Origin of the sequence: Glaciibacter kafniensis (assembly GCF_039538945.1) — a bacterium.
GTDB classification, from domain to species: domain Bacteria; phylum Actinomycetota; class Actinomycetes; order Actinomycetales; family Microbacteriaceae; genus Cryobacterium; species Cryobacterium kafniensis.
This window is the reverse complement of record NZ_BAABCN010000008.1, coordinates 1-55823: the sequence shown is the minus strand read 5'-3', so window position 1 is coordinate 55823 and position 55823 is coordinate 1. Positions and strand designations below refer to the sequence as shown.

53 protein-coding genes and 1 tRNA gene (1 of these 54 running past the window's edge) are annotated in these 55823 nt (G+C 64.8%); 23 read left to right on the top strand and 31 right to left on the bottom strand.

All coding sequences use genetic code 11. From position 1 onward, the window contains the following. On the top strand, window positions 1-1172 hold the 3' portion of the coding sequence (gene aspS, locus ABD791_RS13575; RefSeq protein ID WP_345067637.1) for an aspartate--tRNA(Asn) ligase. The gene continues 157 nt to the left of window position 1, outside the view; 1172 of the gene's 1329 nt are visible here — the last part of the coding sequence; its start codon lies beyond the left edge, outside the window; it ends in the stop codon at window positions 1170-1172. A gap of 304 nt (window positions 1173-1476) precedes the next feature. Here aspS and ABD791_RS13570 read toward each other — a convergent pair whose 3' ends face one another. Continuing rightward, window positions 1477-1776 carry a Dabb family protein gene (locus ABD791_RS13570; RefSeq protein WP_345067634.1) on the bottom strand — a complete coding sequence of 100 codons (300 nt, stop codon included), beginning with the start codon at window positions 1774-1776 and terminating at the stop codon, window positions 1477-1479. Next, window positions 1773-2042, bottom strand: a complete 270-nt coding sequence (locus tag ABD791_RS13565) for a glutaredoxin family protein (protein ID WP_345067631.1) — start codon at window positions 2040-2042, stop codon at window positions 1773-1775. The genes ABD791_RS13570 and ABD791_RS13565 overlap by 4 nt, the downstream gene beginning before the upstream one ends. 51 nt (window positions 2043-2093) lie before the next feature. Between ABD791_RS13565 and ABD791_RS13560 the strand changes: the two genes are divergently transcribed. Next, a complete protein-coding gene (locus ABD791_RS13560; protein WP_345067629.1) occupies window positions 2094-2888 on the top strand; it encodes an HAD family hydrolase in 795 nt (264 codons plus the stop codon). A gap of 44 nt (window positions 2889-2932) precedes the next feature. On the opposite strand, the gene ABD791_RS13555 is transcribed toward ABD791_RS13560, so the two are convergent. The 3 genes from ABD791_RS13555 to ABD791_RS13545 all read right to left on the bottom strand — a co-directional run bounded on the left by ABD791_RS13555 (window position 2933) and on the right by ABD791_RS13545 (window position 3839). Beyond that, window positions 2933-3031 carry a 30S ribosomal protein bS22 gene (locus ABD791_RS13555; protein ID WP_003792170.1) on the bottom strand — a complete coding sequence of 33 codons (99 nt, stop codon included), beginning with the start codon at window positions 3029-3031 and terminating at the stop codon, window positions 2933-2935. A gap of 80 nt (window positions 3032-3111) precedes the next feature. Beyond that, the gene (locus ABD791_RS13550) at window positions 3112-3306 is read right to left on the bottom strand and encodes a helix-turn-helix domain-containing protein (RefSeq protein ID WP_345067626.1); all 195 of its coding nucleotides are present in this window, start codon (window positions 3304-3306) and stop codon (window positions 3112-3114) included. 98 nt (window positions 3307-3404) lie between these two features. Then, window positions 3405-3839, bottom strand: coding sequence for an ArsR/SmtB family transcription factor (locus tag ABD791_RS13545; protein ID WP_345067623.1), 435 nt, complete (start codon window positions 3837-3839; stop codon window positions 3405-3407). Between the two features lie 75 nt (window positions 3840-3914). Here ABD791_RS13545 and ABD791_RS13540 point away from each other — a divergent pair, with 75 nt between their 5' ends. Both ABD791_RS13540 and ABD791_RS13535 read left to right on the top strand, forming a co-directional pair. After that, window positions 3915-5357 (top strand): TrkH family potassium uptake protein, encoded by a 1443-nt coding sequence (locus ABD791_RS13540; RefSeq protein ID WP_425562255.1) that lies wholly within the window; start codon window positions 3915-3917, stop codon window positions 5355-5357. After that, window positions 5350-6021, top strand: a complete 672-nt coding sequence (locus ABD791_RS13535; RefSeq protein ID WP_345067621.1) for a potassium channel family protein — start codon at window positions 5350-5352, stop codon at window positions 6019-6021. Before ABD791_RS13540 ends, ABD791_RS13535 begins: the two co-directional genes overlap by 8 nt. A gap of 6 nt (window positions 6022-6027) precedes the next feature. On the opposite strand, the gene ABD791_RS13530 is transcribed toward ABD791_RS13535, so the two are convergent. Together ABD791_RS13530 and proC are read right to left on the bottom strand one after the other, a co-directional pair. Then, window positions 6028-6606 (bottom strand): hypothetical protein, encoded by a 579-nt coding sequence (locus ABD791_RS13530; RefSeq protein WP_345067618.1) that lies wholly within the window; start codon window positions 6604-6606, stop codon window positions 6028-6030. Between the two features lie 2 nt (window positions 6607-6608). Beyond that, entirely contained in the window at window positions 6609-7463 is an 855-nt protein-coding gene (gene proC, locus ABD791_RS13525) for a pyrroline-5-carboxylate reductase (RefSeq protein WP_345067615.1), read from the bottom strand. Between the two features lie 143 nt (window positions 7464-7606). On the opposite strand from proC, the gene ABD791_RS13520 reads away from it, so the two are divergent. Together ABD791_RS13520 and ABD791_RS13515 are read left to right on the top strand one after the other, a co-directional pair. After that, entirely contained in the window at window positions 7607-8569 is a 963-nt protein-coding gene (locus ABD791_RS13520) for a cation diffusion facilitator family transporter (RefSeq protein ID WP_345067612.1), read from the top strand. Beyond that, a complete protein-coding gene (locus ABD791_RS13515; RefSeq protein ID WP_345067609.1) occupies window positions 8566-9126 on the top strand; it encodes a glutamine amidotransferase-related protein in 561 nt (186 codons plus the stop codon). The genes ABD791_RS13520 and ABD791_RS13515 overlap by 4 nt, the downstream gene beginning before the upstream one ends. Before the next feature lie 124 nt (window positions 9127-9250). Here the strand turns inward: ABD791_RS13515 and tadA are convergent, their stop codons facing one another. Further along, entirely contained in the window at window positions 9251-9742 is a 492-nt protein-coding gene (tadA, locus tag ABD791_RS13510; protein WP_345067606.1) for a tRNA adenosine(34) deaminase TadA, read from the bottom strand. 32 nt (window positions 9743-9774) lie between these two features. On the opposite strand from tadA, the gene upp reads away from it, so the two are divergent. The 3 genes from upp (at window position 9775) to ABD791_RS13495 (ending at window position 13437) form a co-directional block, all read left to right on the top strand. After that, window positions 9775-10407 (top strand): uracil phosphoribosyltransferase, encoded by a 633-nt coding sequence (gene upp / locus ABD791_RS13505; protein ID WP_345067603.1) that lies wholly within the window; start codon window positions 9775-9777, stop codon window positions 10405-10407. Window positions 10408-11338: 931 nt separating this feature from the next. Next, window positions 11339-12064 carry a winged helix-turn-helix domain-containing protein gene (locus ABD791_RS13500; RefSeq protein WP_345067600.1) on the top strand — a complete coding sequence of 242 codons (726 nt, stop codon included), beginning with the start codon at window positions 11339-11341 and terminating at the stop codon, window positions 12062-12064. Between the two features lie 998 nt (window positions 12065-13062). Then, window positions 13063-13437, top strand: a complete 375-nt coding sequence (locus ABD791_RS13495) for a MarR family winged helix-turn-helix transcriptional regulator (RefSeq protein WP_345067598.1) — start codon at window positions 13063-13065, stop codon at window positions 13435-13437. Window positions 13438-13536: 99 nt separating this feature from the next. On the opposite strand, the gene ABD791_RS13490 is transcribed toward ABD791_RS13495, so the two are convergent. The 7 genes from ABD791_RS13490 to ABD791_RS13460 form a co-directional block, all read right to left on the bottom strand. Then, the gene (locus ABD791_RS13490) at window positions 13537-14442 is read right to left on the bottom strand and encodes a hypothetical protein (protein ID WP_345067596.1); all 906 of its coding nucleotides are present in this window, start codon (window positions 14440-14442) and stop codon (window positions 13537-13539) included. A gap of 445 nt (window positions 14443-14887) precedes the next feature. Continuing rightward, window positions 14888-15643, bottom strand: coding sequence for a gamma-glutamyl-gamma-aminobutyrate hydrolase family protein (locus ABD791_RS13485; protein WP_345067593.1), 756 nt, complete (start codon window positions 15641-15643; stop codon window positions 14888-14890). Further along, window positions 15636-16418 (bottom strand): 3-oxoacyl-ACP reductase, encoded by a 783-nt coding sequence (locus ABD791_RS13480; protein WP_345067590.1) that lies wholly within the window; start codon window positions 16416-16418, stop codon window positions 15636-15638. The genes ABD791_RS13485 and ABD791_RS13480 overlap by 8 nt, the downstream gene beginning before the upstream one ends. 77 nt (window positions 16419-16495) lie before the next feature. After that, the gene (locus tag ABD791_RS13475) at window positions 16496-17920 is read right to left on the bottom strand and encodes an aldehyde dehydrogenase family protein (protein ID WP_345067587.1); all 1425 of its coding nucleotides are present in this window, start codon (window positions 17918-17920) and stop codon (window positions 16496-16498) included. Window positions 17921-17925: 5 nt separating this feature from the next. Continuing rightward, the gene (locus ABD791_RS13470) at window positions 17926-19305 is read right to left on the bottom strand and encodes a glutamine synthetase family protein (protein WP_345067584.1); all 1380 of its coding nucleotides are present in this window, start codon (window positions 19303-19305) and stop codon (window positions 17926-17928) included. A 13-nt stretch (window positions 19306-19318) separates the two neighbouring features. Continuing rightward, complete coding sequence (locus ABD791_RS13465; protein WP_345067581.1) at window positions 19319-20050, bottom strand: FadR/GntR family transcriptional regulator; 732 nt, start codon at window positions 20048-20050, stop codon at window positions 19319-19321. Between the two features lie 4 nt (window positions 20051-20054). Next, the gene (locus ABD791_RS13460) at window positions 20055-21602 is read right to left on the bottom strand and encodes an amino acid permease (protein WP_345067578.1); all 1548 of its coding nucleotides are present in this window, start codon (window positions 21600-21602) and stop codon (window positions 20055-20057) included. A 222-nt stretch (window positions 21603-21824) separates the two neighbouring features. Here ABD791_RS13460 and ABD791_RS13455 point away from each other — a divergent pair, with 222 nt between their 5' ends. Then, complete coding sequence (locus ABD791_RS13455; RefSeq protein WP_345067575.1) at window positions 21825-22151, top strand: DMT family transporter; 327 nt, start codon at window positions 21825-21827, stop codon at window positions 22149-22151. 101 nt (window positions 22152-22252) lie between these two features. Here ABD791_RS13455 and ABD791_RS13450 read toward each other — a convergent pair whose 3' ends face one another. Continuing rightward, window positions 22253-22963, bottom strand: coding sequence for an MgtC/SapB family protein (locus ABD791_RS13450; protein ID WP_345067572.1), 711 nt, complete (start codon window positions 22961-22963; stop codon window positions 22253-22255). A 237-nt stretch (window positions 22964-23200) separates the two neighbouring features. Here ABD791_RS13450 and ABD791_RS13445 point away from each other — a divergent pair, with 237 nt between their 5' ends. The 6 genes from ABD791_RS13445 to ABD791_RS13420 all read left to right on the top strand — a co-directional run bounded on the left by ABD791_RS13445 (window position 23201) and on the right by ABD791_RS13420 (window position 28671). Beyond that, complete coding sequence (locus ABD791_RS13445; RefSeq protein WP_345067569.1) at window positions 23201-24334, top strand: ABC transporter substrate-binding protein; 1134 nt, start codon at window positions 23201-23203, stop codon at window positions 24332-24334. 9 nt (window positions 24335-24343) lie between these two features. Continuing rightward, window positions 24344-25285 carry an ABC transporter permease gene (locus ABD791_RS13440; RefSeq protein ID WP_345067566.1) on the top strand — a complete coding sequence of 314 codons (942 nt, stop codon included), beginning with the start codon at window positions 24344-24346 and terminating at the stop codon, window positions 25283-25285. Continuing rightward, window positions 25282-26145: an ABC transporter permease gene (locus ABD791_RS13435; RefSeq protein WP_345067564.1), complete on the top strand. Its 864-nt coding sequence runs from the start codon at window positions 25282-25284 to the stop codon at window positions 26143-26145. The genes ABD791_RS13440 and ABD791_RS13435 overlap by 4 nt, the downstream gene beginning before the upstream one ends. Then, entirely contained in the window at window positions 26142-27209 is a 1068-nt protein-coding gene (locus ABD791_RS13430) for an ABC transporter ATP-binding protein (protein WP_345067562.1), read from the top strand. The genes ABD791_RS13435 and ABD791_RS13430 overlap by 4 nt, the downstream gene beginning before the upstream one ends. 245 nt (window positions 27210-27454) lie before the next feature. Continuing rightward, the gene (locus ABD791_RS13425) at window positions 27455-27751 is read left to right on the top strand and encodes a DUF6412 domain-containing protein (protein ID WP_345067559.1); all 297 of its coding nucleotides are present in this window, start codon (window positions 27455-27457) and stop codon (window positions 27749-27751) included. Window positions 27752-27876: 125 nt separating this feature from the next. Continuing rightward, a complete protein-coding gene (locus ABD791_RS13420) occupies window positions 27877-28671 on the top strand; it encodes a YidC/Oxa1 family membrane protein insertase (protein ID WP_345067557.1) in 795 nt (264 codons plus the stop codon). Between the two features lie 169 nt (window positions 28672-28840). On the opposite strand, the gene ABD791_RS13415 is transcribed toward ABD791_RS13420, so the two are convergent. Continuing rightward, a complete protein-coding gene (locus tag ABD791_RS13415) occupies window positions 28841-29497 on the bottom strand; it encodes a histidine phosphatase family protein (protein WP_345067554.1) in 657 nt (218 codons plus the stop codon). Window positions 29498-29576: 79 nt separating this feature from the next. Between ABD791_RS13415 and ABD791_RS13410 the strand changes: the two genes are divergently transcribed. Then, on the top strand, window positions 29577-29744 hold the full coding sequence (locus tag ABD791_RS13410) for a hypothetical protein (RefSeq protein ID WP_345067551.1): 168 nt from the start codon (window positions 29577-29579) through the stop codon (window positions 29742-29744). Window positions 29745-29965: 221 nt separating this feature from the next. Here ABD791_RS13410 and ABD791_RS13405 read toward each other — a convergent pair whose 3' ends face one another. The 7 genes from ABD791_RS13405 to ABD791_RS13375 all read right to left on the bottom strand — a co-directional run bounded on the left by ABD791_RS13405 (window position 29966) and on the right by ABD791_RS13375 (window position 38894). Further along, window positions 29966-30958, bottom strand: a complete 993-nt coding sequence (locus ABD791_RS13405; RefSeq protein WP_345067548.1) for a GDSL-type esterase/lipase family protein — start codon at window positions 30956-30958, stop codon at window positions 29966-29968. Window positions 30959-31073: 115 nt separating this feature from the next. Further along, window positions 31074-33230 carry an arylsulfatase gene (locus ABD791_RS13400; protein WP_345067545.1) on the bottom strand — a complete coding sequence of 719 codons (2157 nt, stop codon included), beginning with the start codon at window positions 33228-33230 and terminating at the stop codon, window positions 31074-31076. After that, window positions 33220-34602 carry an FAD-dependent oxidoreductase gene (locus tag ABD791_RS13395; RefSeq protein ID WP_345067543.1) on the bottom strand — a complete coding sequence of 461 codons (1383 nt, stop codon included), beginning with the start codon at window positions 34600-34602 and terminating at the stop codon, window positions 33220-33222. The genes ABD791_RS13400 and ABD791_RS13395 overlap by 11 nt, the downstream gene beginning before the upstream one ends. Before the next feature lie 6 nt (window positions 34603-34608). Next, window positions 34609-35514 (bottom strand): carbohydrate ABC transporter permease, encoded by a 906-nt coding sequence (locus ABD791_RS13390; RefSeq protein ID WP_345067872.1) that lies wholly within the window; start codon window positions 35512-35514, stop codon window positions 34609-34611. A gap of 5 nt (window positions 35515-35519) precedes the next feature. Continuing rightward, the gene (locus tag ABD791_RS13385) at window positions 35520-36365 is read right to left on the bottom strand and encodes a carbohydrate ABC transporter permease (RefSeq protein WP_345067541.1); all 846 of its coding nucleotides are present in this window, start codon (window positions 36363-36365) and stop codon (window positions 35520-35522) included. 122 nt (window positions 36366-36487) lie between these two features. Then, window positions 36488-37762, bottom strand: coding sequence for an ABC transporter substrate-binding protein (locus tag ABD791_RS13380; protein ID WP_345067538.1), 1275 nt, complete (start codon window positions 37760-37762; stop codon window positions 36488-36490). 79 nt (window positions 37763-37841) lie between these two features. Then, window positions 37842-38894 carry an NAD(P)-dependent alcohol dehydrogenase gene (locus ABD791_RS13375; protein ID WP_345067535.1) on the bottom strand — a complete coding sequence of 351 codons (1053 nt, stop codon included), beginning with the start codon at window positions 38892-38894 and terminating at the stop codon, window positions 37842-37844. Between the two features lie 193 nt (window positions 38895-39087). Between ABD791_RS13375 and ABD791_RS13370 the strand changes: the two genes are divergently transcribed. The 4 genes from ABD791_RS13370 to ABD791_RS13355 all read left to right on the top strand — a co-directional run bounded on the left by ABD791_RS13370 (window position 39088) and on the right by ABD791_RS13355 (window position 44363). Continuing rightward, complete coding sequence (locus ABD791_RS13370; protein ID WP_345067533.1) at window positions 39088-40053, top strand: helix-turn-helix domain-containing protein; 966 nt, start codon at window positions 39088-39090, stop codon at window positions 40051-40053. A gap of 123 nt (window positions 40054-40176) precedes the next feature. Further along, window positions 40177-40959: a GntR family transcriptional regulator gene (locus ABD791_RS13365; protein WP_345067530.1), complete on the top strand. Its 783-nt coding sequence runs from the start codon at window positions 40177-40179 to the stop codon at window positions 40957-40959. A gap of 203 nt (window positions 40960-41162) precedes the next feature. Beyond that, on the top strand, window positions 41163-43124 hold the full coding sequence (locus ABD791_RS13360) for a glycerophosphodiester phosphodiesterase (RefSeq protein WP_345067527.1): 1962 nt from the start codon (window positions 41163-41165) through the stop codon (window positions 43122-43124). A gap of 138 nt (window positions 43125-43262) precedes the next feature. Then, window positions 43263-44363 (top strand): WxL protein peptidoglycan domain-containing protein, encoded by a 1101-nt coding sequence (locus ABD791_RS13355; protein WP_345067525.1) that lies wholly within the window; start codon window positions 43263-43265, stop codon window positions 44361-44363. A 388-nt stretch (window positions 44364-44751) separates the two neighbouring features. On the opposite strand, the gene ABD791_RS13350 is transcribed toward ABD791_RS13355, so the two are convergent. The 4 genes from ABD791_RS13350 to ABD791_RS13335 form a co-directional block, all read right to left on the bottom strand. Then, window positions 44752-48282, bottom strand: a complete 3531-nt coding sequence (locus ABD791_RS13350) for an InlB B-repeat-containing protein (RefSeq protein WP_345067522.1) — start codon at window positions 48280-48282, stop codon at window positions 44752-44754. 303 nt (window positions 48283-48585) lie between these two features. Next, a tRNA-Arg gene (locus tag ABD791_RS13345) sits at window positions 48586-48658 on the bottom strand. A gap of 50 nt (window positions 48659-48708) precedes the next feature. Then, window positions 48709-49044 (bottom strand): MmcQ/YjbR family DNA-binding protein, encoded by a 336-nt coding sequence (locus ABD791_RS13340; protein WP_345067520.1) that lies wholly within the window; start codon window positions 49042-49044, stop codon window positions 48709-48711. A gap of 49 nt (window positions 49045-49093) precedes the next feature. Next, on the bottom strand, window positions 49094-50518 hold the full coding sequence (locus ABD791_RS13335) for an MFS transporter (RefSeq protein WP_345067517.1): 1425 nt from the start codon (window positions 50516-50518) through the stop codon (window positions 49094-49096). A gap of 117 nt (window positions 50519-50635) precedes the next feature. Here ABD791_RS13335 and ABD791_RS13330 point away from each other — a divergent pair, with 117 nt between their 5' ends. Both ABD791_RS13330 and ABD791_RS13325 read left to right on the top strand, forming a co-directional pair. Further along, window positions 50636-51400, top strand: a complete 765-nt coding sequence (locus tag ABD791_RS13330) for a flavodoxin family protein (protein ID WP_345067515.1) — start codon at window positions 50636-50638, stop codon at window positions 51398-51400. A 12-nt stretch (window positions 51401-51412) separates the two neighbouring features. Further along, complete coding sequence (locus tag ABD791_RS13325; protein ID WP_345067512.1) at window positions 51413-53065, top strand: carboxylesterase/lipase family protein; 1653 nt, start codon at window positions 51413-51415, stop codon at window positions 53063-53065. Window positions 53066-53209: 144 nt separating this feature from the next. On the opposite strand, the gene ABD791_RS13320 is transcribed toward ABD791_RS13325, so the two are convergent. The 3 genes from ABD791_RS13320 to ABD791_RS13310 form a co-directional block, all read right to left on the bottom strand. After that, complete coding sequence (locus ABD791_RS13320) at window positions 53210-53605, bottom strand: RidA family protein (protein WP_345067509.1); 396 nt, start codon at window positions 53603-53605, stop codon at window positions 53210-53212. Between the two features lie 687 nt (window positions 53606-54292). Beyond that, on the bottom strand, window positions 54293-54919 hold the full coding sequence (locus ABD791_RS13315; RefSeq protein ID WP_345067506.1) for a TetR-like C-terminal domain-containing protein: 627 nt from the start codon (window positions 54917-54919) through the stop codon (window positions 54293-54295). Between the two features lie 85 nt (window positions 54920-55004). Continuing rightward, window positions 55005-55553, bottom strand: a complete 549-nt coding sequence (locus ABD791_RS13310) for a cysteine hydrolase family protein (protein WP_345067503.1) — start codon at window positions 55551-55553, stop codon at window positions 55005-55007. Window positions 55554-55823 lie beyond the last annotated feature (270 nt).

Sequence of the window (55823 nt, the reverse complement as noted above, 5' to 3'; positions counted from 1 at the left end):
CGGATGCCGAGGGCGTCGTCGTCGCCGACGAGCCGGCTACCACGATCTCCGGCCTGTCACAGGGCAGCTTCATCACCGTGACCGGTGAGCTCAAGCACGACGAGCGCGTCAAGCTCGGCGGTATCGAGATCAAGCTCGCCAGCGTCGAGGTTCTCTCGCACGCCATCCCCGAGACGCCGATCGCCGCTGACTCGAGCCTGGACAAGCGCATGGACTGGCGCTTCCTCGACCTGCGTCACCCGAAGCAGAACCTGATCTTCCGCATCCAGACCACGTTCGAGCACGCGCTGCGCACCTACTGGGTGAACAACGACTTCATCGAGATTCACACCCCCAAGCTCATGGCCAGTGCCAGCGAGTCGCGTGCAGAACTGTTCGAGGTCGAGTACTTCGACACCAAGGCCTACCTCGCGCAGAGCCCGCAGTTCTTCAAGCAGATGTCGCAGGCCGCCGGCTTCGGCAAGGTCTTCGAAATCGGCCCGGCATTCCGTGCCGACCCGTCGTTCACCAGCCGCCACTCCACCGAGTTCACCAGCATCGACGCCGAGATCAGCTGGATCGACAGCCACGAAGACGTCATGCAGCTGCACGAAGACCTGATGGTCGCCGGGTTCACTGCGGTGAAAGAGAAGCACGGCGACGAGATCAAGGCGCTGTTCGACGTCGAGATCACCGTTCCGACCCAGCCGTTCCCGCGCATCCCGCTGGCGGAGGCCAAGGAGATCGTCAAGTCACGTGGCTACGAAGTGCCGCGTGAAGACGACGACATGGATCCAGAAGGCGAGCGCCAGATCGCGGCCTACGTCAAGGAAACCTTTGACCACGAGTTCGTCTTTCTGACCGACTACGCTTCGAGCATCCGCCCGTTCTACCACATGCGTCACGAGGGCGATGCGGGCCTGACCAATAGCTACGACCTCATCTTCAACGGCGTCGAGATCTCGACCGGCGCCCAGCGTGAGCACCGCATCGACGTGCTGACCGAGCAGGCTGTCGAGAAGGGCATGGAGCCGGAGGAGCTCGAGTTCTACCTCGACTTCTTCCGTTATGGTGTGCCTTCGCACGGTGGATTCGGCATGGGCCTGGCGCGCGTGCTGATGCTGATGCTGCACCAGACGTCGATCCGCGAGGTCACCTACCTGTTCCGTGGCCCGACGCGCTTGCTGCCGTAGGACGCACCCCGCTTCACACAGAACCGCCCGCTCCGTCACAGACGGGGCGGGCGGTTCTTCGTTGGTCGAGGAGCGAGCGCCAGCGAGTGTCTATTAGGCATCTGACCATTTCGTTGGTCGAGGAACGAGCGAGCGAAGCGAGCCCGTGTCTCGAGACCAGGCGAGCCGATCTCTTAACTTGGTTGCGTTTGAAGGTCGGCTGATGAGGTCTCGACCCGATCGCGGGCGGCCTCCTCGACCAACGAAATGGTCAGATTCGATCACCAGGCGCTCCTCGATCGACGGAGCGATTCGCAGCGAGCGGCTAGAGCGCGAAGTCCACGCAGGAACGCTGCGCCACCACCGAACGGATGTACCCTGCCGCAGTCACATGCTCGGGGTGTACCTGGTAGCGGTCGATCGCTTCGACATCGTCGAAGTCAGCGATCAGCACGACGTCCCAGTTGCCGCCACCGACGACATCCGTGCCGACCGTGAGCGCATGCAGCCCATCGACCTGGCCGACGAGCGCCTCGAGGCTTTCGGCGATGCGGGCGGCTTGCTCGGCCTTCTCGGCCGGATCGGCGGTGGCGAGCTGCCAGGAAACAACGTGGCGGATGGTCATCGAATCTCCAAAAGTGCCGCACGCAACCGCAGGGGGTCGATGCGCCAGTAGTTGTGGACCTTGCCGTTGATCAGCAAGACCGGAATGTCTTCAACGTACTGCTCCATCAGCTCTGCGTCATCGAGAATCGAAAGCTCGTCGAGCGCAATCTCGGGGGCATGCGGTTCGTCCGCCAGTTTCGAGACCACGCTCGTGATCACATCACGGGCGTCGTCGCAGAGGTGGCAGCCGGGCTTGCCGATCAGAGTGAGGTTCGCGGTAGGCATCCCTCAAGCCTAAGCGCGTCGGCCGTGAGCGCCCAATAGAATCGTTCGCACATGTCCGCTCCCGCCCGCTCTCCTGCCATTGCGTTCTTCGACGTCGACAACACGCTGATGCGCGGCGCCAGCCTGTACTACGTGGGAGTCGGGGCCTGGCGACGGCGATTCATCACCGTGCGCGACATCCTGTCGTTCGGTTGGAAGCAAGCCAGGTTCGTGGCAGTCGGCGAGAATCGGGCGCACCTCGACAGTGTGCGCGAGCGGGCCCTCGAAGTGGTCGTCGGGCATCGTCGAGATGAGCTGATTCGGCTCAGCCACGACATTTTCGACACGCGGTTGGTGCAACGCCTCTGGCCGGAGACCGTCGCCGTGGCCCACGAGCATTTGGCTGCCGGCCGGGAGGTCTGGCTCATCTCGGCAACGGCTCAAGAAGTGGCAGACGTCATCGCGGAGCGGCTCGGCTTCACCGGTGCGCTCGGCACCGTGCTCGAGTCGGTCGAGGGCATCTTCACTGGCGGCCTGACCGGCCCGGTGATGCATGGTGAGCACAAAGCTGAGGCCGCGCAGAAGCGGGCGGCAGAGAGCGGCGTAGACCTCGGCTCGTGCTGGGCCTACTCCGATTCACACAATGACATTCCGCTGCTGAATCTGGTCGGCCACCCGGTGGTCGTCAACCCGGATGCGACGCTGGGCCGGTATGCCGAGGCGCGCGGCTGGCCGGTGATGCGGCTGAAAACGGCAAGCATCAAGGCGGCAGCGCGCGCCGCCCGCATCGATGCATCGCGTTCCCCGCGTTCTCCGCGTTCGTCGCCGACATCGCCGAATTCGCCCCGACAAAGCAAAAAGCGCTAGACCCAAGGGCCTAGCGCTCACGCCAGAAGACGGTCGAGACCGATCTACTTCTTGTTGCGACGCTGGTGACGAGTCTTCCGAAGCAGCTTGCGGTGCTTCTTCTTCGCCATGCGCTTGCGTCGCTTCTTAATTACAGAACCCACAAGACCTCACAAGATTGGTTGAATCGCTAAACTCACGACTGGCACGAAAACCCCATTCTAACCGAAGAATGTGGTGCGTCCTACGCACTCTCCACGACAGGACGCTCTATCGCCGCTGTGACGGCCGACTCCGGCACCCGAAATGAGCGGCCGAACCTGATCGCCGGCAGCTCGCCGGAGTGCACCAAACGGTAGACGGTCATCTTCGACACCCGCATCATTTCGGCAACTTCGGCCACGGTCAGGAAGCGCACATCGTGCAGATCGCTTTCCATGAATGGTCGCCCCTTACATTCGGGTGTTCGGACGACACTGGCCAGCCTGGCTGACCGCGTGTTAAGTGGCTACTCTAAGCGCAACCGCGCCGGGCCGTCTAGTCGTTTTTGCGCCACTTTTTCGACGTCGCATCCTTCACGACATGCGTCGTGTCAGCGAACGCCTTGCCGATCGCCGCAGCGAAAGCGCGCTGCTCGTCTTTCAGCCCGGCTTCACTCTCGTCGACGAGCTCGTCGACGTTCTGGTCGAAATCGACGCTGAGGAACGGGATCAACCAGTCCTCAATCACTTCGAGCGGGGAATAGTCGAGGTGGTAGTACCGGTGCTGGCCCTCTTCGCGCACGCCAACCAGTGCGGCTTCGCGCAAGACCTTGAGATGCTTCGACACCGTGGGCTGGCTGAGGCCGAGCGCGCCGACGATGTCTGACACGCTGAGCTCCCCCGCATCCTGTGACTGGTTGTAGCGCTCGAGAAGAATCCGCAGAATGTCCCGCCGGGTCGAGTCCGCTACCACGTCAAAGATGTCTGCCATTGCACCAGGGTACTCATTCCCGAAGGGTAGTACCATGACATGTCGCTGACAGCCAGAGGGAAATCGAGGGGTCCAGTGCAAAGGAACGCCTCCAGAGCCCTGGCTCCGGTGCAGCACATCCCGTGGTTCGAACGCATCCGCGACGCCGTCGACGGCCTGGTTCGATCCTCGCCATCCCGGTTCGCGATCCTCATCTTCACCGCCCTCATTCTGCTCTTCACTCTGCTGTTCTCACTGCCGATCGCCTCGGCGGAAGGCATCGTCACGTCGCTGCACGACGCCGTGTTCACCGCCGTGTCGGTCATCTGCGTCACCGGCTTGTCCACCGTCAACATGGCGACACACTGGTCACCGTTCGGCAACGCTCTCGTCTATATCGGCGTGAACATCGGCGGAATCGGAGTGCTCACCCTCGCCTCGATCATGGGCATGGTGATCTCCCGTCGCCTCGGACTCCGCGCCAAGCTGATGGCCGCGAGCGACTCGAACCCCTCCCGCCTGCACGTCGGCCCGGTCAACGAGGGCCAGGCGGTGCGCCTCGGCGAGGTCGGCAACCTGCTTGTCACCGTCGCAATCAGTGCCCTCGTGATCGAGGGCGTCATCGCGGCACTCCTTTTTCCACGGATGCTGATCGACGGCGTGCCGGTCGGCGAAGCTCTCTGGGACAGCCTGTATTACTCGGCGATGGCGTTCACCAACACGGGGTTCAGCCCGAATCCAGAAGGGCTCGACGCCTTCGCCAACGACTACTGGTTTCTCGGCGCGCTGATGATCGGCGTTTTTCTGGGCAGCCTCGGATTTCCGGTCATCTATGCGTTCGCCCGCGGCTGGCGAAAGCCCCGGCGCTGGTCGGTGCACGTAAAGATCACCCTGGTGACGACGATCATTCTGATGTTCGCCGGAATGCTGCTCTACATCATTCTGGAATTCGACAATCCGAAGACCTTCGGCGGGCTCGGTGCCGGCGACACGATGTTCCAATCGTTGTTCATGTCGGTGATGACGCGCTCTGGCGGTTTCGCCACCATCAATATGGACGAGCTGCACGGCTCCAGCCTGCTCGTCAGCGGCATGCTCATGTTCATCGGCGGTGGCTCGGCGTCGACAGCCGGCGGAATCAAGGTCACCACCCTGGCCGTGCTCTTTCTTGCCGCTTTCGCCGAGGCCCGCGGACGCGAGAGCATGGAGGCCTTCGGCCGCCGCATCCCGCGGGACATCCTGCGTCTGTCGGTGAGCGTGGTGCTCTGGGGCGCGACGACCGTCGCCGTCTCGTCGATCGTCATCCTGCAGATCTCGAAAGCCCCGCTCGACATGGTGCTTTTCGACGTCATCTCGGCCTTCGCCACCTGCGGTCTCTCGACGGGGCTGGCCCAAGAACTGCCACCGGAGGGCGTCTACGTGCTCGCGGCCACCATGTTCATGGGGCGGGTTGGTACAGTGACACTCGCCGCAGCGCTGGCCGCCAGCCAGAGCAGGCAACTTTTCAAACGCCCCGAAGAAAGGCCCATCGTTGGTTGATCGAATCAAGTACGACGCCCCCGTACTCGTGATCGGCCTCGGTCGATTCGGCGCGGCGACGGCGGGCAAGCTCGACCGGCTCGGCCGCGAAGTGCTCGTCGTCGACTCCAGCGAAGCGCTCGTGCAGAAGTGGTCGGAGCGCGTCACCCACGCGGTACAGGCCGATGCCAAATCGATCGATGCCCTGCGTCAGATCGGCGCGCAAGACTTCTCGATCGCCGTCTGCGCCGTCGGGTCATCCGTTGAGGCCAGCGTGCTGATCGTGGCGAATCTGGTCGACCTCAAGGTGCCGCAGATTTGGGCGAAGGCCATCTCGCAGTCGCACGGCAAGATCCTGGAGCGCATCGGCGCCAACCACGTGATCTACCCGGAGGCCGAGGCCGGCGAGCGCGTCGCTCACCTGGTGTCGGGACGGATGCTTGATTTCATCGAGTTCGACGACGACTTCGCACTCGTCAAGATGTACCCGCCGAAGGCGATCCGCGGCCTCAACCTCACCGAATCGGGTGTGCGCACCAAGCACAACATCACGGTCGTCGGTGTGAAGAGCCCCGGAAAACCCTTCACCTATGCCACGGCCGAGACCGTCGTCTCGAGTCACGACCTGATCATTGTTTCCGGCACAGAGGGCGATATCGAGAAGTTCGCGGCGCTCGGTTCGTAGCGACGATTAGCCTGCCGTCGGCGCCGCGGGGCCGACGACCAGATAGACGGTTGATTGCACTCCCGCGCGCTCGAAGTTCAGCTCCCAACAACCGGGGTCTTTGAGGATGATGCCGGTCCCCCACTCGTCTCCCGGTCGGTTGTACGTGCTGTCCTCATGATCGTCTGGCCCCCAAGCCAGCTCCCCCGTTGAGCCATCAGGCCGTTTCACCTTCACGGTGAGATCGCCGCTTCCCGTGATGCGCCAGACGAACTTAGAGGTCGTATTGCTCGCGGCCAGCGGAAACGGGCTCATGATCAGGCCGTAGACGCTGTTGCCGGCCGGCGCGGTTCCCTGCACCTCGGTGAAACCGGACGCGGGGTCGAGTGCCGTCGGCGAGGCCGGCGCGCAACCCGCTGCACCGGGCTGGCCGAGTGAGGGGGCCGGGGCCGGCGTCCCCCCTGCAACGGGGGCCGACGCTGTCTCCGACGAGGTGGCTGAGGGTGGGACGGGCGACGGCCCGGGAGCACCGGTTCCGCAGGCGGCGAGCAGCAGGGCAGAGGCGATCCCCAGAACGAGGAATGCTGACGTTGCCCGACTGCGCATCGTCACACCGCCGGGGCTGCCAACTCGCGAGCGCGGGCGAGTGCGGCATCCGTTGCCGTGTCGAAGAGACCCTTGAGGTCCACCTTTTCGAGCTCCCAGACGGCACGCTCGGTCGTGCCGTTGGGGCTGGTGACCTGTTTGCGGAGCGCCGCGGGGCCGAGATCGGATGAGGCGAGCAGCAGGCTTGAGCCGAGGAAGGTGCCTTCTACCAGCAGCGCGGCCTCGTCGGGGGTGAACCCCTTGTCGATCGCCGTGCGGGTGAACTGTTCGATTAGGTAGAAGACGTAGGCGGGGCCGGAGCCGGAGATCGTGCTCAGCGCATCGAGTTTGCTCTCGGGAACGACGAGCGCGTTTCCGACCGTCTCGAACAGTGCGGTGGCGAGCGCGAGATCGGCGTCGCTCGACCGGGTGCCTGCGCTGATGCCGGTGACGGCTTTGCCGACGATGGCCGGAGTGTTCGGCATCGAGCGGATGACCGCCACCGAGTCGGGCAGGAGCGCCTCGAAGGTGGCGATCGTGACCCCGGCCGCGACGCTGATGATGAGCGTGCCCGGTTCGAGGGCGTCGGCGATCTCGCGAAGCAGGTCGGGGACCATGGCTGGCTTGACCGCGACGACAACGACGCGTGCGCCGGCGACGGCGGCCCGGTTGGCATTCGGGTCGACTTCGGTGGCCGCGGCGGTCACGCCGGCGACTCCGTCGAAGTCCGTGGCTTTGGCGGCCGAGCGGTTGGTGACGCGGATGCCACCGTCGACGCTCACGCCAGGCGCCAACAGTCCAGCCAGAATGGCCCGTGCCATCGATCCGCCGCCGAGAAAGGCAATAGTGGGCAGAGTGACGGTGGCAGGTGAGGTCATGCTTCAAGTCTACGGAGGGGCGCAAGTGCCGGCCGGGGTCTTTCGTGCCGACTCTGGTCTTCCTGGCCTGCCCGGTTCGCCGCATCCGCGCGACGCGGCGGCGAGCGTGCGACGCGGCAGAGTGGGCAATCTAGGATTACTGCATGAGCGCATCGGGTGGAAACAAGGCAATCCTGGCCGCATTCGGGGCAAACCTCGGAATTGCGGTCACCAAGTTCATCGCGGCGGCGATTTCGGGATCGTCCTCGATGCTCGCCGAGGGCGTGCACTCCACGGCCGACGCCGGCAACCAGCTGTTGCTGCTGCTCGGCGGACGCAAGTCGAGGAAGGCTGCCGACACCGAGCATCCGTTCGGCTATGGCCGTGAGCGTTACGTCTATGCGTTCGTCGTGTCGATCATTCTCTTCTCCATCGGTGGCGTTTTCTCGCTCTATGAGGGTGTCAGCAAGCTGCAGCACCCACACGAGCTCACCGATGCGTGGCTGCCGATTCTCGTTCTGCTGATCGCGATCGGGCTCGAATCGTTCTCGCTGCGCACCGCGGTGAAGGAATCGAACCTGCTGCGCGGCGGCCAGTCCTGGGTGAAGTTCGTGCGCCACGCGAAGGCCCCCGAGCTGCCGGTCGTGCTGCTCGAAGACGTCGCGGCTCTCATCGGTCTGGTCTTCGCCCTTTTCGGTGTCGGCCTGACCGTGATCACCGGCGACCCGATGTGGGATGCCATCGGCACCATCGCGATCGGTCTGCTGCTGGTGCTCGTCGCCGTCGTGCTCGGCATCGAGACCAAGAGCCTGCTCGTCGGCGAGGGCGCCAACGATGCGGATGTCGTCGCGATCGAAAAGGCGATCATGGCCGGCCCGGAGACCAAGCGCATCATCCACCTGAAGACGCTCTACCTCGGTCCAGACGAGATCATGGTCGGCGCCAAGCTCGCGTTCGACTCCTCCAGCCGGTTCGCCGATGTCGCGGCCGGAATCAACCAGGTGGAGTCCCGCATCCGCGCTGCGGTGCCTCTCGCCCGCGTCATCTACATCGAGCCGGACATCTATGTCGACCCGACGTCGGCCGCGCCGCCGACCGACGCGATTGTGATCAAGGGCCTCGAATGACCCGCACCGCGTTGGTGCTCCAGCACGAAGCGCTGGCTCACCTCGGCAACCTCGAACCGGTGCTCGTCGACTATGGCTTTGAGGTGCGCTACGTCGACACCCAGGTCGACGATCTCAGCGCGATCGATCCGGTCTCGGCCGATCTCGTCATCGTGCTCGGCGGCGAGATGGGCGTCTATGAGACAGACGACTTTCCGTCGATCACCGAGGAGCTCGCCCTGCTGCGGCACCGTTTCGCGGCGGAACGCCCCATCTTCGGCGTCTGCCTCGGCGCCCAACTGATGGCCGGCGCTCTTGGAGCCGAGGTCTACCGCGGGCCGACGAACGAGGTCGGCTTTCGAACTGTCGAGCCGACGGATGCCGGCGCCACGTCTCCACTTCGCCATATCAGTGGGGTTCCGGTGATGCAGTGGCACGGAGACACGTTCGACCTGCCGGTCGGTGCTACCCGGCTCGCGGGCTCACCTGCCTATGGCAACGAGGCGTTCGCCATCGGCAATTGGGCGCTGGGCGTGCAGTTTCACCCGGAGCTGACCGCCGAGATGCACGAGGACTAGCTGCAGATGTCATTGCGTGCGGGCGCAGACGGCGACGTCGCATCCGCTGGTCTCGACCCGAACGATCTGCGGGCCGAACGCGAGCGCTACTCCGCAGGCATGCAGGAGGCCTCGACGAAGCTGTTCAGCGAATGGCTCGACGGGCTGGGTCTTCAAAGAAGTCTCTGAGCAGCGCCCCGCACTCGTCTTCGTCGATTCCGGCGTACACCTCGACCCGGTGGTTCAGCCGGCGGTCGCGCAGCACGTCGTAGACCGAGCCGGAGGCACCCGCCTTCTCATCCCAGGCGCCGAAAACGACGACGGGCAGCCGCGCGGCCAGAATCGCCCCCGCGCACATCACGCACGGTTCCAGCGTGACGACGAGCGTGCAGTCGGTAAGGTGCCAGTCCTGGGTCGCTGCAGCGGCCTGACGGATCGCCACAATCTCGGCGTGGGCAGTCGGGTCTTGGTGCAATTCGCGTTCGTTGCGGCCGCGTCCGATCACGGTACCCGCGGCATCCAGAATCACCGCACCGACCGGAACATCGTCGGTGACGAGGGCGGCACGAGCCTCATCCAGGGCCCAGCGCATCCACTCACGGTGCCGACCGACTTGCGGATTGTCAGTGTTCCTCACGCCGCGCCCTTCCAACTCGTAGTATTGAGCCTATGCGAGTTCACGTTGCCGACCACCCGCTCATCACTCACAAGCTCACGGTGCTCCGCGACAAGAACACGTCGTCGCCGATGTTCCGGGCGCTCGTCGAAGAACTCATGACACTTCTCGCCTATGAAGGCACCCGCGGCGTGCGCGTCGAAGAGGTGACGGTTGAGACTCCCGTCGCCCTCGCGCATGGCGTGAAGATCAGCGACCCGAAGCCGCTGATCGTTCCAATCCTGCGTGCCGGGCTCGGCATGCTCGAGGGCATGGTCAAGCTGCTCCCCTCTGCCGAGGTCGGTTTTCTCGGAATGGCTCGCAACGAAGAGACGCTCGAGCCCACCACCTACGCCGAGCGCCTTCCCGACGACCTGTCCGACCGCCAGTGCTTCGTACTCGACCCGATGCTCGCCACCGGCGGTTCGTTGATCGCGGCTATCGAGTTTCTCTTCGACCGCGGAGCAGTGGATGTCACTGCCATCTGCATCCTTGCCGCCCCCGAAGGACTCGCCGCGGTTGAAAAGGCTCTCGCCGGCCGCGATGTGAACATCGTGCTCGGCGCCGTCGACGAACGCTTGAACGAGCACGGCTACATCATTCCCGGCCTCGGCGATGCCGGTGACCGACTCTACGGGCTGGTCTAGGTCTCTTCGGCCTGGACTTGGTGTCTCCGGCTGGTCCAACCCGGAGTTTGGCACCATCCTTTCCCCCATTCGACGGAGATTGTGCCGTTTAGGCGGCTAGATCGCTTGAAATGGCCCGTATGAGCGAAAATCTCCGTCGAATGGTTGGGACGCCGGGCTCCCCCCCCTCTTGTGCGGGAGATTGCGCCCGTGGGCAACGACAATCGCCAACGACTTGCACTCCATTGTTCCCGCGTGCGAGCAAATGCTCGAGTGCGGGCATATGGCCGCTATTCCTCGACGCAGAGCGACCATTTGCCCGCACTCGCGGACGGCATTCTCGCGCCTAGCCCGGCGCCGGCTCTCGCGCGTGCGCTTGAATCGTCGCCTCCGTCTCCGCGAGGCGACGATTCAAGCGCACGCGCGCGCAGTGGGTCCCTGCACCGTCACGCCGCCGAAGCGCTTTGGTCGCGCAGAAGATTCGACTCGCGACACGCTTCGCGCGGTTTGATTCACTAAACTTTGATGAATTAATGTTCCGTCGCAGCTTCTTCGATCAAATCACGATTACTGCCGGATCCTCCACATGTCCGACACTCCCGCGCACCTGATGCGCGTCACACAGTGTCATCCGTGGTCATTGAATTGACACATCTCGTCATAGTGGGCTTTACTCACTCTTATGACGACGAACGCACGCCCCCTGACCTCCTTCGAGGCCCCCAGGGATGCCGGGATGATGATGCCCCGCATCAGCGCCGTCGCGTGTTGTCGAATGTGCCGCTAGCAGCGCAATCTTCGCCGAGTTCCCCGCCGCCACTCACGGTCGGTTGACACTCCCCGGCTGAGACAACTCAGCCGCACAGAGGCCCATCGGGCCGCCGCTTGCCGAACCCTTCGAGGCGCTTCTGACGCCGGGTTCACCTCATCATCACGCCAAAGGACTCTTCCCATGTCACTTGCACACATCGACACCGCCCGCTCCGCACACTTCTCTCGCCCGGGCCTTGCGCTCGCCCCGACTCCTGTCGCCGCTCCGGCCCCGACGCCGGCACCGCGCATTCGCGCTGTTCCCGAAGGAACCGAGGCGCGTGGCTTCGTGCTCTACGTCGGAATCGACGAGGCCAAGGCTGCCGCGGCCGGAACGAGCCTGCACCGCATCGTCGAAGCCCTCAAGCTGCTCGCCTCCGACATCGCTCCCTCGGCCGAGACCTACGCCGCAGTGGCGCTGGCCCCAGAGGGCTCCGGCGGCCGTGACGTCGACGTCGTGCGTCTCGCCCTGCAGGACCCCGCCGCTCTCGCCAAGCACCGCAATGAGCCGGAAGACCCCGACCGCGCTCCGGGCGGAGTCGTCATCGATATCTCACGCAAGCGTGTGATCCTCGACCACGAGACCGCAGCCCTCACCTACAAGGAATTCGAACTGCTGCAGTACCTCGTGCTGCGCGAAGGCCGCACGATCGAGCGCACGGAGCTCATCGCCTCGCTCTGGGATGCCGCCAGCGAAGAAGAAGCTCCGAACGAGCGCACGATCGACGTGCACGTTCGCCGCCTGCGCTCCAAGCTCGGTCGCTACGAAGACATCGTGCGCACCGTGCGTGGCGTCGGCTACCGCTTCGACCGTCACGCCGACGTATCGATCCGCCAGGCATCGACCCCGAGCCCCGACTTCTTCTAGGCCGGTTCGCTTCAGTTCGCACCGGTTCACGCTGCCCAGCTCGGTTGTGCTCGGCGGCGCTCGGCGGTGCACCATTCGGCTCGGTGCACAGCGCCACCTCGGCAAGCAGCTGACAACTCAGCAGCTGCGCCATGGCAAGAATCGCCATTCGCGCCGAGTATCGCCGCTGTAGCGGCGATTCTCGGCATCAAACGGCGACTCTCGAATGGGAACGCTAACCCACGAGGAACCCAGCGCGCTCTACGAAAGTGCAGCCGAACCATCCGCTTACCTCGTCGAGCTTGACCGCTCCGGTCGAGACCCCCTGTTGCGCCGGGCAAAGTCGACCGCAAGTGTCAAACTCGGCGGGTTCACTCCCGCACAGATGAAACGGAGACGTCGAGAAGCGCGCAGCGGATGCGACGATCAGCGCGTTGCGCCCATGGACGCGAAACGGATGCGCCGCGACGGTATCCGCCACTCGCTACTCGCTACTCGCTAGTCGCTAGTGGCCCAGAGTCGCCACTCGCCACTCGCTACTCGCCACTCGCCACTCGCTACTCGCTACTCGCTAGTGGCCCAGACTCGCCACTCGCCACTCGCCCAGAATCGCCATGTGCGCCGAGTGCCGCCAGTAGAACGGCGGTTGTCGGGAGTTCGGGCGATTCTCGAACGAAACAGCACCGTGACAGCGGCTGGAGACGGGCCTTAACGTGATTGAGGGCCGGTCGTAGAGGCTAACGACCGACCCTCTTCCCTTTGCACCAAGAGTGTCCTGCAATCACATTTGCGTCTCCCGCCACAGCAAACGGTTGACGCACTACGAATATATAACGAACCGGTAACGGAAGCTAGTTATCTGATCGTTATTTTTCAAAAAGTTTCTCCGGCGGATTCTGCGAGGCGGTCGCCCCGGTGCAATGAGTCTCCTAGTCTGGGGGGATGAAGGAGCACGAGTGACGCGGCAAGCGGTCGCAGTAGCCGCTTGGGAATCACTATTTCGAGCACAGGTCGCGGTCATGCGTACCCTGGCGGCTGAGTTTCCGTCGAAGGAGATCTCGCTCAACGAGTACGACGTTCTCTTCACCGTTTCTCGCGAACCCGAGCGGCGCATCCGTTTGCGCGATCTCAACCGCCACGTTCTGCTCACTCAGCCGAGCGTCAGCCGCATGGTCGACCGGCTCGTCTCGCGCGGCTTTCTCGACAAAGGAACCGACCCCACCGACGGGCGCGGCACGATCGTCGAGTTGACGCCTGAAGGCTTCGCCTTGTTTCGCCGCGTGGCCCACTCGCATATGGACTCGATCACCAAACGGGTCGGTGACACGCTCAACGAAGAAGAACTCACGCAGTTGACCGCCCTCTGCGACCGGCTGCGCCGCGGCGAAAGCTAGCGAGCCGCGACCCACGCGACCAGCGACAGCGACAGCGACAGCGACAGCGACAGCGACAGCGACCAGCCAACCGCCCTCAGCAGGAGACGCGTGCGAGCTCTAACCGAGTGAAGCGGCAGCCGCTGACCATCCGCTGCCGCGGGGATCGGAGGGCGTTGCATTCTGGAGGCGCGCCTTGGCCGTGACCACGATGCGCGCCGAACGCAGAACCGACACCGGACCGGGGAACCGTTCCAGATGTTGCAGCGATGCTTTCGCGACAGCACTGCGTCGACCTCGTGGCGCCTCGACGACAGCCAGTAGCGCTCTGGTCACTCGATCGGCACTGCCAACTTTCAGCCGCCACATTGCGTAGCGCTCGGGAAGCAGCGGAACGTGCTCAAACTCACGATCCCAGGCGGTGAGCAGCCCGTGCAGGGCCGCCGTGGCGTGCAGCTGCCACGCCGTCGTCACAATGTCATCGATCTCGTCTGGCGTCGAAATCGCCTTCATCCGAACGAGGGCCACCTCGAACCCGTTGACGGCACGCGACGATCCGGGGAGCTGGCCGGTCAGAGCCAGAGCCAAAAGCAGCACGACCAGAGTACGGTCGAGGCTCGGCACCGTCAGATCGCCGATCTGAAGCAACGAGCGGCGTTCCCAGAGAAGGTCGAACGCGTCTTCGGGGTCGGCTCGAGAGCCAGGCATCAAGTAGTAGACATTGAGCAAGCAGGTCTTGTCGGGATGCCGCAACGTCACGCTCGGACGCGGCAGCAGTCGTGTGCCCTTCAGGTCATCGACAACCCAACCGTTGAGGGTAAGTTCTTCCAGCAGGTGGGTCGTCGAGGCAGGATCGACGAGGACTGACGCGGTGGAGATCACCGTCGGCGAAACGAAACCGAAGTGGCTGACGACCGGGCCGCAGGCCGCGAGCAGACGGATGCGGAGCGTGGCACTCAGACGGGCAATCTCGACATGGGTGTCGACACGGTCATTCCACAGGCGCTCAATTGCCTCGGGAGTCATCCCGAGTGACCGGTTACCACGGCGCCCCCGCCGCTTCACTGCACGTGCAGGAGCCGCAGAAATTGCAACAGGAGCCGGAGCCGGAGCGGGAGCAGCGGCGGCACGAGCGGTCGCACGCGCCGTGCGACGAGCATCAGGCGAGGCATCAGGCGAGGCATCAGTTGGTGCAGCAGAAACAGTCGGTGCGAAATCGGTGTGGTGGAGTTGGGACTCCATACCGTCGGTGCCTTTCAGTGATGACCGCCGCAACGCAGTCCGGCACCCCCTGGGCTCCCACACGTGCTGGCCAATCGGTCTGCGCACACCCCGCGCACAGCAATGACAACCCAACACTACCGACGCCCCAAAACACCCCGCTACCCCGCAAACGGGGCGAATGCCGGCGTCCGGCCGGCACGACGGCGCACGCCGGCGCACGACGGCGAGACCCCGTGAGTGCGGGGCGTCAGCCTGTGCCGGCCCGAGCCGCAGCAATCAAACCGGCGAAGAGCGCCTTGTCTGCGCCGGTCTCCGGATGCCACTGCACAGCCACCTCGAGCCGGTCGCCGCTGGATTCCATCGCCTCAATGATCCCGTCACCCGCGGAGGCGGTCGTGACATAGCCGGGGTGGCTGCCGACTGCCTGGTGGTGGTGGCACGGCACCCGGAGGGTCGGAGCGACAAGCTCCGAGATTCGATGACCGGGCGCAACGCTCACCTCGACGTCGGCGTACCCGCTCGCGCTTCCGGAATGCCGGTCGTGCCCGACCGCATCGGGCACATGCTGGATCAGCGCGCCTCCGGCACGCACCGCCATCAACTGCATCCCCCGACAGATTCCGAGAAGTGGGAGCTGCTGCTCGGCGGCGGCATCGAGCAACCAGAGTTCTGAGGCGTCGCGGTCGTCGTACCAGACCGTCACGCTCGCATCCGCTGCCTGCTCGTAGAGAGCAGGGTTGAGGTCGGCGCCGCCTGCGATGATCAACCCGTCGAGCCGGGCGATCACCGCACGCGCGGCATCCGTCGACTCAAGCGGCGGGATCAGCACTGGCACGCCGCCGGCTGCGGCGACCGACTGCGCGTACGACGCCGGCAGCAGGTCGGCCGGTACACCCTGCCAGGTGCCCCAATCAGCGGCCTGCCGGTAGGTGCTGATCCCAATCAGCGGCAGATCCGAGCGAGAAGAGCGCGCAGTGCGTTCAGCGAGCGGACGTTCAGTCAAAGTCGGAATCCAACGGGGTCACGTAGGCGTTCGACAGGCCGCCATCGACCAGAAAATCGGTCGCGGTGATGAAGCTCGATTCGTCGCTGGCGAGAAACGCGACGGCGTTCGCGATCTCCTCCGGCTCGGCGAACCGGCCCATCGGCACATGGATCAGGCGGCGCGCGGCGCGCTCCGGGTCGCTGGCGAAGAGCTCTTGCAGCAGCGGAGTGTTGACCGGGCCGGGGCAGAGCGAGTTCACCCGGATGCCCTTACGGGCGAACTGCACACCGAGCTCGCGGGTCATCGCCAGCACGCCGCCCTTCGACGCGGTGTAGGAAATCTGCGAGGTCGCGGCGCCCATGATCGCCACGAACGAGGCAGTGTTGATGATCGAGCCCTTGCCCTGCTCGAGCATGTAGGGCAATGCCGCCTTGCAGCAGAGGTACACGCTCGTCAGGTTGACCTCCTGCACCCTGCGCCAGGCGTCGATGCCGGTCTTCAGGATGGAGTCGTCGTCGGGCGGCGAGATGCCGGCATTGTTGAAGGCAATGTCGACGCTGCCGTAGGTGGCCTTGGCATGGGCGAAGAGCGCCTCGACCTCGGCCTCGTCGGTGACATTGGTCTTGATGAAGGAGCCGCCGAGCTCGGCTGCGATGCGCGGACCGTTCACCTCATCGAGGTCGCCGATGACGACTTTGGCGCCCTCGGCCACAAACGTACGGGCAGTCGCCAACCCGATTCCGGAGCAGCCTCCGGTGATGACGCCGACTTTTCCTTCGAGTTTTCCGCTCATGGGGTGTATATCCGTTCTTCTGGTTCTGTGTGCGAGATGTGATGCGAGGCGATGGATGTTGTGGGCCCGGTCGAGGATCAGGGCTCGGTGGAGATGAACACGTTCTTCACCTCCGAGAACGAATCGGGGGCGTCGGGGCCGAGCTCGCGGCCGAGCCCCGACTGCTTGAAGCCGCCGAACGGCGTCCAGTAGCGCACCGATGAGTGCGAGTTGATCGACAGGTTTCCGCTGTCGATCCCGCGCGCGACGCGCAGCGCGCGGCCCACGTCCCCAGTGAAAATCGAGCCGGACAGGCCGTATTCGGTGTCGTTGGCCTTGGCAATCGCATCCGCTTCATCTCGAAACGGCATGACAGCGACGACGGGCCCGAAGACCTCCTGGCGCCAGACCGGATCGTCGGAGCTGGTCGGCAGCACGACGGTCGGCGGCAGCCAGAAACCGTCACTGCCCGTAACGGTCTCACCGGTGTATGCCACGTCGGCCGCGTCGATGTAGGCCGAGACAGCGTCGCGTTGCCTGGCCGAGACCATCGGCCCCATCTGCGCGGTCTCGAGCGACGGGTCGCTCACTGAGAAGCGCTTGACCGCCGGTTCGAGCAGGGCGAGAAACCTCTCGTAGACGCTCTCCTGCACCAGGATGCGGGAGCGCGCGCAGCAGTCTTGGCCCGCGTTGTCGAATGCTCCGCCCGGTGCAGCGGCCGCGGCCTTCTCCAGGTCGGCGTCGTCGAAGATGATGTTCGCGCTCTTGCCGCCGAGCTCGAGGGTGAGCCGTTTGACCTGGTCGGCGCAGCCGCGCATGATGCCCTTGCCCACCTCGGTGGAACCGGTGAATGCCACCTTGCGCACGAGCGGATGCGTGACGAACCGGTCGCCGACGATGGACCCCTTGCCGGGAATCACGGTGAACACGCCCTCGGGCAGCCCGGCCTCGAGCGCGAGTTCGGCCAGGCGCAGTGCGGTCAACGGAGTGACTTCGGCAGGCTTCAGCACGACCGTGTTGCCCGCGGCGAGCGCCGGAGCGAACCCCCAGCCGGCGATCGGCATCGGAAAGTTCCACGGCACGATGATGCCGACGACGCCGAGCGGTTCGTGGAAGGTCACATCGAGGCCGCCGGCGACAGGAATCTGGCGGCCGAAGTGCCGCTCGGGCGCGGCCGAATAGTAGTTGAGCACGTCGCGCACGTTTCCGGCTTCCCAGCGGGCGTTGCCGATGGTGTGCCCCGAGTTCGCGACCTCGAGCCAGGCGAGTTCCTCGATGTGGGCTTCGACGGTGTTCGCGAACGCACGCAGCATCCGGGCTCGCTCGCCCGGCGCCACGGCCCGCCAACCGGCGAAGGCCCGGTGGGCGCGCTCGATCGCGGCATCCGTCTCGTGCAGATCGGCTTGATCAACCCGGGTCAGCACCCGAGCGGTGGCCGGGTTGATCACGTCGAAGGTGCCCCCGGCCGAGAAGGCCGAGGTGGGAAAAGCCAAGGAAGGGAACGTCTGGTCGAGCGCAGCCATAAGAGTTAGAGCCTTTCGAACCCGCGGCGGAGTTCCCAATCGGTGATGGCGGAATCGAACGCGGCAATTTCAACATCGGCATAGTTGACGTAGTGCTTCACGACATCCTCGCCGAACACTTCTTTGGCGATTGCCGAGTTCGCGAAGAGATCGCGCGCCTCGTGCATGGTCGTCGGCACGGTCGGGGCCCCTGAGGTGTAGCCGCTGCCCGTGGTGACCGGTTCGAGCTCGAGCTCGTGTTCGATGCCGTAGAGACCGCCGGCAAGCATGGCGGTGAGCGCCAAGTACGGGTTGACGTCGCCGCCCGGCAGCCGGTTCTCCATCCGGGCGCTCTGGCCGTGCCCGACCAGGCGCACGGAGCAGGTGCGGTTGTCGAGGCCCCAGGCGACGGCGGTCGGCGCGAACGAGCCCTTCACAAACCGCTTGTAGGAGTTGATGTTCGGCGCATAGAAGAGGGTGAACTCGCGCATGGTGTGCAGCACGCCGGCGATGAAGTGGTTGTAGAGCGCGGTGCGCTCCCCCTTCTCTTCATCCCAGAACACGAGCTCGCCATCGAGCCCACGCAACGACATGTGCACATGACAGGAGCTGCCGTCGCGCGCATTCGGCTTCGCCATGAAGGTCATCGACTTGCCCTGCAGGTGCGCAATGTCTTTGGCGGCGGTCTTGTAGACCGCGTGGTTATCGGCGGTGGTGATCACCTCGTCGTACTTGAACGCGATCTCGTGCTGGCCGAAGTTGCACTCGCCCTTGGCCGACTCCACGGTCATTCCGGCCTCGTACATGGTGTTGCGGATGGTGCGGAGCAGCGGTTCGACCCGGCTGGATCCGAGGATCGAGTAGTCGACGTTGTATTGGTTCGCCGGAGTGAGCTCGAGGTAGCGCTTGTTCCAGGCATCCTCGAAGGTGTTCTCGTAGATCATGAACTCGAGTTCGGTGCCCGAGAGGGCCTTCCAGCCGTGCCCGGCCGCCTTGTCGACCTGCTTGCGGAGCATCGTGCGTGGCGACATCGGCACCGGGCTGCCGTCGATCAGGCTCAGGTCGCACTGAATCATCACGGTTCCTGGCCGGTGCGGCAGACGACGGATGGTGTCGAAGTCCATCACGAAGAGCATGTCGCCGTAGCCCTTCTCCCACGAGGTGCTGTCGTAGCCGTCGACGGTGTTCATCTCGACGTCGACGGCGAGTAGGTAGTTGCAGCCTTCCGTGCCGTGCTCGAGAGTCGACTCGAGAAAGAATGCCGCGTGCAGAAATTTGCCCTGCAATCGCCCCTGCATATCGGTGAAGGCCAACACCACGGTGTCGATCTCGCCGCTTCCGATCATGCCCTTCAACGCGTCGACAGTGAGCATCCGGTCGTTGCGGGGGTGAGATTTCTCAGTCATTGCTTCCAACCGCTCATTTCAGTAGTCCCTTCAGAAGTGCGGCGGTTCCGTCACAGTGTTCTTCCATGACGAAACGCGCGGTGTCGGCATCCCCGTCGAGGATGGCGCGCACAATCTTTCGGTGTTGATGATTCGAATTCGTGATGTTCTTCTGCAAGAACGGGATCTCGCCGAGAAACTGATGCACTTTGGCCTGGATCTGGCTGCTCGATTTGGTGAGTTCACGCGAGCCGCAGACCGCGGCGATGGCGAGGTGCAGGCGGGCGTCGGCCTGACGGTAGTCGACCGGCGTCGGCGCGCCCTCCACCGCCGCGAGACTGTTGGTCAACAGCTCCCGGTCGGCGTCCGCCAGAGGGACGGATGCGGCCCGAAAACAGGCGCCCGGTTCGATCACCCGGCGAAAGATCAGGATGTCGTCGATCTCTTCCTGCCGATCGATATTGCGGGTTTGATCGGGCAACCGGGCGTTTTCGACCAGCCCGACGATCGTTCCGCCGGTTCGGCCTCGCGTGGTGGACACCAGGCCGGCCGAACGTAAAGCGCTGATCGCCTCCCGCAGCGTCGCCCGCGACACGTCGAGCTTCTCCGCCAGGATTCGCTCGGGTGGCAGCTTCGAGCCTGACTCGAAGATGCCGAGCTGAATCGCCGATCCGAGCTGCTCGACACACGACTCAAACGCCATGTGCCCGCGCACGGGGCGAAGGATCGCATCGATCAGTGGCGAGGCAACGCCGGGGAGGGTCATCGAATTACTCGAGCAGCTTGTCGGCGTCGATGGTGAGGTGTTCGGCTTCTTCACGCGTCATGAAGTGCTTCTTTCCCTTGGCGAACCAGAGGATCGTCGCGAAGATCACAACAACCGCCACCGCGACCGGCGCATAGTTGAAGGTGTCGATGGTGATCGGGAACACCGGCGGCAGCACGAACAGGATGCAGATGAAGACCACCCAGACCACGGCGATCCAACCGATGATCGGGCTCCACCTGCCGAGGTGCCACGGGCCAGGCGTGAAGTCCTTGTTGCGACGACGCAGGAACACCGGCACCACATAGGCGATGTAGAGGCCGATCACCGCGACACTGGTCACCGCCAGGTAGGCGGTGGTGTTGAACAGCGCGGGCACAACGAGCACGATCGCGGCGGCGACGCAGAGCCAGATCGAGTTGGTCGGGGTTTTGGTGCGCGGGTTGACCTTGGCCCAGAGCTTCGAGTCGGGGATCGCGTTATCGCGGGAGAACGCGTAGCTCATGCGCGAGTTGGCCGTGACGGATGCCATCCCACAGAAGAACTGCGCGCCACAGACGATGAACAGCAAGAACTTCGCCATCGTCGGATTGTTCAGCGCGTCGAGGAAGATCTGTGCCGGCGGGAGGCCGGTTTCGGTGGCGAGAAGCTTGTTCAGGCCCTCCGGCGAACCGTCCTGAATGGCGGCGGTGATCGAGAACAGCAGGATCCAGCCGCCGATGATCGAGATGAGCACGCTCATCACGATGCCCTTCGGAGCAGCGCGGGCCGCGTTCTTGGTCTCTTCGGCAACGTGAGCGGATGCGTCGTAGCCGGTGTAGGTGTACTGGGCCATCAGCAGACCCATCAGAAACACGTACGGAGCGAACGACCAACCGGTCTCGTTGTGCCAGGCGGTCATCGTCCAGCTGAAGGACTGGTGACTCGTCGGCATGACCCAGAGCACGGCGACGATGAACAGCACCCCGACGATGTGCCACCAGGCCGAAACGTTGGAGAGCAGGCTGACCAGGTTGACGCCGAAGGTGTTGAGCAGACCGTGGATCACGATGAGCACCACGAACAGGCCGAACGTGTTGGCGGCCGTCGGCTCGACACCGAAGGTGAGCGACGCGAACGCCATCATCGTCGTGGCGGCACCGAAGTCGATGGCTGCGGTGACGGCGACCTCACCGAGAAAGTTGAACCAACCGACGTACCAGGCCCAGGCCCGCTTGTTGCGCTTGGCCAGGCGGCCGGCCCAGAAGTACAGGCCGCCAGCGGTGGGATACCGCGAACACACTTCGGCCATCGCCAGCGCGACGCAGAGCACGAAGAGGCCGACGATCGGCCAGCCGAGGTTGATGGCGGATGGCCCGCCCGACTTCAGCGCGATGGCATAGGAGGTGATGCAGCCGGCGAGAATCGAAATGATCGAGAACGAGACCGCGAAGTTGGAGAATCCAGACATTCCACGATGGAGTTCTTGCTTGTAGCCCAGTTTGGCGAGTTCAGCCGCATCCGCATTTGCGAGGTTTTGGGCATCCGACGCCGTTGTCGTTTTTTCACTCATTAATGTTCACTGCCTGTCTGTTCGAGATGGCACAGTTGACGATGTTGACTGATTGTGGCGTGGGCTCGCGCTGCATGTCAATGGCCTGACGTTAGACATTTAGATCCCCCGATCGGGGGCCCAGCACCGCCGAATCTCCGCAAAATCCCAGCCGAATTCACCATGAATCCGCGGCGAAACCCCCGTCAAACCTCGACCCCGAACCGTGAGGATCGCTACTCAATGGGTTACCTTTTTCTCGCCTTGGCCATCGTCACCGAGGTCATCGCGACGACTTTTCTCAAGTTCACCGCGGGCGACAATCCCAAGTGGTGGGCGTACGTCATCGTCGTTGTCGGCTATCTGGCCTCCTTCACCGCGCTCTCGCAATCGCTCAGCCGCGGCGTTCCACTCGGCATCGCCTATGCAATCTGGTCTGCCATCGGCGTGGTGTGCATCGTGCTGGTCAGCTGGATCTTCTTCAAGGAGTCGCTGACCTGGATGCAGATCGTGGGCCTCGTGCTCGTGATCGGCGGCGTCGGCCTGCTCGAACTCGGCGGCAAGCACTAGTTCGTCGGTGTCCTTGCGCCGAACTGTGGCAGATGACCATTCTTGCGCCGAAAAATGGTCATCTGCCACAGCTCGCGGGCGGGCGAGGGCGTGAGCTCTCGCTACTCGTTCTCGTCTTTGCTGACCTGCACCGAGATCACTCCTCGAATCTCGGAGAGGCCCTCGACGAGGTCTTCGAGCGGGCCCTTTCCGTGCCGAAAACGCATATCGGCTTCGACGCGCGGCACCTTGCCTGCGACCTCGATGCGCCGGGTCTTGGTGAGGGATGCCTCATAGCCCAGCTCGGTCGAGCGGGTGAGAATATCGCGCAGCACTCCCCTGCCCTCCTTGTATGAGACGACGAACACTTGGTCTTTGTCGATCGAGGGGATGTGCCGTCCGATGAGGGGCAACAGGGTGACGGCCACGAGGTGCAAGCCCGTTGCGATCACGGCGATCACGGGCATTCCTGCCCCGCAGGCCATGCCGATGGCAGCGGCCATCCAGACCGTGGCGGCGGTGGTGAGTCCGTTCACGATGTTCTGGCGCACGAAGATGACTCCGGCGCCGAGAAAGCCGATGCCAGACACGACCTGCGCCGCGATGCGCGACGGGTCGAGCACCACCTCTGGCCCGATCACCGAACTGAACCCGTAGGCGGAGATCAGGGTGAACACTGCTGCGCCGAGCCCGACCAGCGTGTGGGTGCGCAAGCCGGCACTCTTCAGTTTGCGCTGCCGTTCGATCCCCACCACAGCCGAGAGCACAAACGCCAAGAGCAGCAGAAACACCTCGGTGAGCGTGGTGCTTGAAAAGAATTCGACCTGCAGCATACGACCCCTAGCCGGCCAGACAACTGCGTCCGATGGCGCACCGACCGGCCGAGAATCGACGCGAACTCTCACACTAAGCCATGCCGCATCCGCCCTTACCAAATAACCCGGCGTTAACCAAATCGTAACCCCCATTCCACCTCGTTGCTGCGCTAGCATGACGAAACGGTAGCCAGCAACCGGCACCCAACTGTCCGTTACAGCGCGGACGGCCTGAAGTTGGTCCACGGAGGAACAATGTTCAAGACTCGAACGGCCACCGCTTTTTTTGCGGTTGCGACAGTTGCAGCTCTCGCGCTCAGCGGGTGCAGCACCGGCTCCACCAGCCCCAGCACTTCGGCGGGTCCTTCCGTCGATGCCGCAACTGCCACCAGTGCCGCCGACTTCGGCGGTCTCGACCAGCTCGTCGCGGCGGCTAAGGCCGAAGGCACGCTCAACGTCATCGCTCTTCCCGACACCTGGGCCAACTACGGCAAGATCATCGCCGCCTTCAAGACGAAGTACGGCCTCACCGTCAACTCGGCCAACCCAGAAGGGTCGAGCGCCGACGAGATCAAGGCCGCCCAAGACTCCAAAGGCCAGGACACCGCACCCGACGTCTTCGACCTGGGCGCTGCCGTCGCCCTCGCCAACACCGACATGTTCGCGCCGTACCAGGTCGCGAACTGGGACGACATCCCTGCCGCCAACAAAGAAGCCACCGGCCTCTGGGTAAACGACTACACCGGCAGCATGTCGGTGGGCTACAACTCGAACAAATACCCGAAGCCGACCAGCCTGGACGACCTGTTGAAGGCCGACTACAAGGGTGCTGTCGCCGTCAACGGCGACCCGACCCAGTCAGGCGCGGCGTTCGCCGCCGTCGGGCTGGCCACCGTGCAAAGCGGCGGAACGCTTGACGACTTTCAGCCGGGAATCGACTTCTTCGGCAAGCTCAATGCTGCAGGCAACTTCCTCACCGTGAACCCCACCCCCGCGACGATCGCCTCGGGTGAGACCGGCGTCGTCTTCGACTGGAGCTACACCAACCTCGCTGCCGCAGCGACGGTCGACGGTTGGAAGGTGACGACGCTTCCGGGCACCGCCTACATCAGCTACTACAACCAGGCGATCAACAAGGATGCCCCGCACCCGGCCGCCGCACGCCTGTGGCAGGAGTTCATCTTCAGCCCGGAGGCGCAGAACCTGTTCCTCGCCGCCGGTGCTTACCCGGTCACGATCGACGCCATGACAGCCGCAGGAACCGTCGACAAGACAGCCCTCGACACGGTCGGTGAGCTGCCGAAGAATCGCGTCACCCCGACTGCGGCTCAGACGGAAGCGGCGAACGCGCTGCTGTCGAAGAACTGGGCTGCGGCCATCGGCCAGTAGAAGACACTGATGACTGTCGCTGCTGCGCCAGCCAGCGAGAGTAGTGACGCCGGGGCCGCGCCCCGGCGTCACGATCTCACCGGCCCAGCGCCTCTCCGCCGCGCGAAGCGTGGCTTGTCGGTTCTCGGGCTGACCCCGTTTGCCTTCTACGTGCTGCTCTTTCTCGCGGTTCCGACGGTGCTGGCGCTCGGAACCGGGTTCTTCGACAACGATGGCAACCTCACGTTCGGCAACATCGCTGCGCTGTTCGACCCGGTTATCCTGAACACCTTCTTCGCCTCGTTTTGGGTGTCGGCGTTGACGGCGGTCGTCGGCGCGATCGTCGGGGCGCTGATTTGCTACGCGTTGCTCGGCACCCGCGCCGATGGCCGGCTGCGGCTGATGATCGAGTCGGCGTCGAGCGTGCTCGCCCAGTTCGGTGGCGTCATGCTCGCCTTCGCGTTCATCGCGACCATCGGAGTGCAGGGGCTCGTCACGGTCTGGCTGGAATCGACATTTCACTTCAGCATCTACGCCGACGGCGTCTGGCTCTACACGGTGCCCGGGCTGATCCTGCCCTACATCTACTTTCAGGTGCCGCTCATGGTGATCACCTTTCTGCCGGCGCTCGACGGGCTGAAACCCCAATGGGCGGAGGCCACTGCGACTCTCGGCGGCAGCCGGCTCACCTACTGGGTGCGCGTCGCGGCCCCGATTCTCGCCCCCGCCTTCTTTGGCAGTCTGCTGCTGTTGTTCGCCAACGCCTTCTCCGCCTATGCCACCGCCGCGGCGCTCATCAGTCAGGGCTCGCAGATCGTGCCGTTGCAGATTCGGGCCGCCCTGGTGAGCGAGACGATTCTGGGCCGCGAGAACATGGCGGGCGCACTCGCCCTGGGCATGATCATCGTCATGGTCGTCGTCATGACGGCCTATTCCTTCTTGCAGGCGCGCACGACGAGGTGGCAGAAGTGAGCGGCCCAGGCGTGCGCGTCGGAATCGCGCCGAGCCCCCTGGTGCGCCGTCTGATCCTCGGCATCATCGGGGCGATCTTCGCCATCCCGATTCTCTCGATGATCGAGTTCACGCTGCGCAAGGGGCTGTCAGGCGGGTACACCGTCACCCATTGGACCGGGCTGTTCGACCCCGCCAATGCCTCGCAATATCAGGTGCTCTACGTGGGCCTGGTCAACTCCCTCGTCTTGGCCGTGGTCACCGTCGCCATCGTCTTGCTCGTGCTGTTGCCCACCATGGTGCTCGTACAGCTGAAGTTTCCGGCGTTGCGCCGGGTGCTCGAATTCATCTGCATCATCCCGATCACCGTTCCGGCGATCGTGTTGGTCGTCGGCCTGGCACCGGTCTATTCGGTTGTGGCGTCGATCTTCGGCAGTTCGGTCTGGACCTTGTCGTTTGCCTACGGCATCACGGTGTTGCCGTACGCCTACCGCACGATCCAGTCGAATCTGGGCGCGATCGACGTGAACACGCTCAGCGAAGCGGCCCGGTCGCTGGGGGCCGGCTGGGGAAGCGTGTTCTGGCGGGTGCTGATTCCCAACCTGCGCCGCGGCATCCTGGCCGCCTCGTTCATCTCGGTGGCCGTGGTGCTCGGCGAGTTCACCATCGCGTCGCTGCTCAGCCGACAGAATCTGCAGACCGCGATTCTGCTGATGTCGCAGAGTGACCCGTATGTGGCGGTCATCATTGCGCTGCTGGCGCTCTTGTTTGTCTTCCTGCTGTTGCTGATCATCGGTCGTTTCGGCGCCGTGACCGGTTCGAAGCGCGGGTCGAAGCACACCAAGCGCGCTCAGCGCGCCGAGAAGGGGACCCCATCGTGACGTCAATCCAGCCGAGCACCTCACTGCTGAGTTCAGTGCAGGGCGTTGCCGTCGAACTCGCGCGCATCACCAAGACCTACGGGAGTCAGCATGCGCTGAACGACCTGTCGCTGTCGGTCAAACCCGGCGAGTTCGTGGCGCTGCTCGGGCCGAGCGGATGCGGCAAGACCACGGCATTGCGTGCCCTCGCCGGCCTCGAGAGCATCGATTCTGGCACCATCCTGATCAATGGCGAAGACGTGACGGAACAGCCGACGAACAAACGCGACATGGGCATGGTCTTTCAGTCCTACTCGCTCTTTCCGCACCTGACGGCGGGCGAGAACGTCGAATTCGGGTTGCGGATGCGCAAGGTCAACGCGTCAGACCGGCGGGCCCGTGCGGCCGCCGCGCTGTCGATGGTCGGCCTCGACAGCCACCAGGGCCGCTACGCGCATGAGCTGAGTGGTGGGCAGCAGCAGCGCGTCGCCCTGGCCCGCGCGCTCGTCACCGAACCGCGCGTGTTGCTGCTCGACGAACCGCTCTCGGCACTCGACGCGAAGGTGCGGGTGCAGCTTCGGGAGGAGATCCGGCGCATCCAGACCGAGCTCGGCATCACCACGCTGTTCGTGACCCACGACCAGGAGGAGGCACTCGCCGTCGCCGACCGGGTCGCGGTCATGCAGGCCGGCACCATCGAGCAGATCGGCACTCCAGAGGAGCTCTATCGCACCCCGGCGACGCCGTTCGTGGCGGAATTCATCGGGCTGAGCAACCGGGTTCCTGGCATCGTCTCCGACGGCAGCGTCGAGGTGCTCGGGCAGTGGCTGCCGCTACTGCATCCCGAAACCGCGAATGGGCCGGTGCGGGTGATGCTGCGTCCAGAGGACATCGAGCTCGCCCCGGCAGGGATCGCCGCGACAGTGGTGTCATCGAGTTTTCTGGGGTCGCTGCGACGCACCCGCGTGCGGTTGGCCGATGACACCCTGGTCAATGTGCAGCATGGGGTGCGCGAGAATCCCGAGGCGGGCACCGTCGTCTACCTCACGCTGAACGGCACGGCGGTGGCGGTGGGGCCGGCCTAGGGGTCGCACTCACGGTGTCACGAGCGCCGATTATGCCCCGAGCTTTCTCTCGTCGAGCTTGACCGTTGCGGTCGAGACTCCCCGGTGCGCCGGTCAAACTCGACCGCACGTGTCAAGCTCGGCGAAGGTGCGACGCGTGTGACCCGGCGTGCTTATTGGGTTCTCGGTGCTGGCGGGACTCGGATGAAACTGAAATCTTTGCGCTGGTAGCCTCGGTGTTAACTAGCCCGACAGAACGGAGGATCATGCTCGAATTCATCGCGCTACTCCTGCGCTCTCTCGGCTCCAGCCTGCACTTGGTCTGGGTCGGTGACGGCGCGATCGCAGCCCTCGCGGTAGTGGGTGCCGTCGGTGTGACCGCCGCCGCGATCGCGGTCTGCGTCGTGCTTCTGGCCGTCGCGCTCGGCGACCGGGCGTCATCCGTCATCGCCCGCGGCTACCTACAAACCAGCGATGTGTCACGGCTCTTCTCACAGAGCGACCCGAATTCGGCGGGTCGACCGCGCCCTCGAGCCCCGGGATGCGACCGCTCGGTCGCGTAGCCCAGCTCACTTTTCGTTTCGCTCATTCGGCACTCTCGCCGCTTTTCTCACACGGGCGTTTCTCGCACGCTGTGCTCCTGCGCGGCCATCCGGTTCCCATTCCGTATGACCAGAAGGACACTTCAATGGACCTCTACACCTTCGGCCCCGTCGCGACAGTTCTCGACGCCGCCTACTCACTTATCACCGGTCTCTCGGCCGCGCTTCATCCGTTTCTCGGCGCCTCAAGCTCGGCCATCACCATCATTCTCATCACGCTTCTTGTTCGAGCGGTCCTGATTCCGGTCGGCCTCTCACAAGCGCGGGCCAACCAGATGCGCGCCCGTCTTGCCCCGCAGTTGGCCGAACTGCAACGCCTCCACGGCAAGGACCGCGAGAAACTGCAGCGCGCGACGATGAAGCTCTACGCCGATGAAAAGGCTTCCCCTCTGGCCGGATGCCTGCCGATGCTGGCGCAGATTCCGGTCGTCGGAACGATCTACGCGTTGTTCATCCTGCCCACCATCAACGGGCATCCGAACAGTCTGCTCAGCGATACGTTCTTCGGCATTCCGCTTGGCTCGAATCTCGTGCACCTGGTCACGACCGGTTCCGTGACCTGGCCGACCATCGCCGTGTTCGCGGTTTTGATCGCGCTGATCGCGACGGTCGCGCAACTGTCCCGCACGCTGCTGCCGATGCCGGTTGCGGCACCTCCCGCGAAAGCTCCCGCGCCGACGCCGGGGATGCCGGATCTCTCGGGGCTCACCCGCATTCTCAGCTTTATGCCGTTCATGACGGCGGTCGTCGCTGTCTTCGTGCCGCTGGCGGCCGGTCTCTACCTGCTCATCACCGTCAGTTGGAGCCTTGGCGAGCGCCTGATTCTGCGTCGGATCATGGGCACGGGCGGTGCTGCGCTGCCGGCTCCGCTGCCGAGCTAGTCTCGACTCGGCCTCTGGTGTGGCTCCATTCGACGGAGATTCTTCAGAAAATCGCCCGTTTTGGCCCGAATCAGGGCAAATTCGGGTGAATCTCCGTCGAATGGGAGGTGCCGAGCCGGCCAGTCGGGCCGACGGATGTCGCAGGGTCAGTTGGGACAGACCGCGCTGATCAGTCGGGCAGACCGCCGGGGCCCGTCGCCATCCCCTCGTCGAGGCGCGGGCCGCCGAGGGCAGTGCCGGTCCAGGAGAGCACGGTCCAGCCGTCGGTCGGTGAGCCATCGAGGGCCACCACCCCGGTGTTGTGCAAGATGTGCCGTGACGCGGTGTCGGCATCCACGTTCACCGAGCGCCCGGCCGTCCAGGCCCGGATGATCTGTCCGTGCGCGACACAGGCAACGGTGCCGAATCCGGTTGCGGCGACCTCGTCGATCACGCGGTCAAAGCGTCCGAACGTCTCGACCCCGTTGTCGCCGCCGGGCATGCGGTGTTCGAGGTCGCCGGCTGCCCAGCCGAACGCGACCTCGTGGTAGATCTGAATGGAGGCAGCATCCGTGTTCATCTCGAGGTCGCCGGCGCTGATCTCACGCAGCCCGTCCCGCACCTGCACCGGCAGACCGAGGGATGCGGCGAGCGGCGCGGCGGTCAGCTGGGCCCGGGTTTGCACGGAGGCGAAGAGCGCTCCGATGCTCTCGTCGGCCAACGCGGCCGGGATTGCGGCGGCTTGCCCCAGGCCGAGTTCGGTGAGTCCGGGGCCGGGCACGAGCGTGTCGAGCGCTCCGAGAACGTTGGAGGGAGTCTGCCCGTGTCTGATCAGCAACAGCCGCATATCGTTCTCCTCGTGGTGCTCGCTCTTTCACCTACCGTGGCATACGGAGATGAACCGCAGGTGAGACTAGGCTGCGGCCATGACCACCAATGTCATCCTCGTCATTCTGCTGTGGCTGATCTTGGCTGCTCTCTTCACCTGGATCTCGTGGCTCGTGATCAGATCGGCGGTGCTGTCGGCGTTGCGTGCGTTCGCGCGCAGCTCGCAGACTGACGGCCCGACCGGTTTCAAGCGCCGGGACGGCTGAGCACTCCTCGCCGGTACCCCTCCACTTCGGCTCGTTGGGGCGAGACGGGCGGGTCCGAAATCAGGAGTGGAGTGCGTGTCGCGACAGGAGCGGCCGCGGAATCCCGCGGAATTCCGCGGAATTCCGCGGGATTCCGCGGGCACACTTCGGCCGACACACCTCCACTCCTGATTTCGGTACCCGCGCACGACCTCTCTCACCGCATCCGTCGGGCGGAGGGACTACGACTGCCCGAGGATGCCGGCGAGCACAGGCGCGATGCGGGCGGCCATCCGTCGATAGCCGTCCTGCCCCGGGTGCACGCCGTCGATGAGCATGTCGCCCTCATCGAGGCCGAGCAGATCGAGTCCGTGGATGCCGAACAGCCGCGAGTCTGCGGCGCGCAGGTGCCCGGTCACCGTCTCGACGTCGCACCTGATCTCCGCGAGCGTCATGCCCACCTTGTTCTGGGCGCTCTCGCGGGTGGGGCTGACGATCGGGGAAATCAGCACGATATCTGCGTCGGGGTTGGCGACACGCACACTCCGCACGAAGCCGGCAACCTGCCCTCGCCACGCCCGCGGCCCGAAGCTCGACTGTCCGTAGACGTTGATGCCCAGGCACAGGCTGATCAGGTCGGGCTGACGGCCGGCGATGGTGGCCGGGATGATCGGGTCCAGGTGGCATTCCGCACCGAACCCGAGGCACGTGAGGTCAAGGCCGAGCTCGCGCGCGACGAGGGCGGGCCACGTCTCCGCGGGTCCGTCGGACTCGCTGCACTGGGTGATCGAGCTCCCGTATGCGACCCACCGGGGTCGGGCGTTTTGCATCGGCACGGCGATCGTCGCCCTCTCGGCCGTGACCCGGCCAACGCGCACACGGCCGGTGTGGGGAAGCCAGAATTCAACGTCTGCCAGCCCTCCCGACAGAGCGATCTGCACCTCGGAGATCCCCGGCTGAACCGGGATGCGCTGGGTCAGCATGCCGTCCACGACGAGGTCGGCGCATCCCTGCGCATCCGGTGCAAAGTCGAGTTCGACTCGCAGCGCGCCGGCGTCGGTTCTTAACCGAAGCCGCACGCCCGTCGCCAAGCGCGCACGCTCGAAGAGCGGCGGCGCGTAGGCGAGCAGCTCGTCCTCCGGGTGCAGGCGCCACGGCTCCCACCACTGCCCGTCACTGGTCCAGGAGACGGCGCCCTCCCACAGCTGCGGATGCGCGCTGAGACTTAAATCCATCGATCCTCCAAGGTCGAGAACCGCCCGACCGCCGAGCGGTACCGCTGTGCGGGAACTGACTGTGCGGGAAGTGACGCTGCCTTTCGCGGCGATGCCATTCTCCGAGCGAGGCGAGCTACTCATCCATGAGCGCCTCAAACAGCGATTCGGCGCTCACCGCCGGGCGGTCTCCGGGATGGATTTCCACCGTTGCCTGGCTGATGCGACCCGAGTAGGCGAACGGTCCGACGTAGTCCTGCACAACCGACGCCTCCTGGTCGCGCGCGCACTGCGCGGTGCCCATGAAGAACCGAAGTCGGGGCACCCAGGGCACCCGCGTCGATTGAGCCGAGTCGCCGAGGTTGACGGAGAGGGAGATCGTGCCGCCGCCGGTCGCGTCGGAGCGGAAGCCGGCGACAACCGAGGTGGCGCCGACATGCGCGTCGCGTTCCAGCTCGACGGTCGTCACCTCTCCGAGCGCGTTCAGCGCGAATCGCACTCGATCGTTCAGAATGTAGAGGCTCACCCCGCCGAACACATCACCCATCGCCATCAGCACTCCGTGGTCACCCGATTCGATGGCATCCAGTGCGACAGAGATGGTGAAGTCATGTCCGGAAATCTCCGGTGCGGATGCTTGAGGCACCGGCGTCATCTCGGGGATGAAACGCCAGCTCTGCCGGTCGGGATGCGGGCGGAACAACTGGTTCTTGCCGCGGTTGGCGAGCGGCAACACCTGGTTGCTCCTGGCTTCGTCCCACCAGAGCTTCACGAGCGACTCGAGGCGTTCCGGAAAGTCTGCCGCGCGATCGATGACCTCCGCAGGGTCGATGCGCACGTTGTAGAGCTCCCAGCGATCGTCATCGAAATCGGTTCCTGGTCCGTGGAACGTCACGGCCTTCCAGCCGTCGTGCAGGATTGCACGGTGCCCGGCGACTTCGAAGTATTGCGCACCGCGGGGGGCCATCTCGACACCGTCGCCGAGGCTGGGGACCATGGATCGGCCGTTGAACGGGAGCTGCGCGACTCCCTCAATCTCGGCGGAAAACTCGACTCCGGCCAGCTCCAGAATGGTCGGCGCCACATCGGTGACATAGCTCGGCGCTGTGCTCACCGTTCCCGGGTCACCGGCGGGGCCCGCGACAATCAGCGGCGAACGGGTGCCGCCGTTGTGCACGGTGTGCTTGTACCGCCGGAACGGTGTGTTGGAGGCCTGGCCCCACCCGGCCGGGTACTGGTTGTAGTACTCGGGACCGCCGATCTTGTCGACGTCGATATTCGGTGTGCCGTGCGGTGAATCGTTGAGCACTGCTTCTTCGTTGAGGGTTCCCATCGGCCCACCGGCATTGGTCGCGCCGTTGTCCGACATCACGAAGACGACGGTGTTCTCTTCGCGCCCCAGCTGCCGAATCGTGTCGAGCAGGCGGCCCAATTCGGCGTCAGCGTGTTCAAGGTGTGCGGCGTAGGCCTCCATCAGCCGCTCGGCGATCGTCCGGTCCTCAGTGCTCAGGCTCTCCCACGCCGGGATGCGGGGGTCGGACTCCGGCAGCGGAGCCCCGCTGTCGATCACTCCGAGCTGCCCCTGCCGGGCATGACGTCGGATCCGGTCCTCGTCCCAGCCGTGCGCGAACGCGTCGCGATACGCCTCGAGGTATTCGTCGGGTGCGTGGTGCGGGGAATGCACGGCGCCGAACGAGATCATGGCAAAGTACGGATCATCCGGCCGGGCGTAGGCATGATCGCCGATCCATTTTGCGGCCTCATCGATGATGAGTTCCGAGACATGGCGGCCCCCGTAGGCCGCCGTCTCGACGAAGGTGTTGTCCTGCACCAGTTCCGGGCGGAACTGGTGCACCCGACCGGCGAGAAAACCGAAGAACCGGTCGAAGCCTTGCGCGAGGGGCCACTGCCGATACGGCCCTCCCGGCCCGGACTCGGCCGACGGGCTCAAATGCCATTTGCCGAAGAGCCCTGACGCGTAGCCGCTTTTCTTCAGCAGTTTGGGCAACATCGCCGCTGACGGTGGGATCACCCCCGAGTAGCCGGGGTCGCCCGAGGCAAACTGCACGATTGTGCCCATGCCCACCGCATGCGGGTTGCGCCCCGTCAGCAGCGCGGCCCGCGTCGGGGAGCACAGGGGCGTGACGTCAAAACTGGTGAAGCGGGTGCCACGAGCCGCGAGCGCATCCACATTGGGTGTGCGAATTGACGACCCGTAGCATCCGAGGTCCGCGTACCCCATGTCGTCGAAGACGACGACGAGGATGTCGGGGCGACGATGCTCAGCGGACATCGTCGACGTTCACGATCGCCTTCTGCGAACGCAACTGCGCCTGCACGACCGCCACATCGACATCCCGAAGCTTGACCCCTGCCGACACAGCCACTGCTGCCGCGACGCCCGCGGCCTGACCCATCGCCGCACAGGTCGCACCGACGCGCATGGAGCCAAGAGCGTCGCGGTCGAGCGATGCGCAGCGACCCGTCGCGAGCAGCCCATCGACTTCTCGGGGCACGAGCACCCGGTAGGAGATGTCGAACGGCTCCGGCACGAACATCGAATGTGTTCCCACCTGCTTCTGGGTGGGGTGCACGTCGATCGGCCAACATCCGACCGCGATGCTGTCGTCGAAGCGGCGAGCGGACCGCACGTCATCCCCGGTCATGACCAGCTCGCCCACCAGCCGGCGCGTCTCACGAACCCCGATCTGGGTGCTGGTTTGCACGAGCGTCGCGTTCGCAAACGCAGGCACGCTCTTGACGAAGTAGTCGACGATGCGGCGGGTGTCGCGACGGCCCTCGACCTCTGCGCGCGTCAGATCGGATGCGACTGACGCGTCTCCGACGACACGGGTCGTGTTCACCCAGACGATGTCACGCTCGAGGCCCCCGAACCACGGCCCGCCGTAGCGGGGCAACTCCCCCCGTGCGGCCGCGGCGGCCATGTCTGCCGCGTTGACGGCCACGTCGCGACGGGAACTCGAGTAGTCGGTGAGGATGGGATCGTGAAGCGTTCCGGCCTCCGGGCCGATCGGCAGGAGGGTCGGGACGCCATGGGGAATCGTGAGATCGGGGGTGGCTCCAGCAAGTCGGAACGACATCGTCATCGGCTGAAGATCGTCGGCCTTGACCCACGTCGCACCGCTTCGAGCGATGAAATCACCGTTGCCGGTCGCGTCGATGGTGCTGCCGGCCAGGATCGCTCCACGCCCGTCGACATTCTCGATGAATGCGCCGGTGACGCGTGATCCGTCCATGATCGGCGTAGCACCCCAGGTGTGCAGCATCAGCGTCACGCCGGCCTCGCTCATGAGGTCGTCTGCGACGCGCTTCATCACCTCTGGGTCGGAATTGATGACAAAGCCGTCATCGAATCGCGCCCCGCCCTGCAGCTCGGCACGCTCGACCCATTCCCCACCGACACCGGCGACACAACGCCGGTAGGGGCGCAGCCAGGAGTTGAAGCCGGCGAGGGTGAGCACCATCCCGGCCGTCCACATGCCGCCCAAAAATCCGTGGCGCTCCACGATCATGGTTCGGGCGCCGGCGCGAGCCGCTCCGATGGCGGCGGCCACCCCCGCGGGGCCACCACCCACGACGAGCACGTCGACCTCAGCGATCACGGGGATGTCCCGCGTGGGTTCCGCGATGTGCAGTGATGCCATTTCGATCTAACCTTTCACTCCGCCGGCCGTCATCCCACTCACCAGGTATGGCTGCAGGAACCAGTACACAATCATCACCGGGATGATCGAGATGAGGCCGGCCGCCATCAGCTCGTTCCAGTGAATTTCGACGTCGCTGATCATTGATGCGATGCCCTGTGGCATCGTCCAGTTCTCACGCGACAGCAGCAGGGTGCGGGCGAACAGCAGATCTGTCCAGGCCGCCGTTGCGGCCAAACCGAAGCACGCCGCGAGGCCCGGAACCGAGACCGGCAGGATGATGCGCCAGAGCACACCGAGTCGGGTGCAGCCGTCGACGAGCGCCGCCTCATCGATTTCACGGGGGATGCCGTCGAAGTACCCCTTCAGCGTCAGCGCCGTGAGCGGCGTGATGGCCGCGGTGTTGGCGAGAATGACGGCCGTCGAGGTGTCGAGGAGCCCGATCGCCTGGAACAACACGAAGAACGGCAGGGCGAGCAGCGTTCCCGGCAACACCCGGCCCATCAGGAACGTCATCCCAACCAGCTTCTGTCCGGGAATCGAGAACCGGGACATCGCATAGGCCGCGGTGACTGCGACTGCGGTGCTGAGCAGCGCAGAACCGAGCGTCACGAAACCCGACTGCAACAGCCAACTGACGATCGCCGTTTCGGTGAAGAGTGTCGTGAACGCGTCGAAGGAGAACGTTTGCCCGAACGGCAGGAGTGCCGGATTGCGGGAGAGCACGGCGGATGTCGGCAGGACGGCGGTCATGAACATCCAGTAGATCGGAAAGAACATGAAGCAGACGAGGGCGATCATGGTGATGAACGACCAATTGACGCGTCGCCGCTTTGCGGGACGACGCGCTTGTCGCGCGGTCGTTGCAGCGGTTGGGGCGATCGTGGTCGTCGTGGCCGTTGCGGTGGTCATGGTGCTCACAGGAATCCCTCCAGAGAACCTTTGTTCAAACGACGGAAGAGGAGCGCGACGAGCACAGCGACCAGCACAAACGTGACAATTCCCAGCGTTGCCGCGTTTCCGAGGTCGAACGACTCGAACGCCTGGTTGTAGATGCGTACCGCGGCCGTCTCGGTGGCGCCGTCTGGGCCACCCTGTGTCGACGCATAGATGAAGTCGAACTCGCGAAAGGAGTGCATGGCGCTGAAGAGCAATGCCACGAGGATGAAGGGGGCGAGCCCCGGAAGCGTGATCCACCGAAAGCGGGCCAGCCGCCCGGCTCCGTCAACTTCGGCCGCTTCGTATTGCTCCCGCGAGAGCGATTGAAGCCCGGCCAGAAGCATGAGCGTGAAGAACGGAATCGCCTTCCAACTCGTCGGGATGATCACGGCCAGAAGGGCCAGATTCGGGTCGCCAAACCAGTTCACGTCGGTGTCGATGAGTCCCACCGAACGCAGCAGGTAGTTCCACACGCCGTAGGTCGGCTGCATCATCCAGACGAAGGCGACGGTCGCCGTGACGCTGGGCACGGCCCAGGGAACGAGTGCAAGTGTGCGCAGGAGGCGCTGCCCCGGCATCCGTTGATTCAAGAGCAGCGCGATCATCAGGCCGCCGATGAACGGAAGCAAGGTGGACCCCACGGTGTAGATCAGTGACACGAGAAAGCTGCGCCAGGTGGCTGGGTCGCCGAGCACCTCGACGTAGTTGGTCAGGGTGAGCGGCGCCGCGAAGATGGCGCTGAGTCGCCCGAGTGACACATCGCGCAGACTCATACCCACGAGCAGTACCAGCGCGAAGACCAGCGAGCCCCCGACCGCGATCATGCTCGGCGCAATGTACGCGGCGGCGGTGATCCGGCTTCGTCGCGGTGCGCGCTTACGCGGCGCGCGGGGCCCGCGGTCTCCGGTGTGGAGACCGCGGACCCGGGTCAGGGTGTCTGACGTTGTCACGGCTTGAGACCTGCGTCATCGAGCGCTCGGTCGAGGTTGACGAGAATCTCGCGGCTCGGGGCGTCGCTCTGCAGGAGGCTGTGCAGTGCGGCGCCGGTGACCTCGGCGAACTTCGCGTAGTCGCTACGCAGACCCTCGTTGCTCGGGTCGATGATGAGCTTGCTTGCCTCGTGTGCCTCGACGATCGGTGCGGTGTCGGGGCTCTCCAGCAGCGACTGTGCCGTTCCGGGACGCGCGGTCGGGCTGGTGATGAGTTTGGAGTACGTCGTGAGTGATTCAGTCGAGGTCACGAAGTCGAGGAACTTCTCTGCGGCGGCACGGGTGTTCTCGTCGAGGTCGGCGGAGAGCGCGAGCCCATGGCTGACATCGCCCGGGCTGACCTCAAACGGGGTCGTCGCGATTTTGAGCGAGTCCACGAGGGCCGGGTCGGCCGTTCCCTGCACGGTTGCGTAATAGAAGGGCCCTTCGATCATCATGGCGCTGTTGCCGGCGAGGAAGGCCTCACGCTTGGCCGCGAAGTTCGTGCCGATCGGGCTGTACTTCTTACCGAGTTCGCGCCAGACATCGAGGGCCGCCACCACGTCGGGGTCGCTGAAGTTCCAGTCGCCATCCTTCACCCAGTCGGCTTTCATGCCGGTGGTGAAGACGAGAGCATCACGCACGAAGTTGACCGTGTTGTCGTCGGTGATGGCAAAGCCGAACTCATCGCCGGGCAGGTCGGTGACGGCCTTGGCCGCCGCGACGAGTTCTTCGGGCGTCGTGGGCACCCCGACACCGGCTTCGGTCAGCAGCGCTTCGTTGTAGAAGAGGTTGTAGCCGTAGTCGACGAGCAACACTCCATAGGATGTGCCATTCCATTCCATCGCCGACTGGGCCGCTGGCCATAGTTTGGGCACGTCGGTGGTCTTGAGGTAGTCATCGAGTGGCGCGAGAAACCCGGCCTTTGCCCAGGCCGGCAGCGTGGTGATCGGCGTGGGCACATGGATGATGTCCGGCTCGGAACCAGCGACGGCCTGAGTGGTGATCGTCGATCCGTAGTCGGCAAAAGCGGTCTGCTGAATCTCGACGGTGATCGTGGGGTTCGCCTTTTCGAACTTGCCGATGACGTCATCCCACCAGTCAGCGAATTCGTTCGAATACGACCAGGTTGAGAGAGTAAGGGCGATGTCCTCGGTGGCCTCAGGCTGAGCGCTTTGCGGGGCACAGGCCACGAGGGAGCCGACCAGAATCGAGCTGGCGGCGATCAACGAGATGCGCTTCTTTGCAGTCATCAGTCTTCCTTTTTTTGGGGGGGGTGGTTGGGGCGGTTGTGTGATTGGGGGTGTGATTGGGGGTGTGGCGGCTGGCCGGTCAGGCTGCTGCCTCGACGGGTGCGTTGGGAAGGATGAGTGTCTTGAACACACCCGGCCCGCCGGCGGTATCGATCGCGGTCGACGCGGCGTCGAGGGAGTAGCGGCCGGAGATGAGGGGCTCGACCAGCACCTTTCCCGTCGCAATGAAGTCGATCGCGAGCGGGAAGCAGTTCGCATAGCGGAAGACGCCGGTGACGGTCAGCTCCTTCTCCTGAATCCACGAGACCGGAACGTCGAGTCCTTGTGAGTCGCCCATTCCGACCAGCACGGCCGTGCCACCGGCACCGAGCAGGGCGATGCCGTCTCTGCTGGCGCGGAGGTTGCCGGAGCATTCGATGTGGACATCGAAATCTGCGCCGACAAAGTCAGACAACGACGGCGCGGAAACAACCTCATCTGCGCCGAGCTCGCGTGCGAGTTCGAGCTTGGCCGGATCGATGTCGGTGGCCATGACATGGCTCGCTCCGAACGCACGTGCCGCTTGCACAGCGAGAAGGCCCACCGGTCCGCAGCCGGTGACGAGCACGCGGCTGCCGGGGCGGATCCCAGCCTTCTGGCTTGCCCAGATCGCAACCGCGAGGGGCTCGACGAGAGCGCCGTGCTCTGCACTCATCTGAGCCGGCAGCGTGAATGCGTAGTCAGCGCGCACGGCGATGAATTGCTGAAGGGTGCCATCGACCGGCGGGGTGGCGTGAAAGACGACACCGGGGCACAGGTTGTAGCGCCCGATACGACACTCCACACAGCGGCCGCAGGGAATGCCCGGCTCGATGGCGACGCGGTCGCCGATGCGGTGCTGCCCGGATGCCGCACCGACGGCGACAATGGTGCCCGCCGTCTCGTGGCCAAGGATGAGCGGGGACTCAACGACATACTGACCGATGCGGCCGTGGCGAAAATAGTGCGCATCTGAACCGCACACTCCAACAGCGTCGACCCTGACCAGCACTTCGTCTGGCCCGATGTCGGGAACGCCCCGGTCCTCAATCCGGATGTTTCCGATGTCGGTCAGAACGGCCGCACGATTCCGGAGGGGATCGGTGTGCTCCATGCGTTGGGTTCCTTTCATGCCTCTCGGCGTCCGGGGTCACTCCCCGACATCCCGAGCATAGGAAAGGATTACCAAGCGATATAGCCACTATGTTGCCCATTAACAATACTTTCTTGCGCCAGCGGTCAGCTTATCATCGGTTTTTTGCCCAAATAGCAGGACTATGCACTAGCCCTGGTGTTATGGTGATCGCATGTCAGCACCCCGGAACACCCGGAGCAGCTCGTCGAAGAGCATCGATCTCCGTGCAGAGACGCTCGTGAACACGTCGGCTCATCGCGAGATCATCCCGCGCGACCCCGCTTCGTCATTCCGCTGGCGGGTGCACGGCTACCCCGATTCGCTTGCGAGGTGGAACTTTCATCAGGAGCTTGAGATCCACCTCATCCGTCGCGGAAACGGACGCTACATCATTGGCGACGTGGTGGGCGCGTTCGCGCCAGGGCATCTTGTGCTTGTCGGCTCCGACCTGCCGCACGATTGGATCAGCGATCTCGAGCCCGGTGAACTCATTGAAGATCGCGATGTCGTTTTGCAGTTGGATCCCGGTTGGCTGGAGGGCACACAGCGGGCAATTCCCGAGTTGCGCAACCTCGATCCGCTCCTCGTCCGCGCCCGACGCGGGATCGAATTTCACGGGGAGACGGCGCGACGCGGCGCCGAGACGATGGAAGCGATCGGCCTCGCCACCGGAGTGGCCGCCATAGTCGAGGTGCTGCGGCTTCTCGAAATCCTGAGCAGTGCCCCGGCAACCGACTGGCACCTGCTCAGCACGCGCGCCGTCGACCAGGCACCCGGCCCGGAGACGCACGACGTGATGGCGCATGCCCTCGACTACATTTTCGCCAATATCGACACCGAGGTGCGGCTCTCCGTTGCGGCGCGGCTCGCCGGGATGTCCGAATCGGCATTCTCACGCACGTTCAAAGCGGCGAGCGGTCAGACGTTCAGTGAAATGGTCAAGCGTCTGCGCCTGACGCAGGCGTGCCGAATTCTCGAACAGACGGATGCGACAGTGACAGCAGTGGCGCAGGCGGTGGGATTCTCAAATCTCTCCAACTTCAATCGCCGCTTTCGGGAGGAGTACCAGATGACGCCGAGCCAGTACCGCCGGGCGCAGGCCGCGCAGAGTCGGGAGACGATCGCGGCGCTGCGCTGACGCCGGGCCTGCCGCTGACGCCGGGCCTGCCGCTGACGCCGGGCCGGCCGCTGACGCCTTTCTGCCACCAATCGTCACCTCCAATCCACGCTGCTGTCACCCGTTCGGGGCACGCTCGAAGACATGACTTCGCTACATCCATCGACCGCACGACGTGCGGTCCGGCCGAGTGACACGTCGGTCCGATACCAGAAAATCGCCGAAGACCTCGAGGTCAAGATCCGCGCGGGGGTCTACCCCGTTGGCCGCGCATTGCCGGCGGAGGACTCCCTCGCCTGCGAATATGCGGTAGCCAGGGGGACGATCCGCCGTGCGCTCGCGACTCTCAACTCCGACGGCACCCTCATCGTCAGGCGCGGCTCACGGTGGGTGGTGAGGAGCGCGCCGATGCCGCGTGACCTGACCGTTCTGCGATCGTTCGGCCAATGGGCGATGGCGACCGGTCAAGCCTTTTCCGCGCGGACAGTGTCGCTCAAGCGCGGACGCGCCGATGCCACCGAATCGCGCGAACTGGGCGTGCGGCTCTCGAGCCCGGTATTGCGGATGGTGCGGGTCGAGTCAATCGATGGCCGTCCGATCATGATCAAGCGCACAACGTTTCCCGAACGACTGATCGCGGTGGTTGAGGCGGTGCCCGCCGACGCGCGATCGCTGATGGAGGTGATCGGGCGCACCGTCGGCCTGGCGCTTGCCTCAGGCGAGAATCGCATCGGCGCCATGCTTGCGAACGCCGCGGATCGGCGGCTACTCGAATTGGACGGCCCCGAGCCGCTGCTGCAGCTCGTGCGCTCGGCCCACGATTCGACCGGACGTGCATTTGAGCTGAGTGACGACCGCTACCTGGCCGACTCCGTGAACTTCACTCTGATGAATTCTGTTGAGGGGCGCTCCGCCCGAATCGGTTGAACTCGCGGCGAATCTCGCTGCTACCAATCTGACGGCTAAGTGACAAACAGGCTCGATCGTCACCGTGAGCGCCCAAACGTTTCGCCGTGCTCCACTGCGAGGCAATGAGGCGGCCTCTCTAGCGACGAGCTGCCCCCCTTGACTGGCTTCGCCACCCGTGAATGACGCGGGATGAGGCATCCGTTCATCAAGGAAGGCACATCATGAGATCGTTCTCGAAGGCGCGCATTGCGGGCGGGGCCGGAGCCGTTGTCACGGCTATCGGTGTTCTCGTCTCGGCTGTCGGCGTTGTACCGGCTGTCGCTGAGGAAGCGCCAGCCGATCGTGTTGTCCTCAGCGAGGACTTCTCAGGTTCAGCTCTGCCTGAGGGCTGGACCTCGGTCGGAGGAGACTGGCGGGTCGAAAACGGCCGGCTGGTCGGCAGCGCCACCGCCGGTCAGGCCCGGCTCACGTTCGGCGAACACCAGAAGAACTATCGTTTCGAGGCGACGGTTCGCTTCGAGAGCATCGCCAACTCGGCCCGCTGGCAGGCTCTCGGCCTCGACATGCCCGCCGACGGGTCGGTGCCCTGGCAGCACGCCGCCATGCGCTCAGGCACCACCTCATCGAACGGCATCGAGTTCGCACGCAAGACCGCGCAGAACACCTGGAATGTGACGGATGCGGCAGCCGGCCCCACCGACGCTGGCGTCGGCACCGACGTGCGCGTCGCGATCGAGGTCTACGGCAACACCGGCCGTTGGTACTTCAACGATCAGCTCGTGCTTGAGACCAAGCAGCTCGCCCGCACTGCCGATGGCATCTTCGGACTCGTGGTCGACGGTGCAACCGTCTCGTATGACGACATCGTGATCACCGAACTCGACCCGCTGCCGCCGATCGAAATGGTCGCACCGGGTGACACCGGCATCGTCATCGCCCACCGCGGAAACTCCTCGCTCGCACCGGAGAACACGATGCCCGCGTTCGTTTCGGCCGCGCGCAGCGGCGCCGACTACATCGAAATCGATATCTACCCCACCGCCGACGGTGTTCCCGTTGTCATCCACGACGGCACTGTCGACCGCACCACCGACGGCTCCGGCTCCGTGACGGCGATGACCCTCGAGCAGCTCCGCACGTTGGACGCCGGAAGCTGGTTCGCCGAGTCGTTCACCGGCACCCGCATCCCGACCCTTGAAGAGGTGCTCGCATTCGCGCAGACCTCCGGGTCGAAGATCCTGGTCGAGTACAAGGGACTCTGGAGCCCGGAACACTCGAAGACCACCACCGACCTGATCGCCCAATACGGCGTCGGTGAGCAGATCTTCGCACAGAGCTTCGACATCAACACCCTCGTGAACGTCGGTGCGGCCGACCCCGCGCTGCCGCTCGGCTACCTCGTCGGCGATTTTCCGGCCGACGCCGTCGCCGTCGCCGAGCAGTACAGCCTCGACGCCATCAACCCCGGCGCTGGCGCCGTGCTCGCACACCCGGAGACCCTGAACGCACTGAACGAGGCCGGCTACGGCGTGTTCCCGTACACGATCGATGACGCGGCAACCTGGGCGAGCCTCACCGCGCTCGGCGTCGAGGGCATCATCACGAACCGTCCCGACCGCTTGGCCGGCTGGAACTCCAGCTACAACAACGGTGGACGCCCAGGCGAAGAGGTTCCTGAGGCTGGCGAGAACGAGCAGCTGATCGGCGTCGATGTGGCCACGGATGCCGTCACCCCCAGTGGCGAGTTCACCTGGCGCTTCTCTTCCGGAGGCGCGGTCAGCCTCGGCGAGGCCGCTGTTCTGGGCGACGCCCTCTACGCCCAGGGAGCGATCAACCCGATCCTCGTGACCGACACCCGTCGCTACCCGGCGTCAACCTGGCAGCTCGCTGCGCAGGTGAGCGACTTCGTCGCCGGCGACAAGGCAATCTCGGCAGCGAACCTCGGCTGGTCGCCGCGTGTTGACGTCGCCGGTGCAGGTGCCGTCGCCGGCCCAGCCGTAGCCTCCGGGTTCGGTGGCATCGGTGCCGGCCTGTCGGAGCTTGCCGTTCTCGGCGAATCGGCAAACGACGAGTACAAGGGTGTTGAGAGCGCCCAGCTCGGTGCCGCACTCGACCTGCGCATCCCGCTCGACCAGAACTCGGGCTCGTACAGCTCGACGCTGACGATCACAGCCGTTCAGTGAACACAGCCGTTCAGTGAACACAGCCGTTCAGTAGGGGCTGCTCGCCCGCGTGACCCTGCAGGGTGCCGGTGAATCCGGCACCCTGCCTGTCAATCCCTCCGCTGCGGCCGCGCTCGCAGACAACAGAAAGCAGAAGACATGTCGTCCCGTCGAACGCGTGGCACCATTGCAGCCATCCTGATCTCACTCAGCTCAATCGGGCTTCTCCCGCAGGTTGCCCATGCGAACGAGCCGGCGGCGACGGCATCCGACACCGCCTGGAGCGTCACGCCGGTACTGGCCAGCAGCGGCGTCGAAAGGAGCAACTTTGCCTACGAGCTTGAGCCGGGTGCACACGTTGACGACGCCGTGCTCGTGCGCAATTCAGGTGTCGCCCCGCTGACACTCGCCGTGAGCGGAGCGGATGCCTTCACCACCGACGCGGGTCGCATCGACCTCGTCACCGAAACGACCGGTTCTGCCGACCTCGGAACCTGGATCACCCCGGCGGCAGGAGAGATCACGATCGACCCTGGGCAGCAGACGAGGGTCGCGTTCAGCGTTGCCGTGCCGGCCGACGCGCTGCCCGGCGATCACTCGGGAGCGCTGCTCACCGTGCTCGCGACCACTGGTGATCGCGGCATCGCCGTCAACATGCGCTATGCCACCCGGGTCTCCGTTCGTGTGGCCGGCGACCTGAATCCGACGCTCACGGTCGCCAAGCCGACGGTCGCCTACTCCCCGAGCTTCTGGCCGTGGGAGCCGGGTACCGTGGCGGTCGGCTACGCCGTGTCAAACACAGGCAACATGGCCTTGACAGCGCGGCAGCTGGTGCGGGTCGACGGCCCACTCGGCATCGGGCGCACCGAGCTCGTCTCCTCCCCCGACGAAGGCGCCGCATTCGCGGACGTGCGCGAGGTACTGCCCGGCGACAGCGTCGCGGTCGCTGCCGCGGTCGACGGCGTGGCGTCGTGGTGGCCGGTCGTGACCGTGACCAGCCAGGTGGCCCCGCAGGCCGTCACCAACGGGATCGTCACGAACGCAGACGGTGTGCCGACGGTGTCGACGGTCGAATCGACGGCCGTGGCGTGGGGGATCTCTCCGGGGCTCGTCATCCTGCTGACATCTCTCGCGGTCGTTGCCCTGGTCGTGGTGCTGCGCATTCGTCGCACATTTGTCCCTGCCGTCAGGTCGCGTGGTATGCGTCGCCGTCTGGCGGTCGCGCGAGGAAAGACCGGTCTTGAACACGGGGGCGCCTGATCGCCCGAACCGCTCCCGCAGACCGCGGAAGAAGGTGCGCACGTCGCCGACGAGCAGGTCAGGCACCTCCAGAGCCGGGAAGTGACCACCGCTCTCGAACTCCGACCGATGCACCACGTTGTTCTCCCGCTCGGCGATGGCTCGAACGCCGACATCGCCGGGAAATACTGCCACACCAGACGGCACCTCGGATCGCTTCGCCGGTTGCCCCCAACTCACGCGCCCCTCCTTGTAGAGGCGAGCCGAGGATGCGGCAGTGTTGGTGAGCCAGTACACACTGACGTTGGTCAGAATCAGGTCGCGATCAGCGGCATCCTCCGGAAGCTCGACTCACCAGAAAACGAGAGAACCCCGGTCAGGCTTTCGCCTGACCGGGGTTCTGCAGCGACTAGCTGGTCGCTCGCCGGCGTCTGGCCAACACCAGACCCGCAAGACCGGCGCTGAGCAGCAGCGCAGCAGCGGCTCCGACGAGGCCGGCATCCACACCAGTCCCGGCCAAGTTCTGGACAACGCCAGTGGCGGTGGGCTTGCCGACAATTGGCGGCACGACCACGGGCGGGTTCACAGCCGGCGGCACCACGACGGGCGGGTCGACAACCGGCGGCACAACGACGGGCGGGTCCACAACCGGCGGATCCACAACCGGTGGGTCCACAACCGGCGGATCCACAACCGGCTCCTCAGACTCACAGGAGGTGCCGGCAACGGTGATCGTCGCGCTGGCGGTGACCTGAGCGGCGGCATCCGTCAGGGTGATCGTGTGTGCACCGGCAGCCGTACCGGCCGGGATCGTCGCCGAGAACAACACCGCACCGGCCGCAGTCGCCGTAGCGGAGCCCAAAGACGTAGCCGGGCTCAACGTGACCTTTACCGGCGCATTCGGCGCGAAGTTCTCACCCGTGACTGTGACCTGGCCACAGGCGGTAACCGTCGTGGCGGAGAGTGTCGTAGTCGGATCAAGCGGGGTCACAAAGTAGATGGTGCTCGCAGTCGACGAGAATTCACCCACGTGGAATGCGGGCGTGCCCTGCTTGGTGATGTCGTAACTCCAGAGATCCGTGACCATTGAGTCGTTGTAGGTGTTCAACCAGAGCACGCCGTTGCTGTCGAAGTCTGCGTTCACTGCGACGTTGTCGCGGTTGCTGAAGAGGCCACCGACCGTGGTGGCCGTCACGCCGCCCGCGGTCACCGCGAGCGTGAACACCTTGTACCTGTCCGTCGCGTAGAACACCCCACTGGGGCTCGAGGCGAGACCCATCAGTTCGCCTTCGATATCACCGGTGATCGCTCCGACCAGAGTGACGACGCCGGTTGTCAGATCGACTGTGGCGAGGGAGACGACTCCGGTTCCATTCTCGCTCACGAGGATGTGTGCGAGGCCGTTGGCGTCAATATCGAGGTCGTAATACCTGGCCGCATCGATGAAGCTGGCGGGGTTCACGAGTGGCACAGTCGCTTCGACCGCTCCGGTGAGCGAATTCAACACCTTCAGCGAAGATGACTCCAGCGGATCGGCGTCACTGGTGACAAGGTATTCGCGATGAGTCACGGGGGAGAAATCGCTTCCCTCGCCGAAAACCGGGCTGAGCCCCGTCAGCGAGACCGGGTTGCTCGATTGGGCGTTCGTGGTGTCAATATCCTGGCGAGTTGTCGTCGGTTCAGTGCTGATCATCCGAAGCGTCTCCCCCGTTGCCGGAGCCGCGGTCGCGTTTGATCTCCACTGCGCGTAGACAGTGGCGTTCGCGGTAACAAGCGCGCTGAAGTCCCAAGCGCTGCCGCCACTCGCCGCGGTGAACCACCCGGCGAATGTGTAGCCGGTGCGGGTCGGCGCCGTCGGAGCGGCAATCGCACTGCCGTAGCTGGTCGTGATGGAGTCAACCGCCGTGCCGCCCCGCGCGTCAAAGCTCAGCGTGCGCGGGTCAGTAGTCCACTGCGCGTATACCGTGACGCTCTCCGTGACCGCGTCAGCAAAGTTCCACGCGCTGCCGCCACTCGCCGCGGTGAACCAATCGACGAAAGTATGGCCGGTGCGAGTCGGCGCCGCCGGAGCAGCGACGACAGTGCCGTACTCGGTCGTGTACGAGTCGACCGCCGTGCCGCCCTGAACATCGAACGTGACGATGCGCAGGTCTGCGGTCCAGCGTGCGTACAGAGTGATGCTAGCCGTGACCCCGTCAGCAAAGTTCCAGGCGCTGCCGCCACTCGTCGCCGTGGTGTACCACCCGGCGAAGGTGTGCCCCGTGAAAGTCGGAATCGTCGGAGCAGCGATGACGCTGCCGTAGCTGGTCACGATGGGGGAAACCGTCGTGCCGCCCTGCGCGTCAAAACTCACAGTGCGCGGGTCTGCTGTCCAGCGCGCGTACACCGTGACGTTCTCGGTGACCGGGGCGCCGAAGTTCCAGGCGCTGCCGGCACTCGCCGCCGTGGTGTACCACCCGGCGAAGGTGTGCCCCGTGAAAGTCGGAATCGTCGGAGCAGCGATGACGCTGCCGTAGCTGGTCACGATGGGGTCAACCGTCGTGCCGCCCTGCGCGTCAAAACTCACCGTGCGCGGGTCTGCTGTCCAGCGTGCGTACAGAGTGATATTCTCCGTGACCCCGGTTGCAAAGTTCCAGGCGCTGCCGCCACTCGTCGCCGTGGTGTACCACCCGGCGAAGGTGTGACCCGTGAGAGTCGGCACCGTCGGAGTGGTAATCGCACTGCCGTAGCCGGTTGTGATGGGGGCAACCGTCGAACCGCCCTGCGCGTCAAAGCTCACCGTGCGCGGGTCAGCTGTCCACTGCGCGTACACCGTGACGTCACCAGAGATCGTCGAATCAGCCGTCCATGCCGTGCTGCCGCTGGCAGTGGTGAACCAACCGGTGAAGGAGTACCCGACCCGAGTCGCAACGGGCAGCGCAATTTCCGCATCCGTGAGACTCGTCGCGAAAACACGCTTGCTGCTTTCGGCAGCGGGGGCCGCGTTGAACGTCACTACATAGTTGTGTTCCGTGATGTTCTCGGGGTGAGTAACAATGGGCTCGAAGTCCACGGCTGTGAGGATAATGCTTCCCGTGTTCTCGAGCACACCGTTCACGGTGAGGGCACCCTGATTTCGGATGACGCCGCTGTTGACAACGGTGATTCCGGCCGGAATGGTAAGCGTGGCGCCCGTGAAAATCAAGGTGCCCGCGTTCGACAGTGAGCCGAATCCGGTCCCGCTGCGGCCCGCGCCGACGACGTTCTGCACTCCGTAGGCGGTGACAACGGCATCGTTCCCAATTGTCACTGCCCCGCCTGCGCCGCCGTAGCCGCCGCCGATGCCCGAACCGAAGAGCCCGCCGATCGCCTCGACGGTGCCGCCGGAGATGTTGACAGGTCCGCCGTTACCCGAGTATCCCCCGCCGATTCCGGCGCCTTGGCCGCTGCTGGCGCCTGCGAGCGCGGCTACTGTCCCCCCGGTAATCGTGATGGTTCCGATGGCAGAGCCACCGGACGCGCCACCGATTCCGGCGCCGTTTGTCGAGCCCTGGGCTGTCACCGTGCCGCCCGTGATTGTGATGTTGCCGGAATTAGCGCTGATCGCGTTTCCGCCGATTCCGGCGCCGCCCCCCGCGCCGGCGGTGGCGATAAGGGAGCCGCCGCCCGCGCTGTCAGAAACCGTGAGGTTGGCGCCCGCGGGCACACCGATACCTGCGTAACCCGTCTTTGCCACAATCGAAAGCTGGTGGCCGGCGAGGTCGAGAGTGACGCTCGCGGCACCGACGATGATTGGCGCATCCGTCGCTGACACGTCAATGTTCGTATCGAGCGTGACGGTTCCACCCGTGGTGAATTCGGCAGCCAGACCGGCGGGGCTATTGACCAGTGCGTCGGCGGATGCCGGTGCCACCGGCGCGACGATGAAGCCCACCGCGAGCAGCGCGGCCGTTGTGCTCACCGCCGCGATCATCCGTCGCAGCGAGCGACGTGGTGGGTCAATATTCGTCGTTAAATGTGTAAGCGTCACTGTGTCATTTCTCCTTCGGCGGGCAAGCCGCTTTCGAGGCTAACGACGCGACCGCCTCGGAGACAATGGACCTAGGTCTACACAAAGCCCCGAACGTCGCCCCCACAACGGGGCTGTGCAGTGGGCTCGATCACCGATGTCGAGTTTCGAGAATGACCCATCGGATCTCGACACGCTCGATCACCGGACAAACAGAAAAGGCCCCGTCCGAAGACGAGGCCTTTTTCAACACTGTGCGCCCGGAGGGATTCGAACCCCCAACCTTCTGATCCGTAGTCAGATGCTCTATCCGTTGAGCTACGGGCGCATGTTTCCTGTCGAGCGGAACGCTCGGAGGCAACTTGAAAACTATATCAGCTATCTGGAGGGCCTCGTGCCCAACAGGGCCACCTGACGTTTCAAAGCGACCTGCCGGTATGACGTTTCGATCAATTCGGCGAGCTCAACCCAGTCGATTTTCGGCGGATCTATGCCGATCGCGAGCCATCCGCCGGCTCCGGCATAGGGCGGACTGAAAAAACGTGCATCTTCGATCAGGGCGCGTCGCTCCTCGATATCGGGCTTGAAAACCAGGGTATGCGGCAGATTGGGGTGCGTTCCGACGACGGCGAAGATGCGCGACCCGGCTCCCGAGCCCACCCGAAAACTGGGCCGACCCCACGACGGCACTTCACTCGACTCGGGAAGCGCCAATCAGATCTCCCGCACGCTCTGCACAATCGGATCGTCTGGTTCGAAAATCTCAGGATGCTCCATCGGGTTTCCTCACTCGCACCGGGTTAACGGGAGGTGTGAGCGTTTCGGGCACTGCGGCATCCGTTTGCGCACGGGGCGTGCGGATGCCGAGCCACGATACGACGCCGCCGGCGAACATGAGCACGGCGACGACAGCCATCGCCCGCTGGAACCCGGCGATGTCGAGCGTCTCGCCGATGATCGCTCCGGTCATCGCGATGGCGATCAAGCCGGCGACCCGCGCCACCGCGTTGTTAATGGCCGACCCGATGCCGGCCTGGTCCGAGCTGATCGCCCCCAGCACGGCGGCGGTCAGCGGCGCAACAGTGATGGCGAGCCCCAATCCGAGCAGAATGACCCCCGGCACGACGTGCAGCCAGAAGTCGATCGGCGGCACGGCCGTCGTCAGAAAGAGAAACCCGGCACTGGCGACGAACGGGCCGATGGTCATGAACAGGCGCGGGCCGTGTTTGGCGGCGAGCGACCCGAACAGGGTGGCGAAGGCCAGCATCATGATCGTTGCCGGAACGCTCGCAAGGCCGGCCGCGGTGGCGGAGTAGCCCCCGACTTCCTGCAGGTAGAGCACGAGCACAAACGGACCAAGGCTCAGGGCCGCATAGATGCCGGCCGTCGCCAGGTTTCCGACCCAGAAATTGCGCACCCGAAACAGCCCGAGTGGCATCATCGGATGCGCCGCGCGCGCCTCCCACCAGAGGAACGCAGCGAAGGAGGCCAGCCCAATCACCAGGGGCAGGTACACCTGAGGGTTGTCCCACCCAACACGGCCCTGCTCGATCAGCGCGTAGACCGGACCGCCCAGGCCGACCGCCGCCAGGCAGGCGCCCAGCACGTCGATGGGCGGCGCCGGAGTCGTGCGGGCCGGCTCGGTGATCTTCGCCAGAATGATCAGCGTCACGGCGATCGGAATCACGTTGATCGCAAACACGTAGCGCCAGCTCAGGGTGTCGACGAGCACCCCGCCGAGCAGCGGCCCGGCGATTCCGGCGATGCCGGTCAGTCCCGTCCAGGCCCCGATCGCCTTGCCGCGGGCGACCCCGCTGAAGTTCGAGGTGATCAACGCGAGCGAACTCGGCACCAGCAACGCCGCGGCCACCCCCTGCAGAATACGAGCGATGACGAGCACGATCCCCGTCGGGGCCAGCGCGCAGGCCAGCGACATGATGCCGAACCAGATCAGCCCGATCCGCATGACCCGGATGCGCCCAAAAGTGTCGGAGAGCGACCCCGCGATCAGGATGAGCGCGCCGAGGCTGAGCAGATAGCCGTCGACGACCCATTGCTGCAACGGCAGGCCGCCGCCCAATTCCTCCTCGATTGCCGGCAGGGCGACGTTGATGATCGATCCGTCGAGAAACGCGACGAAGGAGGCGAGGATGGCGACGGTCAGGATCCGGCGCTGGAGGGGAGTCACTCGCTTAGTTAACTCTCTCGCAGTGCCGAGGAGAAGACTGCGGTGAAGAGTGCGACGGCAAACCGCGGTGCAATCAAGCCTCTAGCCAGTGTTCGGCGCCGGTGCTTAGCTGGCGTCATGGGCACCACCGGCAGCATCCCGAACGTTTTCGACCAGAACGGTTTCAACCAGAACGGTTTCAACTACGCAGGGCTGCGCGCCCTCTTCATCAACTGCACCCTCAAGCGCTCCCCCGAAGTCAGCAACACCCAGGGCATCGTCGACCTGAGCGCCGCGTTGATGCGGGCTCAGGGCCTGCAGGTGGACAGCATCCGGGCCATCGATCACGACATCGCCACGGGCGTCTATCCCGATATGACCGAGCACGGCTGGGAGACGGATGCCTGGCCAGGGCTGTTTGAATCGGTGCGGGCCGCCGACATCCTGGTGCTCGCCGGACCGATTTGGCTCGGCGACAACGGCTCAGTCACCAAGCGCGTCGTGGAGCGGCTCTACGCCATGTCCGGCCTCTTCAACGAAGCCGGACAGTACGTCTACTACGGAAAGGCCGGCGGGGCAATCATCACCGGCAACGAAGACGGCGTCAAACACTGTGCGTCGAACCTGCTTTATAGCCTGCAACACATCGGCTACACGATTCCGCCCGCCGCCGACGCCGGCTGGATCGGCGCGATCGGGCCGGGCCCGAGCTACCTCGACCCCGGTTCCGGCGGCCCCGAGAACGATTTCACCAACCGCAACACCACGTTCATGACCTGGAACCTGATGCATATGGCCGCGCTCCTGAAAAGCAACGGAGGCATTCCCGCCTACGGAAACCTCCGACGGGAGTGGGACAACGGCGAGCGTTTCGGGTTCGAACCGAACCCCGAGTATCGGTAGTGCAGGCACCCGGTGACCATCGGCCCGACGGTGCCCCTGACATCCGCTCGTCTGTCGGCGAAGCACCCGCTCGACGTTCGGCTGCGCGGAGGCATCGTGCGCGGCGTGCGCGAGGGTGGGTTGCTCGCCTGGCGCGGCATTCCCTACGCGGCTCCTCCGGTCGGCCCGCTGCGCTTTCGAGCCCCACAGCCGGCCCCTCCATGGGAGGGCGTGCGCGACGCCTCCCGCTACGGCAACGTCGCCGCCCAGTTGTATCGGGGTCAGTTCAAGGGCGTTGACCCCCGGCTGCCGGCGGGCGAAGACTGCCTCACCATCAACGTCTTGTCGGCGGCCGCCACCGGTCGGCGCAGACGGCTCGGGCTGCCGGTGATGGTCAACATTCACGGGGGCGGCTACAGCACCGGATCCTCCCAGGACTTCTCCGGCCAAGGCGTCGGCTTCGTGCAGACCGGCCGGGTCGTCTACGTCAGCTTCAACTACCGTCTCGGCCCGCTCGGCTATCTCCATTTCGACCGCTACTCCACCCCCGAGCACCCGATCGACAGCAATCTCGGCCTGCGCGACCAGGTGGCGGCGCTGGCCTGGGTGCGTGACAACATCCGTGCGTTTGGCGGAGACCCGAACAATGTGACGCTCTTCGGTGAGTCGGCGGGCGGCAACGCCGTCACCACGCTGATGGCGACCCCGGCCGCCGCCGGACTGTTCACCCGCGCCATCGCACAAAGCCCGCCATCGAACGCCGTCTACTCTCGCGAGCTCGCGGACTCCTGGGCCGAGGAATATGTGGCGCTTCTGCGGGCGAATCTGGCCTCCCCCGCAGCCGCGCCCACCGCGCTTCCGGGCCGGCTGCTTGCGGGCCGGCTGGCCGCCAGCGCACCGATTGCTCCGCCGATCGTCGGGCTGCCCGATGGCGAGCTGCTGCTGGCCGCGGATGTCGACGCCCTGCTGGCCGCATCGCTCGCCCTGCAACTGCGGGTGCCAGACGACTACCCGGGAACCTTCTGTCTCGCCCCCGTCGTCGATGGCGATTTTCTACCCGAACGCCCTCTCGCCGCCTTCAAGGCCGGACGCGCGCACCGGGTGCCACTGATAATCGGTACCAACCAACGCGAGGGGTCGGCTTTTCGCGGTCGTGTCGAGATACTGCCGAGCACGCGTGGGCGCATCCGCCCGCTGTTTCAGCAGGGCCCTCCCGCCGCCCGCGAGGCGCTGCGCGACGCCTACCGTGGGCTGCCCGCCACTCGGCCGGCCGTGGACTTCGCCGGAGATTCGGCGTTCTGGTTTCCGAGCGTCACCGTCTGCGATTACCACTCACGCTTTGCACCGGTACACGCCTACCGGTTCGACGTCGCTCCCCGTCTGATGCGGCTGCTCGGGCTCGACGCCACCCACGGCATCGAAATGCTCGCACTGTTCGACCGCACGACCACCGCGGCCTCCCGCACCATGACGGCGCTCGGTGGACGCGAACCGTTTCTGCGAGCCGGCGAACGGATGCGACGGCACTGGTTGCGTTTCGCCTGCACCGGCATCGTCGACGCAAGCTGGCCGATCTATACCGAGGACAACCGGCTGACCCTGATCATCGACGCCGTCGACCGGGTGGAGTCCGATCCGCGCGGTGAGCGTCGGCGGGCCTGGCGGGCCTTTCTGCCGGAGATCTAGGGCGCGCGACAGTGGCGAGCGCGAATCACGGACTCGCAGCCTCACCCGTGCTGATCGCAGAAACCGCAATTGTCACCTGAGACCGCACAATCGGTGCGGTCTCCGGTGACAATTGCGCAATGTGAACGGTTTTTGATGCGGCCGTTACGCTCCGAGGATCGCGTCGAGTTCGATCTCGACCAGCAGGTTGTCAGCGGCGAGTGCGGCCACCGCGAGAATGACGATCGACGGGCGGATCTCGCCGAAGATCTCGCCATGCACGGCACCGACGGCATCGAAATCAGCGATGTCGGTGAGGTAGACGCGAGTGCGCACGACATCGGCGAACGTCGCGCCGGCTTCGGTCAGTGCCGCCTCGATGCGCACGAAGACCTCGCGAGCCTGGGCCGCGGCATCCGCCCCGCCGACCGGGCCATCGGGCGAGCCGGCGGTGGTGCCCGAAACGAAGACCTGGTTGCCCACGCGCACGGCGCGGGAATAGCCGAGGATCGGCTCGTAGGCGGAGCCTGATGAAATGTTCTGACGCGTTGACGAGGCCATGGTTCTCCTTGCAGATGATCGGTCGATTGGGTCAATTCTGACGGATGCGCACCGGCTGCGCCGCCGCAAGCGGTCGAGGCTCATCGCAGTCTCGTTGGTCGAGGAACGAGCGAGCGCAGCGACACCGTTTTCGTTGATCGAGGAGCACGCGACGCAGGAGCGCGCGTCTATGAGGTATATGACCGTTTCGTTGATCGAGGAGCGCGCGAGCTTGCGAGCACGCGTCTATTAGGTATATGGGCCATTTCGTTGGTCGAGGAGCACGCGACGAAGGAGCGCGCGTCTCGAGACCCGGCGAGCCGATCTCTTGACTTGGGTTGCGTTTGAACGTCGGCTCACCGGGTCTCGAGACGGCCGCGGGCGGCCTCCTCGACCAACGAAATGGTCCAATTCGTCCACCACAATGCAGCGCAGCGGCGCCACAGCTCGAGATCTCGCGAGCCAATCCTTGAACTCGAGTTGCGTTTGAACGTCGGCTCGCGAGGTCTCGAGACTCGCTGGCGCTCGCTCCTCGACCAACGAAATGGTGATATTCGTCCACCACCATGCCGCGCAGCGGCCCGGAAGCTCGAGACCGGGCGAGCCGATCTCCGGACCTGGGTCGCGTGTGAGGGCTGGCCTACGAGGTCTCGACACGCTCGACCAACGGACGCGGCGATGGGCGCTCGCACGCAGGACGCCGGCGCGCTACGCTTCCTCGGCAGCGAGCGGTGCCGCCAGGCGCGGCGGGGTTGCGATCAGCGCCGCGATGACCTGCCGCAGGGTGGCCTCGACGAGCGATGAGCCGGCCAGATAGCGCTCGTAGAGTCCGAGCCCGAGTGCGGTGTGCAGAATGGTGCGGCTGTCGGCATCAGCCGGCAGCTCGCCGCGCTCGATCGCACGATCAAAGATCACCTCGGCGATCGCGTCGCGTCCGTTCAGCACTTCTTCCCGCAAAAACTCGGCGACCTCAGGTTCAAGCATGGCGGTCCAGGCCACCGGGGCCAGCCGTCCGTACTTCAGAAACGACGGGCCGACCCGCACATGCTCAACAAGATCGTCAAGCAGGTTTCCGTTGTCGATCACGGAGGAGCTTTGGCCGACATACTCCGAGGCGATCGCGGCGGCCACCAGATGTGGCTTTGTTCCCCACCGCCGATAGATCGTTGTTTTCGAGCACCCGGCATCTGCGGCAACAGTTTCAATCTCGAGCCGTGGATAGCCGACGGTGCTCAGCTGCTCAAGGACGGCTTTGAATACTCGCTCGCCCAGAGCAACATCTATCGGGCGGCCGCGGCGAGGAGCGGGGCGCAGCGCTGGCAGTGGAGTCGACATTGCTGGCAATGATAGCGCCGCCAACTTGGCGATAGATGGCAAGGTTTCGGAATAAGACCGGCGAGAAATGGTCATCGGCGCGGCCTCAGCTGCGTTCGATGAGTTCGCGGCTGCTGACGACCTGGGCGTAGCCGTCGGCCAAAGCGGCCATGAACGATGCATGCACGAGCTCGCCGGGGAGTGCGGCTCCGTTGAACTCAAGGTTCGGTGCCGCACAGGCGTCGTGAGCGACAGTGACGCCGAATCCGAGGTCAGCCGCGGCACGCACCGTGGCGTCGACGCACATGCTGCTCATCATGCCGACGACGACGAGGTCGCTGAGCTCGGCATCCCGCAGCTGCTTCTCAAGATCGGTGCCGAGAAAGGCATTCGGAGCTTCCTTCTGCACCAGGCTTTCGCCGGGCAGCGGCGCGACGAGGGGATGAATCTCGAAGCCGGGCGTGCCGGGGCGCATGAATGTCGCGTCGGGCGCATCCCAGATGTGCTGGATGTGAATGACCGGCTCACCCCGTGCTCTGAAGTGCGCGAGCAGCCGGGCCGCGGCATCTGCCGCCGCCTCTGGCCCGACCAGCGGGTTGGCGCCGCCCGGAAAGTAGTCCTGCTGAATATCGATGATGACAAGAGCTCGCGTCATTGCGTTCCTTCCAGTCGTCCAGTCGTGGGAGCGGGGCAGGGCGGTGATGCCAGAAACGAGAGTCAGCGTAGCGCAACCCGCCTCCTCCGGGACCGCTTTTTGCTCGTCCACGGTATGCGCACGCAAAGAAGGAGATTCTGCGACACGCCGCTCTCGGCCGCCTGGGCCGACCCAGGGATTCCGGTCAGTGTCCTGTGGATGATTTTCTATGCTGCCATAGGTCGAAGCTCGGCGAGTTTCTCGGCCGGTGTCAGGTAGCCCAATGCTTGG

What these genes read in the sequence shown, in the direction of transcription:
- ABD791_RS13490 (WP_345067596.1), bottom strand. Translation starts at nt 14,442, where the DNA reads ATGACTCCCGAGGCAATTGAGCGCCTGTGGAATGACCGTGTCGACACC.
- ABD791_RS13440 (WP_345067566.1), top strand. Translation starts at nt 24,344, where the DNA reads ATGACTGTCGCTGCTGCGCCAGCCAGCGAGAGTAGTGACGCCGGGGCC.
- ABD791_RS13520 (WP_345067612.1), top strand. Translation starts at nt 7,607, where the DNA reads ATGAGCGCATCGGGTGGAAACAAGGCAATCCTGGCCGCATTCGGGGCA.
- ABD791_RS13365 (WP_345067530.1), top strand. Translation starts at nt 40,177, where the DNA reads ATGACTTCGCTACATCCATCGACCGCACGACGTGCGGTCCGGCCGAGT.
- ABD791_RS13500 (WP_345067600.1), top strand. Translation starts at nt 11,339, where the DNA reads ATGTCACTTGCACACATCGACACCGCCCGCTCCGCACACTTCTCTCGC.
- ABD791_RS13330 (WP_345067515.1), top strand. Translation starts at nt 50,636, where the DNA reads ATGGGCACCACCGGCAGCATCCCGAACGTTTTCGACCAGAACGGTTTC.
- ABD791_RS13515 (WP_345067609.1), top strand. Translation starts at nt 8,566, where the DNA reads ATGACCCGCACCGCGTTGGTGCTCCAGCACGAAGCGCTGGCTCACCTC.
- upp (WP_345067603.1), top strand. Translation starts at nt 9,775, where the DNA reads ATGCGAGTTCACGTTGCCGACCACCCGCTCATCACTCACAAGCTCACG.
- ABD791_RS13355 (WP_345067525.1), top strand. Translation starts at nt 43,263, where the DNA reads ATGTCGTCCCGTCGAACGCGTGGCACCATTGCAGCCATCCTGATCTCA.
- ABD791_RS13415 (WP_345067554.1), bottom strand. Translation starts at nt 29,497, where the DNA reads ATGCGGCTGTTGCTGATCAGACACGGGCAGACTCCCTCCAACGTTCTC.
- ABD791_RS13410 (WP_345067551.1), top strand. Translation starts at nt 29,577, where the DNA reads ATGACCACCAATGTCATCCTCGTCATTCTGCTGTGGCTGATCTTGGCT.
- ABD791_RS13570 (WP_345067634.1), bottom strand. Translation starts at nt 1,776, where the DNA reads ATGACCATCCGCCACGTTGTTTCCTGGCAGCTCGCCACCGCCGATCCG.
- ABD791_RS13455 (WP_345067575.1), top strand. Translation starts at nt 21,825, where the DNA reads ATGGGTTACCTTTTTCTCGCCTTGGCCATCGTCACCGAGGTCATCGCG.
- ABD791_RS13475 (WP_345067587.1), bottom strand. Translation starts at nt 17,920, where the DNA reads ATGGCTGCGCTCGACCAGACGTTCCCTTCCTTGGCTTTTCCCACCTCG.
- ABD791_RS13470 (WP_345067584.1), bottom strand. Translation starts at nt 19,305, where the DNA reads ATGACTGAGAAATCTCACCCCCGCAACGACCGGATGCTCACTGTCGAC.
- ABD791_RS13320 (WP_345067509.1), bottom strand. Translation starts at nt 53,605, where the DNA reads ATGGCCTCGTCAACGCGTCAGAACATTTCATCAGGCTCCGCCTACGAG.
- ABD791_RS13565 (WP_345067631.1), bottom strand. Translation starts at nt 2,042, where the DNA reads ATGCCTACCGCGAACCTCACTCTGATCGGCAAGCCCGGCTGCCACCTC.
- ABD791_RS13315 (WP_345067506.1), bottom strand. Translation starts at nt 54,919, where the DNA reads ATGTCGACTCCACTGCCAGCGCTGCGCCCCGCTCCTCGCCGCGGCCGC.
- ABD791_RS13450 (WP_345067572.1), bottom strand. Translation starts at nt 22,963, where the DNA reads ATGCTGCAGGTCGAATTCTTTTCAAGCACCACGCTCACCGAGGTGTTT.
- ABD791_RS13480 (WP_345067590.1), bottom strand. Translation starts at nt 16,418, where the DNA reads ATGAGCGGAAAACTCGAAGGAAAAGTCGGCGTCATCACCGGAGGCTGC.
- ABD791_RS13445 (WP_345067569.1), top strand. Translation starts at nt 23,201, where the DNA reads ATGTTCAAGACTCGAACGGCCACCGCTTTTTTTGCGGTTGCGACAGTT.
- ABD791_RS13460 (WP_345067578.1), bottom strand. Translation starts at nt 21,602, where the DNA reads ATGAGTGAAAAAACGACAACGGCGTCGGATGCCCAAAACCTCGCAAAT.
- ABD791_RS13545 (WP_345067623.1), bottom strand. Translation starts at nt 3,839, where the DNA reads ATGGCAGACATCTTTGACGTGGTAGCGGACTCGACCCGGCGGGACATT.
- proC (WP_345067615.1), bottom strand. Translation starts at nt 7,463, where the DNA reads ATGACCTCACCTGCCACCGTCACTCTGCCCACTATTGCCTTTCTCGGC.
- ABD791_RS13560 (WP_345067629.1), top strand. Translation starts at nt 2,094, where the DNA reads ATGTCCGCTCCCGCCCGCTCTCCTGCCATTGCGTTCTTCGACGTCGAC.
- ABD791_RS13465 (WP_345067581.1), bottom strand. Translation starts at nt 20,050, where the DNA reads ATGACCCTCCCCGGCGTTGCCTCGCCACTGATCGATGCGATCCTTCGC.
- ABD791_RS13370 (WP_345067533.1), top strand. Translation starts at nt 39,088, where the DNA reads ATGTCAGCACCCCGGAACACCCGGAGCAGCTCGTCGAAGAGCATCGAT.
- ABD791_RS13400 (WP_345067545.1), bottom strand. Translation starts at nt 33,230, where the DNA reads ATGTCCGCTGAGCATCGTCGCCCCGACATCCTCGTCGTCGTCTTCGAC.
- ABD791_RS13495 (WP_345067598.1), top strand. Translation starts at nt 13,063, where the DNA reads ATGCGTACCCTGGCGGCTGAGTTTCCGTCGAAGGAGATCTCGCTCAAC.
- ABD791_RS13385 (WP_345067541.1), bottom strand. Translation starts at nt 36,365, where the DNA reads ATGATCGCGGTCGGGGGCTCGCTGGTCTTCGCGCTGGTACTGCTCGTG.
- ABD791_RS13390 (WP_345067872.1), bottom strand. Translation starts at nt 35,514, where the DNA reads ATGACCACCGCAACGGCCACGACGACCACGATCGCCCCAACCGCTGCA.
- ABD791_RS13530 (WP_345067618.1), bottom strand. Translation starts at nt 6,606, where the DNA reads ATGCGCAGTCGGGCAACGTCAGCATTCCTCGTTCTGGGGATCGCCTCT.
- ABD791_RS13360 (WP_345067527.1), top strand. Translation starts at nt 41,163, where the DNA reads ATGAGATCGTTCTCGAAGGCGCGCATTGCGGGCGGGGCCGGAGCCGTT.
- ABD791_RS13405 (WP_345067548.1), bottom strand. Translation starts at nt 30,958, where the DNA reads ATGGATTTAAGTCTCAGCGCGCATCCGCAGCTGTGGGAGGGCGCCGTC.
- ABD791_RS13425 (WP_345067559.1), top strand. Translation starts at nt 27,455, where the DNA reads ATGCTCGAATTCATCGCGCTACTCCTGCGCTCTCTCGGCTCCAGCCTG.
- ABD791_RS13420 (WP_345067557.1), top strand. Translation starts at nt 27,877, where the DNA reads ATGGACCTCTACACCTTCGGCCCCGTCGCGACAGTTCTCGACGCCGCC.
- ABD791_RS13310 (WP_345067503.1), bottom strand. Translation starts at nt 55,553, where the DNA reads ATGACGCGAGCTCTTGTCATCATCGATATTCAGCAGGACTACTTTCCG.
- ABD791_RS13395 (WP_345067543.1), bottom strand. Translation starts at nt 34,602, where the DNA reads ATGGCATCACTGCACATCGCGGAACCCACGCGGGACATCCCCGTGATC.
- ABD791_RS13375 (WP_345067535.1), bottom strand. Translation starts at nt 38,894, where the DNA reads ATGGAGCACACCGATCCCCTCCGGAATCGTGCGGCCGTTCTGACCGAC.
- ABD791_RS13550 (WP_345067626.1), bottom strand. Translation starts at nt 3,306, where the DNA reads ATGGAAAGCGATCTGCACGATGTGCGCTTCCTGACCGTGGCCGAAGTT.
- ABD791_RS13380 (WP_345067538.1), bottom strand. Translation starts at nt 37,762, where the DNA reads ATGACTGCAAAGAAGCGCATCTCGTTGATCGCCGCCAGCTCGATTCTG.